Source organism: Celeribacter sp. (assembly GCF_048259695.1).
Lineage (GTDB): Bacteria > Pseudomonadota > Alphaproteobacteria > Rhodobacterales > Rhodobacteraceae > Celeribacter.
This window is the reverse complement of the sequence record NZ_JBLXHL010000001.1, coordinates 336,614-393,500: the sequence shown is the minus strand read 5'-3', so window position 1 is coordinate 393,500 and position 56,887 is coordinate 336,614. Positions and strand designations below refer to the sequence as shown.

The following is a 56,887-nucleotide window of genomic DNA, read 5'->3' as shown; positions in this document are numbered from 1 at the left end:
TGTGGCCCCGTCCCGCAGCAACATGTTGCATCCCGAGGCGCGGCCATCGAACGGATGTCCGGGGACCGCCATGACCTCGCGCCCTTGGTCGAGGGCATTGCCCGCCGTGAGCAACGATCCGGATCTGGCGGCGGCCTCGACCACAATCGTGGCGCGCGACAGGCCGGAGACGATGCGGTTGCGCATGGGGAAATGCCGCGCGAAGGGCTTCATGCCCGGCGGTTGTTCGGAGATCAGGATGCCCGTGTCGGCGATGCGGTGGTAAATTCCGGTGTTCTCTTTGGGGTAGATCGTATCAAGTCCGCCCGCAAGCACGGCAATCGTGCCGCTGTCGATTGCGCCCTCATGGGCGGCGGCGTCGATGCCACGGGCCAGTCCCGACACGATGCCAAACCCCTCGGCGCCCAATTCGGCGGCAAGCGTGCGGGCAAAGCGCAGGCCCAAGGACGAGGCATTGCGTGCGCCGACGATGGACAGGAGCGGGCGTTCGATCAGCGACAGGTCGCCCTTCATCCACAACAGAGGCGGGGCGTCATCGAGATCGTATAGGAGAGACGGGTAGGCGGCATCGCCGCGGGCCACCAATGTCGCGCCAAACCTGCGTCCTGCGGCGAGTTCGGCGGCGACAACGCGCTCAGGGCAAATTTGATAATCCGATACGCCTGCGGCGCGGGCGACCTGTGGCAAAGCCTCAAGGGCTGCGGCGGCGCTGCCGTGTTCGGTTAACAATTTGAGGAAAGTCGTCGGGCCGACGCGGCGTGATCGCAAGAGGCGGAGCTGTGTGGCTCTATCTTCCACAGAGTGGGGTGGGGTGAGGGGGTGGTGGGAAGGGATGAAATCCAATTAAACCGCTCGCTCCGTCTCTTGCATCCCTAATGTCGCGCAAATTAGTTAATGAGCCGTTACCAAAACAAAGAAATGTTGAACTGCATTTAAGAAAACCGCGCTTTGAGATCTTAACCACGCCTGTCCTGTTGCCGTTACGTCACGGTTTGGTCTTGGAAATGTGTCCGTTGACGGCAAGGGCTGCTCCCGCGCCGACAATAATGGCCATGCCCGCGACCGAGATTCCGTCCGGCGTGTGGTTGAATATGGCCCATCCCAAAAGGGCGGCCCAGACCAGATGGAGGTAGTTGAGCGGGGCGATGATGGCGGCGGGGGCCTCGCGGTAGGCAACGGCGAACAGGAAATGCCCCGAGGTGGCCGTTATCCCGACAAAGGCCATCAACCCCAGATCGCGCAGGGGCGGGCGCACGGTGGCCATATGCGGAATCGCCGTAATCACGAAAAACACCGTGCCGACGAGCGTCACGAAGAACAGCATGGAAATGGCGGTTTCTGTGCGCGACAGGCTGCGGGTGAGCAAATGGAACGCGGTGGCGCAGCTCGCATTGCCAAGCGCCCAGAGCACGCCAACGGGATCAAGGCCGGATCCGGGGCGCAGCACCAGTAGCACGCCGCAAAAGCCCAGAATGGCAAAGAAGACGCCCCACGGTGTGATCTTTTCGCCAAGGATCGGCACGGCCAGTGCCATGACCGCAAAGGGCGACAGGTAGAGAATGGCGATGGTTTCGCCCACGGGCATCAGGCGAAGCGCGTGTCCCATTGTGAGCGAGGCCAGTGTCAGAATGCCCGCCCGTACAAGCACGAGCCGTGTGCGTTTGGTGGCCCATAGGCGTTTGCCCATTCGAGGCCCAAACAGTGTCGTGAGCAAGATAAAGCTCGTGAAATAGCGGATCGCCATCACCACAGGGACGGGATAGGCCATGGTCAATTGTTTGCTGAACACATCCGTGAGCGCAAAGAAAAGCGTGGTCAGGGCCACGAGAAAGATCCCGAATAGCGGGCGGCCCGCATCGGAGGCGGCGGACGGTGTGGCGGTCATGCGGCGGATGAACCTTGTGCGAGATACGGCGGGTGTCCCCCATGCGGTCGTGAGGCGCGGGGGTGCAGATGCGCTTTCAAGAACCATAGACCGCGGGTCGTGCCCTTGGGATGTCTAAGAACGAAAAGGCCCTGTGCGCACACGGGTCATGGAGGGAGGCCACGGGTTTGAGACGTGGCTCCTCATTCTTGTCATTGCAAAGCACGCGCAAAGCTCGCGCAGAGCGCAGGGCGCAGCGGGCATGGGGGGCGGGCTACTTTGCCGATCCGCCCACGGTCAGCCCGCCGATCATCAGGGTCGGTTGTCCGACGCCCACAGGCACCCATTGCCCCGCCTTGCCGCAATTGCCCATCCCGGGGTCAAGCGCCATGTCGTTGCCGATATGGCGGATCTGCTTGAGCGCGGTGGCCCCGTCACCGATGAGGGTGGCGCCTTTGACAGGGGCGCCGACAATTCCGTTCTCGACACGGTAGGCTTCGGTGCACGAAAACACGAATTTGCCGTTGGTGATGTCGACCTGACCGCCGCCAAACCCCACGGCGTAAATGCCGTCCTTGAGGTCGGCCACGATGTCCTCGGGCGGGGTGTCGCCGCCGAGCATATAGGTGTTGGTCATGCGCGGCATCGGCGTGTGGGCGTAGCTTTCGCGCCGTCCGTTGCCGGTGGGGGCCACGCCCATGAGGCGGGCGTTCTGGCGGTCCTGCATGTAGCCGACGAGCACGCCGTCCTCGATGAGGGTATTCTTTGCGCTGGGGGTGCCCTCGTCATCGACGGTGATGGACCCGCGCCGGTCGGGAAGGGTGCCATCATCCAGAACGGTCACGCCCCTGGCTGCGATCTGTTGGCCCATCAGGCCCGCAAAGGCCGAGGTTTTCTTGCGGTTGAAATCACCCTCAAGCCCGTGACCCACGGCCTCGTGCAGCAAAATACCGGGCCATCCCGGCCCGAGCACCACATCCATCACCCCCGCGGGGGCAGGGATCGCCTCAAGGTTCACACAGGCCACGCGCAGCGCTTCGCGGGCCACGGGTTTCCAATGATCGGGCGCCATCAGCCCTGTGATGCCGGTGCGTCCACCACCGCCCGACGATCCGCTTTCGCGGCGGCCGCCCTGTTCGACGATCACCGACACATTCAGGCGTGTCATGGGGCGGATGTCGGAGACAAGCCCGCCTTCGGGGCGCAAAATGAACACTTCCTGATAGGAGGCCGCCAGAGAGGCGGTCACTTGGACCACGCGCGGGTCGAGGGCGCGCAAATAGGCGTCAATTTCGGCAAGGGTGTCGATTTTGGCGTCGAATGCGGCGCCCTCCATCGGGTTGTCGTCGGTGTAGAGTTTTACATTGGTCGCACGGGGCGCATCGGCCATCGTGCCGCCGCCGTGACCCACGGCGAGGCGCGCGGTCTGCGCGGCGCGTTTAATTGCGGCCTCTGAAATTTCTGTGGAATGGGCGTATCCGGCGGTTTCGCCCCGCACCGCCCGAAGCCCGAATCCCTCGCTTGCGTCATACGATGCGTTACGAATCCGTCCGTCATCGAACACCAGGCCCTCGGATGTGCGTCTTTCGAGGAATAGCTCGCCGTCATCGGCCCCGTTCACCGCTTCGCGCAGTGTTTTGAGGGCCGCATCGCGGTCCAGAGCGTCATTGAATGGGTCAAAACGTCTCGTTGACATAAAATTATGGTCCTCAGGGCTTGATCTAGATCAAAAAAAGCGGTCAAACGGGAACCCAAAGCAGGGCGTTGAGGGACTACTATGACCTTCAGCACCAAAGACACAAATGAAAATGCGTTCGACCAACGGGCGCAGCGATACAGGGCACGTAGTCCTGAATGCACAAATGGGAAGAGAACATGCGCACTAAATCCCTCACCACTGGTCTGATGGCCGCCTTTTTCGCCGCGACAGGTGCCGTTTCGGCTCTGGCGCAAGATGCCGGTGAGCTGCTTGGAGCTCCGCACCCCAAGGGCGTCGATTTCCAGGAGCCTGCGACCGAACTGGCGCGTGACCTGCAATGGCTCGACGGCATGTTGAACTGGGTCATCGGCGCGATTGTTTTGTTTGTTGTCTTGCTCATCGCGGTTGTGATTGTGCGGTTCAACCGCCGTACCAACCCGACGCCGTCGACATTCACCCATAACACACCGATCGAGGTGGCGTGGACGATTGTGCCGATTCTGGTGTTGGTCGTCATCGGTGCGTATTCGCTTCCCGTGTTGTTCAAACAACAAGAAATCCCCGAAGGCGACATCTACATCAAGGTCACCGGTTACCAGTGGTACTGGGGCTACGAGTATGTCGACGAGGGCTTCGGCTTTGACAGCTACATGATCGGTCAGCCGGCCACGGGCGGCAATTACACCCGTACCCCCGAGATCGAGCAGGCGCTTGTCGACGCGGGCTACACCGCCGACCAGTTCCTTCTGGCCACCGACACCCAAGTGGTCGTGCCAATCGGCAAAACCATCGTCATGGGCGTGACCGGCGCGGACGTGATCCACTCGTGGACCATCCCCGCGTTCGGCGTGAAACAGGACGCCGTTCCCGGCCGTGTGGCCGAGCTTTGGTTCAAAGCCGAGAAAACCGGCACCTTCTTTGGCCAGTGTTCCGAGCTGTGCGGCAAAGACCACGCCTATATGCCGATTACGGTGAAGGTTGTGTCCGAGGCCGATTACGCGATCTGGCTGGCCAGTGCGAAAGAGGAATATGCGGCGCTTGATACCGGCCCGCAGACGATCAAACTCGCTTCCGCCGACTAAGCGACACGCGATACCATTGGAGAGCGGGCGGCCTGATCGCCCCTCTCGCCCAAATAGCCCACGCACACTTACTTTGCCGCCCCGGACCAGAGGCTCAGCCCACGATGGGGTGGCGGCACGCCAAAAGAAAGACCGCGATGACTGACGCGACCATCAATTTTGACGACGACCGCGAAGCGGGCTTTGGCGACTATTTCGCCCTGTTAAAGCCGCGCGTGATGTCTCTGGTCGTGTTCACCGCACTTGCGGGCCTGTTTGTGGCCCCGGGTCAAATCCATCCGTTTGTCGGCTTTTTCTCGATCCTGTGCATCGCCATTGGCGGCGGTGCATCGGGGGCGTTGAACATGTGGTATGATGCCGATATCGACCGCGTGATGAAGCGCACGTCCAAACGTCCGATCCCCGCCGGAAAGGTCGAGGCGGGCGAAGCGCTTGCCATCGGTCTGACGCTGTCGGGCTTTTCCGTCGTGATGTTGGGCCTTGCGTCCAATTGGGTTGCGGCGGGTCTGTTGGCCTTTACCATCTTCTTTTACGCCGTGGTTTATACCATGTGGCTCAAACGTTCGACCCCGCAGAACATCGTGATCGGCGGTGCTGCGGGCGCCTTTCCTCCGATGATCGGGTGGGCGGCGGTGACGGGCGATATTACCCTCGCCTCGACGTTGATGTTTATGCTGACCTTCATGTGGACGCCGCCGCATTTCTGGGCTTTGGCACTGTTTATGAATTCGGATTACGACAAGGCCAAAGTGCCGATGTTGACCGTGACCCACGGCAAGCGCGCCACCCGCGCCCATATCCTTGTCTACACCTTTGCCCTTGTGATGACCGCATTCGCATTGTTCCTCACGCCGCTTGCGGGATGGGCCTATCTGGTTGTGGCCGTGGTCATGAATGCCGCGTTCCTTAAGGGCGCGTGGGACATTTACCGCCGCGACGAAGTGCAGGCCGAGGCCGATAAATACAAAGTCGAAAAATACGTGTTCAAGCTTTCTTTGGCTTATCTGTTTTTACATTTCACAGCCCTGATGGTGGACAAGATGCTCCTCGGTTTCGGCATTGGAGGTCCATTCTGATGGCCATTGCCCACATTCATAAAGTTCACGAAAGTCGCAAATCCCGCAATGTCGGGCTTGGCCTTGTGCTTGGCCTGTTTGTTGTTCTGGTGATGGGATTGACGGTCGTGAAGCTCACCGCACAAAACAACGCGCTGATGCCCGGTGTCGGTCCCGCCCAACAAGGGGTGACAAAGTAATGGCCACCGCAGCCCCGCAGAAAACGGCTCTCAAACTTCTCGGCGTTGTCGTTACGATGGGGGCGCTCGCGTGGGCGTCGGTGCCGTTCTATTCGTGGTTTTGCAAAGTCACGGGGTTTGGCGGCGAGACTGCCGTGGCCGATGCCGGCTCTGACGTGGTGCTCGACGAGACCATCAAAATCCGCTTTGATGCCTCTATTGACCGTGGCTTTCCATGGACGTTCCGCCCCGTCGATCGCGAGATGGAATTGCGCATCGGTGAGACGGGTCTGGCATTTTACGAGGCGATCAACACCTCCGACCGCGTGATCGCAGGAACCGCGACTTATAACGTTGCCCCCTTTGAGGCGGGCGGATTTTTCACGAAAATCGACTGTTTTTGCTTTACCGAACAGGTTTTGCAACCCGGAGAGAGCGTGCTGATGCCCGTGACTTTCTACGTCGACCCCGATATCACAACGGACAGGGATGCAAAGTTCGTGCATCGTATTACGCTGTCCTATACATTCTACGAAACGGATCTGCCCGAGGACTACGCCGCACTTGATAACGGCGCAGCCAAACAAACAGATCTCAACTAACCCGATAAGGGACCATCTCAAGGGAGAGGGACGCACCAATGGCGCACGAAAAGAACCACGACTATCACATTTTGCCGCCATCGCCGTGGCCACTGCTTGGCTCTATTGCAGCCTTCATCATGCTCTTTGGCGCCGTTCAATGGATGGCCAATGACAACCCGTTCATCTTTCTGATCGGCTTTGTCGGCGTGCTCTACGTGATGTGGAGCTGGTGGCGCGAGACCATCATCGAGAACCAGGCGGGCGATCACACGCCTGTGGTCCGCATCGGCCTGCGCTATGGCTTCATCATGTTCATCATGTCCGAAGTCATGTTCTTTGCCGCATGGTTCTGGGCGTTTTTCAAGAACGCCATGTATCCGATGTACGAATATGCGGGGACATCCTATGTCAAACCCGACATCATTCCCGTCGATGCCTTTCACCTGCCACTGATCAACACGCTGTTGCTTTTGTGTTCGGGGGCGATGGTCACATGGGCGCACCACGCGCTTGTCCACGGTAACGTGCGCAAAGACATCATTGCCGGCCTTGCGGGCGGTGTCTTGTTCGGTGCGGTGTTCACCCTGTTTCAAGCCTACGAGTACTACGAACTGCTCGTGCACGAGGGTTGGACCTTTGGCGGCGAGTTCTTCTATGGCTCCTTCTTTATGGCCACGGGCTTTCACGGCGCACACGTCATCATCGGCACAATCTTTTTGCTGATCTGCCTGCTGCGCGCCCAACGCGGCCACTTTACGGCAGAGGATCACATCGGTTTCGAGGCGGCCTCCTGGTACTGGCACTTCGTGGATGTTGTCTGGCTCTTCCTCTTCGTGGCGGTTTACATTTGGGGCCAGTAACGCCCTCGTAGGTTTCGTCCGGAACCAGAACAGATTAGAAGGGCGCAGAGGGAAACCTTTGCGCCCTTTATCTATGGAGACACGCCATGCGCCGCGGCTTTTTCACCACGCTGATCCTTGGGCTGATAGGCTTGGGTATCCTGATCTCTTTGGGGCTTTGGCAAAAGGGGCGGATCCCGCAAAAGGCCGCCGCGATTGCCAAGATCGAGGCGATGATCAACGACGCCCCTGTAGAGCTGCCTGACTGGCCCGAGCCACAGCATGATGCCTATCTCCCTGTGAAGCTGCACGGCACATTTGGCGAGGCCGAGTTACATGTGCTTGTCTCGTCGCGGGATTATGGCGCGGGCTTTCGCATCATTGCCCCGTTTACGGCGGACACGGGGCGTATCGTGATGGTGGATCGTGGATACGTGCCGACGGCGGCCAAGCTGGCCGAGCGCCCGAAAGGTACGATCGAGGTTATAGGCAATCTGCAATGGCCCGACGAGCGCGACCGTTTTATTCCGCAAGACGACCCTGACACCAACTATTGGTACGCCCGTGATGTCGTGAAAATGGCCGCGGCGCTACAGGTCGAGCCGGTTCTGATTGTCGCGCGCGAGAGCACAGGGGCCGGCATTTTGCCGATGCCCACGACCGTTGCCTCGATCCCGAACAATCACTTTAGCTATATGGTGCAATGGTTTTTGTTCGCCGCCGTTTGGTTCGGGATGACAAGCCTGCTGCTGTGGCGTATGAGGTCCAAGCGCGGGTAGGCCCGCATGATGTAACCGGCCCTATAACGGGAAGACGAGCGATGAAATATATCTCCACACGCGGCCAAGCGCCGGACCTTTCCTTTGAAGATGCCATGCTCACGGGGTTGGCCTCTGACGGTGGGCTGTATGTGCCCGCGAGCATCCCGACCCTGTCGGTGGATGAAATCGCGGCCTTTGCAGGGCAATCCTACGAAGAGGTCGCCTTTCGCGTGATGAAGCCTTTTATCGGCGAGACCTTTACCGATGCCGAATTCAAAGAGATCATCGCCAAGGCCTACGCCACCTTTGGTCACGATGCCCGTGCGCCGCTTGTGCAACTGGGTCCGAACCATTTCCTGTTGGAGCTGTTCCACGGCCCGACATTGGCGTTCAAAGATTTCGCGATGCAGCTTATCGGCCAGTTGTTCCAAGCCGCGCTTGAGCGCCGTGGTGACCGCGTGACCATCGTTGGCGCCACCTCGGGTGATACAGGCTCGGCGGCGATCGAGGCCTTTAAGGGGCTGCATAACGTCGATGTCTTTATCTTGTTCCCGCATGGGCGCGTCTCGGATGTGCAGCGCCGTCAGATGACAACGCCGACCGAGTCCAACGTCCATGCGCTCGCCGTCGAGGGTGATTTTGACGACTGTCAGGCGGCCCTCAAAGAGATGTTTGCCGACCATGAGTTCCGTGACGGGGTGAAACTGGCCGCGGTCAATTCGATCAACTGGGCGCGGGTTCTGGCGCAGGTGGTATACTATTTCACCTCCGCCGTGTCGCTCGGCGCACCACATCGCAAGGTGTCGTTCACCGTGCCTACGGGTAATTTCGGTGATATTTTCGCGGGCTATATCGCCAAGCGTATGGGGCTGCCCATCGACAAGTTGGTGATCGCAACCAACCAGAACGACATTTTGCATCGCACGATGGAAACGGGAGCCTGCACCAAACACGGTGTGACCCCGTCAATCTCGCCGTCGATGGATATTCAGGTCAGCTCCAATTTCGAACGTGCCCTGTTCGACGTCTACGACCGCGAAGGCGCCGCCATTGCGCAGTTGATGGACGAGTTCAAATCGGGCGAGTTCAAAATTAGCCAAGGCGCAATGGACCGTTTGCGCGACCTGTTCGCCTCTGGCCGCGTCTCCGAGGATGAAACCTCCGCCACCATCGCCGCGCTTCATGCGCGCACGGGTGAGGTGCTTTGCCCGCACACGGCTGTGGCCGTCAACGTGGCCGAGGCGCATCTGTCCGGTGTGCCGATGATTTCGCTCGCGACCGCGCACCCCGCAAAATTCCCCGCAGCCGTGCAAGATGCCTGTGGCATTCATCCCGATCTGCCCGAACGCATGGGTGATTTGTTCGGCAAAGACGAACGTTTCACCGTTGTCCCCAATGATCTCGCCGCGCTCAAAGCGTTGGTAAAGGAGCGTATCGTTTGACCGTTCAACTGCACACTTTGTCCAACGGTTTCCGGATCGCCACAGAACACATGCCCGGGATGGAAAGCGCATCGATTGGCGTGTGGGTTCTGGCGGGGGGGCGCCATGAGCGGATTGAGCAAAACGGTATTGCGCACTTTCTCGAACATATGGCCTTTAAAGGCACCGCGCGGCGTTCGCCGTTGGATATCGCCGAAGTCCTTGAAAACGTCGGGGGGTATCTGAACGCCTATACCTCGCGCGAGGCGACCGCCTATTACGCCCGTGTGTTAAAAGATGACGTGTCTTTGGCGCTCGATGTGATTGGTGACATCCTGATGAACCCTGTGTTCGACCCGCGTGAGTTGGAGGTTGAGCGCGGTGTGATTTTGCAAGAAATCGGCCAGTCGCTTGATACCCCCGATGATGTGATTTTTGACTGGCTGCAAGAGGCGGCCTATCCGTCACAGGCGCTAGGTCGCACCATTCTGGGGCCAACGGAACGGGTGAATGCATTCTCGCGTGAGGATCTCGCGGGTTTTATCTCCGAACACTATTGTCCCGAACGTATGGTCCTGTCGGCGGCGGGGGCGGTCGATCACGATACGCTTGTGCGCGAGGCCGAGGCGATTTTCGGTGGCCTGTCCAAACGCGGTGATGACACGGCTACCACAGCCGTGTTTCACAGCGGTGAGTTTCGCAAAACCAAGGATCTCGAACAGGCGCATTTCACGCTTGCCTTTGAGGGACCAGGATACCGCGACGAGGATATCTATATCGCACAGACGGCGGCGACGGCGTTGGGCGGTGGTATGTCCTCGCGCCTGTTCCAGACCATCCGCGAACAGCGCGGGTTGTGCTATACGATCTACGCGCAATCGGGGGCGTATTCCGACACGGGTATGACCACGATTTACGCCGGCACATCGGGCGAGGAGGTCAAGGATCTGGCCGAACTGACCATTGACGAGATCAAGCGCGCCGCAGGCGAGATGCGCGTTGATGAGGTCGACCGTGCGCGTGCGCAGATCAAGGCAGGCCTGTTGATGGGGTTGGAAAGCCCGTCAAGCCGTGCCGAGCGCAATGCCCGCATGATCGGTATCTGGAACCGCGTCCCCGAGCTGTCCGAAACGGTGGCCCGTATTGATGATGTGAGCGTCGAAAAGGCCCGCAACTTCCTCGCCTCGATGGGGCAGGGGCATGTGGCAATGGCGCTGTACGGACCCATTGAAAAAACGCCCTCTCTGGAGGCGCTGCAAGATAGGTTTGCCGCCTGATGCTGACGCGCAGGGCCAAGGTCCGGATTGATACGGAGCGCATGGTGTTGCGGTTGCCACAGCATGGCGATTTTCGACCCTGGGCCGAATTGCGCGACCGCAGCCGTGATTTTTTGCAGCCGTGGGAACCCAAATGGGCCGATGACCACCTGTCACGCAAAGCCTTTTCCAATCGCGTTTATTGGGCCGAACGGGCGGTGAAATCCGACACGGGTCTCCCCGTGTTCTTGGTGCGCCGTGCCGACAATGCCCTTTTGGGGGCAATCACGCTCGATAATATTCGCCGTGGCCCTGCACAGGCAGGAACAATAGGATATTGGATCGGTGCGCCCTATGCGCGGTCGGGCTACATGCGTGAAGCCATTGAGGCCGTGACGCATTACGCCTTTGCCAGACTTGATTTGAGCCGTATCGAGGCCGCGTGCCTGCCCGAGAATACCGCCTCGCGCGGGGTGCTTGAAAAGGCGGGGTTCAAATACGAGGGCGTCGCACAGGCCTATTTGCAAATCAACAACCGGTGGCGCAATCACGTACTATACTCGGCCCTGCGCAGCGACCGTCGCGGACGCACAGAGGTCGGGTTGGCCTGACCCCTACAGGAGGTTTGATCGTGCAACGTTGGATTGTCTTTTTGCGTGCGGTCAATGTCGCCGGACAAGGCAAGTTGCCGATGGCCGCGTTTCGCGCGGCGCTGACGCAGGCGGGGTTTGCGGATGTCCAAACCTATATCCAAACCGGCAATGCGTTGGTTTCATCGCCACTGGGGCGGGGTGAGGTCGAGGCAAAGGTGGAAGCAATTTTGCGCGAGAGCTTTGATTTGGAGCGCCCCGCCAATGCTGTCACGCTTGATGAACTCGAGGCCGCATTGCGCCACAATCCCTACCCGCAGGCGATCGAGACGCCACAGCGATTGCATCTGGTGTTTTTGCGTGGCGAGATCAGTTTTGACGCGGAGGCCTTTGCGGCCCTGTGCGACAAGGGCGAAGAGTTTGCGCTGATCGATCAGGTGTTCTACCTCTACACGCCCAATGGCACCGCGCGCTCGAAACCGGCGGCGCGTTACGAAACCTATGTGCGTGCCGAAATGGTCACCGCACGCAATCTCAACTCCTGTCGCAAAATCGCGGCTTTGGCGCGTGGCGCATCGCCCGTCTGAACCGCGCAAAGGACTGTTCAATATGACCAACCAACCCTCTGCCGATTTCCTGTCACATCTGACTTCCGCTCTGCCCGAGGGGACGTTTCAGCCGCGTCAGACGGGCGAGCTGGATGACCCGCGCGGGCGTCATGCGGGGCGTGCGGCGCTTGTGGCGCGTCCGCGAACCGTGGATGAGGTCGCGACAATCGTGCGGTTGTGCAACGCGGCGGGGGTCGGGGTTGTGCCGCTTGGCGGTGGGACGGGGTTGGTTCTGGGTCAGGTGGCATACGACGGGCCCGAGCCCATTGCGATCTCGTTGGAACGCATGAGTGCCGTGCGCGGGGTCTACCCGTCCGAGAATGTGATTGTGGTCGAGGCCGGTGCGGTTCTGGCCAACGTCCAAGCCGCAGCGGAGGCCGGGGACCGCCTGTTCCCGCTCTCGCTTGCCGCCGAAGGATCATGCCGGATCGGCGGCAATCTGGCGACCAACGCGGGCGGGCTCAATGTGCTGCGCTATGGCAATACGCGGGACTTGTGTTTGGGCCTTGAGGTGGTGATGCCCTCGGGGGAGATTTGGCACGGGCTGAAACGGCTGCGCAAGGACAACACGGGCTATGACCTCAAAAACCTGATGATCGGCTCCGAGGGGACGCTCGGAATTATCACCGCCGCCGCGTTGCGTCTGTACCCGCGCCCCGAACATGAGGCTGCGGCGTTTATGGTGGTGAGCGATCCGCAGGCGGCGTTGGATTTGCTGTCCATGGCGCGGAGCCGGATTGGCGAAGGCATTTCGGCGTTTGAACTGATATCGGGTGTGGGGTTGGACTTTTTAACCGAAACCCTGCCCGAGGTGCGCCAACCGTTTGCGCAGCGCCCTGAATGGTGCGTGTTGATCGACCTTGGCCTGTCGGGTGTCGGCGATCCGCAAGAGGCGCTTGGCGGGCTGTTCGAGGCGGCACATGCGGCGGGGGTGGTGCAGGACGGTGTGATTTCGTCGAGTGCCGCGCAACGGGCCGAGTTTTGGGCGGTGCGCGAGCGTATTCCGGAGGGCAACAAGCGCATCGGTTCGATTTCGAGCCATGATATTTCGGTGCCGCTGTCGCGCATCCCCGCGTTTATTCCTGACGGGATCGCGCGGTTGAATGCTTTGGGTGATATCCGCGTCAATTGCTTCGGGCATCTGGGGGACGGCAACCTGCATTACAACGTCTTTCCCGCCAGGGGCCGTGAGCGTGCGGATTTTGATGCGATCCGCGGCGCAGTCAAAAAGACCGTTCACGATCTGGTGCATGCCTATGACGGATCGGTGAGCGCCGAGCATGGTGTCGGGCGGTTGAAGGTCGAGGATCTGGAGCGCTATCAGGATCCCGTGAAACTGGCTGCGATGCGGGCGATCAAGGACGCGTTGGATCCGAACGGTATTATGAACCCCGGTGCGGTGTTGCGGGTGCGGGACTGAGGGCGCATTGCGATAAAGCCGAGCGGTAAATCCGGAAGCTTGTCAAAAAGGTGCGCCCTGACCGGGGGGCGGTCAGGGCGCATTTAGAATGTGATGTTTTCACATCGGTGCAAGCAACGTTCCTTGCTCCAAGGAACACGGATATGTTTACGCCGCGAATCTTACCAAACCGTTCACGTTCCCTCGAAATCGCACAGCGCATGTACGGAATATCCCAGATCTTCCAAGACTTTGCGCCCACCAAGCTCGGGAAGGTCGACGATGAACGTGGTGCCGACGATTTCCCCGCCCAGACGTTCGATCAGTTTGATCCCAGCCTTGGCTGTCCCGCCTGTGGCCAAAAGGTCGTCCACGATCAGGATTTTCTCGCCGGCCTTGATGGCGTCGTCATGGATTTCCACCACAGCCTCACCGTATTCGAGGGTATAGGCCTCCGAAATCACTTTTCCGGGCAGCTTGCCCTTTTTGCGCACAGGGACAAAGCCCACCGACAGTTGGTGGGCAATCGCACCCCCAAGGATAAATCCGCGCGCCTCAAGGCCCACGACCTTGTCGATCTGTTGACCCACGAAGGGATCGAGCATCTGGTCAATGGCCAACCGCATTCCACGTGGATCGGCGAACAGGGTCGTGACATCGCGAAACATGATCCCTTCGTGGGGGAAATCAACGATGGTGCGGATGTAGTCTTTGACGGTTTTCATCTGGTGTTCCTTGGAATCCGTGGCGTGTCGTGGGTCAGTATCGTGGGTCACTCGGGGTCGAAATTCAGGATGCAAGAACCCGCCCCGCAACCGCGTCGAGTTTTGCCACCATCGCGGGGTCGCGTTTGTCGGGCGCGGTCATGATGGCGTATTCGAGGGCGCGGTCACAGCCGTGGGCGCAAGGCGCATAGGCGGAGGTCAAAAGCGCAGGTAGGGCGGCAACGAGGCCTTTGGCATGGGCCGAGTTCGCGCCAAGCGTGGCGATGATCGCGTTGATGTCGACCTCGCCGTGGTCGGGGTGCCAACTGTCATAATCCGTCACCATCGCGACGGACGCATAGCAGATTTCGGCTTCGCGGGCGAGTTTGGCCTCGGGCATATTGGTCATGCCGATCACATCCGCGCCCCAACTGTCGCGGTACATGCGGCTTTCGGCGAGGGATGAGAATTGCGGACCTTCCATCGCCAGATAGGTGCCGCCCATGTGGACCGTCACCCCCGTTTGCCGCGCCGCCTCATAGGCCAGACCCGACAGGCGGGCGCAGGTGGGGTGCGCGACGGACACGTGGGCGACGAGGCCCGTGTCGAAAAACGTCTTGTCGCGGTTCACCGTGCGGTCGATGAACTGGTCGACGACGACAAAATCACCGGGGGCGAGTTCCTCGCGAAACGATCCCACGGCGGAGACGGACAACAGGTCCGTGACGCCAAGGCGCTTCATGGCGTCGATATTGGCACGATATGGCACGGATGTTGGCGTGTGGACATGGCCACGCCCGTGACGCGGCAAAAATGCCATTTTGACCCCATCCAGAGTGCCGGTAAAGATCTGGTCGGACGGATCGCCCCACGGGGTTTCGACACCGACCCATTTGCCGTCCTCTATCCCGTCGATCTCGTAGACGCCGGAACCGCCCATCACGCCAATCATCCGTTCCATGTGTCGTTCCTCGTCTGAGTCTGTTTGGCGCTACAGTGCCGCGCCCGCGTCCGGATGAAAAGCCGCAATACCATCAAAACCGGGTCACAAAGCGTGAGCAGGTTGGCGTCATGGGCCATCGGCTTACGTCTGGACATTTGCCGCCGTAGCGGCGTGGGGGGATTGTCACGATCGTGGGCCGGATGGCCGTGCATTATGCGGTCACGGTCCCCCCCCTATTGGCGCGTTTGACGCTCTGTCGGGGGATCGTGTTGTGACCTGCCCACCACGGCGGGTGTGCGTGCGGGTCCTCTCCCTTTGCCTTTGGCGCTAACACGCGTTAGAAGGCGGCCAAACGCATATATCCAAATATTGGGGATTTCCCGTGATTCAATCTGCTCTCGCATCTTTTGCGAAGAACCTGTCCATTTCGGGCGGCGACACAAAGTTGACGCCCTCGCAATTTAAAACCGAACTCTTGTCGGGCCTGACCGTGGCCTTGGCGCTCGTCCCCGAGGCTGTGGCCTTTGCCTTTGTGGCGGGGGTTCACCCGCTTGTGGGTCTTTATGCGGCCTTTATGGTCGGGTTGATCACCGCGATCTTTGGCGGGCGCCCCGGTATGATTTCGGGGGCAACGGGGGCTTTGGCCGTTGTCATGGTGGCGCTTGTGGCCGAGCACGGGGTTGAATACCTCTTTGCCACCGTTGTTCTGATGGGCATTTTACAAGTGCTGGCGGGTGTGTTCCGTCTGGGCAAATTCATCCGTTTGGTGCCACACCCCGTGATGCTCGGGTTTGTGAACGGTCTGGCGATCGTGATTTTCCTCGCGCAGATGACCCAGTTCAAACAACCCGGATCCGATTCCTTTATGACGGGTGGTCCGTTGATGATCATGCTCGTTCTGGTCGGCCTGACGATGGCCGTTGTGCATTTCCTGCCCAAGGTGACCAACATCATCCCCGCGCCGCTTGCGGGGATTCTGGTCACGGCGGTTGTGGTGATTGCCTTTGACCTGCCCGTGCCACGCGTGGGCGATATGGCCGCGATCAAAGGCGGCTTGCCGACCTTCCACATCCCTGCGGTGCCGATGTTTGAAAGCCTGCCGCAGTTCCTGTCTGTGCTCGAAGTGATCTTTCCCTATGCCTTGATCCTCGCGGCGATCGGTCTCATCGAGAGCCTGTTGACCCTCAACCTCGTGGGCGAGATCAAGGGCGAGCGCGGCGGCGTGTCCCAAGAGTGTATCGCTCAGGGCGCGGCCAACGTGGTCACGGGCTTCTTTGGCGGCATGGGGGGCTGTGCGATGATCGGCCAATCGATGATCAACGTGAAATCGGGCGGACGCACGCGCATCTCCGGTATCACCGCTGCATTGTTCTTGTTGGCCTTTATCGTCGTTGCATCGCCGCTGATCGAACAAATCCCGCTCGCGGCACTGGTCGGTGTGATGTTCATGGTGGTGATCGGCACATTTGCATGGAACTCGTTCAACGTGATGCGCAAAGTCCCCAAAACAGACGCCTTTGTGATCGTGCTCGTGACCGTGGTGACCGTGCTCGAAGATCTCGCGATTGCGGTGGTTGTGGGTGTGATCGTGTCGGCTCTGGCCTATGCATGGCAAAACGCCTCGCGCATCCACGCCAAGACCTACGAGACCCCCGAGGGGGCAAAGGTTTATCAAATTCAGGGACCGTTGTTCTTTGGCTCGGCCGAGGGGTTTCAGGAGTTGTTCGACCCCGCCGCCGACCCGTCGATGGTCATCGTTGATTTCGCAGACAGCCGCGTGGCCGACCAATCCGCCCTCACCGCGATCGAGGCCGTGGCGCTGAAATACGAGGCGGCGGGCAAGGAAATCCAGTTGCGCCATCTCAGTCACGATTGTCACAACCTGCTCACCAATGCGGGCCACCTGATGGTCGATAGTGACGACGATCCCGATTACGAAATCGCCACGGATTACCAAGTGCGCACCGGTATTCTCGGCGCGGGTCACTAAGACGCGTCGATATTATGAAGCAATAAAAGGGGCCTTTGCGGGCCCCTTTTTGTGTCCGATGTATACAGGCCGGCCTGCGTTGACGGGCCTCAGTCGTTGGGCCGCATCAGTTCGAACACCTCTTTGACTTCGGCGTAATCGCGGTAGCCCAAGCGCGACAGCATCCGTGCTTTGACCACATCGAACCGTCCGTTCACCACGCAATCATCGCGCATGTGGATGCCGACGACTTCGCCGAAGACCGCGTGATTGTCGGCACCTGCGAGGCGCACGACCTGTGTGAGCCTGCATTCCAGAGTGGCAGGGGCGTCGGACACGCGGGCGCAGGCGATCTCGCCACATTCGGCCCGCATCGCGCCTGAGTGGGCAAATTCGTCCTGATGGTGGGCGAGGGCGGCGGAGGACAGGTTCATGATGTGTGCGGCCTCGGCCCCGACGATGTTGACGCAAAACACGCCGGTTTGTTCGACATTGTTGAGGGTATCCTTGCGGCCTGACGAGGCGAACATCACCTGAGGTGGTTCATAGGCCACTGCGTTAAAGAACGAGTAGGGCGCGAGGTTGTCGTGGCCTTCGGCGGAGCGTGTTGAAATCCATCCGATGGGGCGCGGCGAGACAATCGCATTGAACGGATTGTGGGGAAGGCCGTGGCCATCAGCGGGGCGGTAAAACATCATGCGTCTTTCTCAAGGGGCGGGGGCGTCAGGTACAAAGGTGCGTTGCCCCTCACTTAGTCCCATGTTAGCAAAATTTCGAGAACAAACTGGACTCGCGGCGACATAAGGGGCGCAACGCGGGCATGGCGAGGGGGCACGCGGTGTATCGGATCGACGTCGAAACGGCGGATGATTATTGGGAGGTGGAATACCTTTACGACACCTGTTTTGCACCGGGGCGCGAGCTTTTGTCGTCGTACCGTTTGCGCGACGGTGTGCGCCGTGTAACCGATCTATGTATTGTGGCCCGTGACGAGGGCGAGGTTCTGGCGGCCGCGATCCGGTACTGGCCTGTTCGTGTGGGCGAAAGTGGCGCGATGGCGCTTTTGCTCGGGCCGATTGCCGTTCACCCGACGCGACAGGGCGAGGGCCTTGGCGGGTTGTTGATGACCGATAGCATTGAACGGGCGGGCAAGCTCGGATGGGAGCGGGTGCTTTTGGTCGGTGACGCGCCTTATTATTCGCGTTTTGGCTTCGAGAAACTCGATCACGTGGCGATGCCGCCGCCGACCAACCCCGACCGCGTGTTGGGCTATGAGTTGGTTGAGGGCGCATGGGACGGCGTGACGGGTGACGTGCATAAGGCGATTTAGGACGCCTCTCTTGGCAAACGTGCTACGCCTCCCCACATTGATCCCATGAAACACAAACTTCCCGCGCTTACCGATGGCGACAACGCCGTGTTGCAAGCTCCGACAGAGGCGGCGATTGCCGATCTGGCGCGCAAACTCAAACGGGCGAACAATCCCGGAATGCAGCTGTTGAACCTTGTCGGCGGCACCGCAGACGGGGTGTTCGGCAAGCTGCCCAAACCCGTGCGCGGCGGATTGGAAAGCGCCACGCTTTCGGCGTTGGAGTTGGCTTTTGATGGTGCATCGCGTACCCGCAGCCGTGGCTATACGGGAGGCGGATGGTTGAGCCGTGCGGTGTCCTCGGCCTTGGGGGCGGCGGGCGGCGCCGGTGGATTGCCCTCCGCTCTGGCCGAACTGCCTGTGACCACAACGGTCTTGTTACATACCATTCAGGGCGTCGCAGAGGAACACGGGTTCGACCCGACCCGCGATGATGTGCGCAAGGCCTGTATTCAGGTGTTTGCCGCCGCAGGTCCGTTGGCGGATGATGACGGTGCGGATTTGGGGTTTCTGGCCGCACGCACCACCCTGACAGGGGCCACGTTGAGCGGGATTATTGCAAAGGTCGCGCCCCGGTTTTCCATCGTTCTGGGGCAAAAACTCGCCACGCAAACCGTGCCTGTTTTGGGCGCTGTCGCAGGGGCGGCGACGAATTACGCCTATACCGCCTACTATCAGGACATGGCGCATGTCACCTTTGGCATGATGCGCATGGCCGAGGATTCGGGAGAGCCGTTCGAGGTGCTCAAAGACCGGTTGGCCGCAGCCTATAAGGCGCTATAGCACCACGCGGTGGTGTCGTCGCCTAAACCGCGATGCCATTGTCCGCCAGATAGCCGACAATGGCCGCCCGTACGGATTGATCGCCCCGCGCGGCAGCCGCATCGACAAGGGCCACAACCTCGTCAAGGTTGACCTTGCGCAGCACCGATTTCACAGGGCCGATGGAGGCGGGGCGCATCGACAAGGTGCGCACTCCCATTGCCGCCAGTGCCACGGCCTCAACGGGACGACCCGCGTCCTCGCCGCAAAACGATACGGGCGTACCATGCGTGTCACACCGGCTGACAATTTGGCGGATGAAGGTCAAAAACGATACGTTGAGCGTGTCATAGCGGCGGCGCACCCGTTCGTTTTCACGGTCCGCAGCAAAGAAAAACTGTTTGAGGTCATTGCCGCCGATCGAGATAAAATCGGTTTCCTTAAAGAACTGATCGGGCGCAAAGGCGAGCGAGGGGGTTTCCAACATCGCGCCCACTTCGACGTCGGAGGGCAAGACGTGCCCGAGGCGCTCCTCGTTCACCAGTTCGGCGTCGAGCATGGCCTTGGCGGCGCGGAACTCTTCGAACTGGGCCACAAACGGAAACATGATTGTCAACGGACGCCCCGCACAGGCCCGGATAAGGGCCTGCAACTGCATCCGCATCACACCGCGTTTATCAAGCCCGACACGGATCGCGCGCCACCCCATGGCGGGGTTCGGTTCGTCTTGCGGCTTCATATAGGGCAGCACTTTGTCGGACCCGATATCAAGCGTGCGAAAGGCCACGCGCTTGCCGCGGGCGGCGTCCATGACGCGCCCGTACAGGGACGCAAGCTCGCCCCGGCGTGGGACTTTGTTGCGAATCAGGAACTGTAACTCGGTGCGAAACAGTCCCACGCCCTCGGCCCCCGACGAGGTCAGGGACGGCAGATCGGCCATCAGGCCTGCGTTCATGTGCAACTGGATACGCTTGCCACAGGTGGTGTCGGTGGGCAGGTCGACAAGCCCGACGTAGCGTTCCACCGCCTGTGCCTGCATCGCGATTTTTTCGCGAAAGGCGCGGGCAACGTTCTCTTCGGGGCGCAGGTGGACAATGCCTTGGTCGCCGTCAATAAGGATGTGGTCGCCGTTCAGGGCCTCGGTGGTGATCCGGTCGGCGTGGATCACGAGCGGGATGGCCCATGCGCGGGCCACCACGGCGGCGTGACTGCCGACCGAGCCTTGTTCCAATACGATCCCGCTGAGGTTCTTGCCGTAATCCAACAGTTCACCCGGGCCGATGTTGCGTGCAATCAGCACCGCGTTTTCGGGCATCTCGGCCCCTGTTTCATGGCCCTGACCCGTCAGGATCCGCAAGAGGCGGTTGGACAGGTCATCCAGATCGTGAAGGCGCTCGCGCATATAGGGATCGGAGGAGGAGGACAGGCGCGTACGGGCAACGGATTGCTCTTTCTCCACGGCGGCCTCGGCGGAGAGACCCCGCGTGATATCGGCCTCCATCCGGCGCATCCACCCCCGTGAATTGGCAAACATCCGGTAGGTTTCCAACACCTCGCGTTGGTCTTTTTCACCCGGCTCCAGATGCGACAGCATGTCGTCAACGGAAATGCGCAGGGTATCAACGGCTTCGTTGAGGCGCTGTGTTTCGACATCGGGGTCGTCGGCCACGGGGTTGGTGACGACAACGCGCGGCTCGTGGAGGTAGACCTTGCCCTCGGCCACGCCCTCTTGGCCTGTGGTGCCGCGAAACAGCACGGGATGGGTGTGCAGGCCAAAGGCGCTGTCCTCGCCGACAAACGCGCCCAGTTCGTTCATCTCGGCCAATACCATCGCGACCACTTCGAGGGCATAGACCTCGTCGTCGGAAAACTGGCGGGCCTGTTTGGATTGGACCACCAAAACACCAAGCGTGTCGCCAAGGCGCTGGATCGGCAGGCCGAGGAAGGAGGAATAAATTTCCTCCCCCGTTTCGGGCATATAGCGAAATCCGCGCTCGGATGGCGCATCGGCGGAGTTGATGGTTTGTTTGGACCGGGCCACACGACCGACAAGGCCCTCGCCGATGCGCATACGGGTCTGGTGGACGGCTTCGGCCTTGAGCCCTTCGGTTGCACACAGTTCCAATGTGTCATTGTCGCGGAACAGATAGATCGAGCACACTTCGGTACGCATGCTGTCGGCAATCAGGTGGGTGATGTGGTCCAGACGCTCCTGGCTGCCTGTATCTTCGGCCAACGTATCGCGCAGGCGACCGAGTAGCTTTCGACTATCACTTTCGCTGCTGTCTTGCATCGGTTCCGATGTCCCTGCCTGTTACGCGCCATCCCTTTAGGGGCGATCGGTTCGTTTAGAGCACAAATGGGGGCGGGGGCCAGTGCAAATCAACCCCGAGGGGAGCGCCAAGGCACTTTGAGCGTGAATTCGCATAGTTTTCCGACAGTTAATGCTGCAACTGCAAAGATATGCTGCGGTCGCGAAGGTCTTTTGCACCCGTTAAACGTGTTTGTGGTGTTGTGTTTTAGATCAGGCGGAGAGGACAGGTTTGTTCGCATATGCGCCCCGCGTACGAAAACCCCCGCGCCTACAAAGAGGGCGGGGGAATATCCGTGGCGATCAGGTCGACGTTCAGACTTTGTCGAGCTCGAAGGCATCGTGCAGCGATTGCACGGCGAGTTCGGTATATTTGCGATCCACCAGAACGGAAATCTTGATCTCCGAAGTGGCGATGACCTTGAGGTTGATGCCCTCTTTGGACAGCACGTCGAACATTTTCGCCGCGACGCCCGATTGCGACCGCATGCCGATGCCGACGAGCGAAATCTTTGCCACATCCGGATCGCACAGCAATTCGGTGTAGTTGATGCCGCCGCTGTCCTTGGCTGAGTCGAGTGCGGATTTGGCGCGCGAAACCTGATCGGTGGGGCAAGAGAACGTCATGTCCGTTTCGCCGTTGTCAGAGATGTTTTGCACGATCATGTCGACGTTGATGCCGGCCTCGGCCAGAGGGCCAAAGATGGCAGCGGCGATACCGGGACGGTCGGCCACCGCGACGAGGGTCATTTTCGCTTCTTCACGCGATGCGGCGATGCCGGAGACAGGTTTGTTTTCCACGATTTCCTCCTCGGCACAGATCAGCGTGCCAGCATTGGGGTCATATTCCTCGAACGACGACAAAACGCGCAGCTTGACGCCGTAGCGCATGGCAAGCTCGACCGAACGGGTTTGCAGCACTTTCGCGCCCAAAGAGGCCAGTTCGAGCATTTCCTCGAAGGCGATCTTGTCCATCTTGCGCGCTTTGCTTTCGATGCGCGGGTCGGTGGTATAGACGCCGTCGACGTCGGTGTAGATGTCACAGCGTTCCGCGCCGAATGCGGCGGCAAAGGCCACGGCGGTGGTGTCGGATCCGCCACGGCCAAGCGTGGTGATGCGGCCTTCGGGGGAAATCCCCTGAAAGCCCGCGACGACAGCGACTTTCATACCCTCGCCGAATTTGGCGGTGATGTTGCCGGTCGGGATTTCCTCGATCCGGGCGGCGCCATGCGCGGAGGTGGTTTTGAGCGGCACTTGCCATCCCTGCCACGACCGCGCGGGCACGTCCATTTCCTGAAGCGTCAAGGCCATCAGGCCCGCCGTTACGTTCTCGCCGGAAGAGACGATGGCGTCGTATTCGCGCGCATCGTACATCGGAGAGGTTTCATTGACATAGCCGACAAGCTTGTTGGTTTCGCCCGACATGGCAGAGACCACGACAATCACGTCGTAGCCATTGGCCACTTCACGTCCCACGCGCTTTGCAGCCCGTTTGATTTTATCGAGTGTGGCGACAGAGGTGCCGCCGAATTTCATCACGAGAACTGGCATTTTGGCCTCATCTCCCCCGTCTGAATGATCTGGGGTTCTTTAAGAGCGCCGGAGCGAAAGGGCAAGGCCATGCGCATATCTGCGGATGTTTTTTGGCCACCCGTTGCGGTCAGTCCCCTTATGGGGCTGCGATTGGCCTAGTTGGTGTTGCGCTTGGGCGTAAAAGGCAACGGCATGACGGCGATACCGTCCTCGATCAGCGCCTTGGCATCGGCCAGATTGGCCTCGCCGTAGATGGCGCGGGCGGGGGTGTCGCCATCATGCATGGCGCGGGCCTGTTTGGTGAATTCCAACCCCACGTAGTCGGAGGTGCTTTCCACATGTTTGCGCATGGCCGCGATGGCGCGTTCAACGTCACTGGCGGGGGCCGAGAGCGGCGTGGGCGTGTCATGGGGGCCGTCATGCGTCACGGGCAAAGGTGCGGGATCGGGCGATGTGACGGGCGCGGATGTCCCCTGATCGGAGCCGTCCTTGCGGGCGGTTGATACGGGGGGCGCCATGAGGGCCTTGGTCACGCGCGAGCTGTCGCAGACCGGACAGCTGACCTGACCTGCAGCCGTCAACACGTCGAACCCGTCAGCGGATTTGAACCAACTGTCAAAGCTGTGATCGTTTTGGCATTTGAGCGTGTAACGGATCATGGGGGCTCGTTATGGGGCTTCGTCTAAGGGGGTGGGCATGTCAGGTCTATATATAGGGCGCGGTGCGACAGCGCAAAGGCCCAATCCGGACGGCTGATGTGCGGGCGCTATAGTCCGCGCGGATCAAAGGTGCGGATGATCTGGGCCAACTCGGGGAACGGCACGCGGGCGGCGGCCTTTTGCGGTGACATCCATTTGCGTTTGCGTTGGCCCTTTTCGGGAAAGTCATCGTGCAGTTCGGCAACTTGAAACGGGAAAACCGCGACGACACAGGGCATGGGGGCCTCATCGGATGCACGCAGTTTCCGATAAGAGTAAATCCCCAGGCACACTTCGGACGGGGTGCCTTTGACGCCGGCCTCTTCCCATGCTTCGGTCGCGGCGGCCTCGGCGGGGGTGGCTTTGTGCATCGGCCATCCTTTCGGGATGATCCACCGTTTGCGGTTGCGCGATTTGATCAGGAGCACCTGAAGTTTATCGTCCTTGATACGCCAACACAGCGCCCCGAATTGCGTGCGCACCCCTGTTTTCGGGGTGTTGCCCAATTTCAGGCGGCGTTGTTTGGTTTTGATAGGCGACATATGGGTCATTGTCTGCTCGAAGTGCTTTTCAACAGGTTAACCCCAACGCACAAACAGACGAAAGCACTTTCGACCCGAGGGGGGATGTTCTTGTGCGTGTGGCGGCGCGGGAGCGTCCGTGGCTTTTGGCCGAGCGTACAAATGGCACCCGCGACCGTAATGGTCAGGTGCGGGTTTTGGTGCGGCAGGGCGGTCGGAAGTCTTACCGATTTAGAAGGGTTATTAGAAGAATTCTAAAACTTGATCTGGGTCATATTCACAATCTGCCTTTTGTAGAATTGTGCCTGTTGAGCGCGCGACACGACTCAATCAATGGAGTTTCCCATGTCAGTTCTACGAGGTCTTTTCCTTACATCTGTTGCGGCATTGGCCGCCCAGTCGGCTGTTGCGCAGGATCTGCGCACGGATGCTTTGGACTATTTCAAACCGCTGCCGTCCACCGTTCCTGCGGTCGCAGACAATCCCATCACCGAGGAAAAGATCGATCTCGGTAAGGCGTTGTTCTTTGATCCGCGTCTTTCTGCCTCGGGCGTGTTCTCGTGCTACTCGTGCCACAACCTGACCACGGGGGGGGATGACAATATGGAAACGTCCGTGGGGCACGGCTGGCAAAAAGGGCCACGCAACTCGCCAACTGTTCTCAACGCGGTGTTCAACGAGGCGCAGTTCTGGGACGGGCGTGCCGACGACCTCAAGGCCCAAGCCAAAGGTCCGATTCAGGCGGGCGTCGAGATGGCCAATACGCCCGAAAACGTCGTGGCCACGCTGTCGTCGATGGGGGACTATGTGACATGGTTCACCGACGCCTTCCCCGAGGACGGCGAACCCGTGTCGTTCGACAATATGGCCAAGGCGATCGAGGCATTCGAGGCCACGTTGCTGACACCTGCGCCATTTGATGCGTGGCTCAACGGTGACGATGCCGCCATGACCGAGGATCAGGTCGCGGGTCTGGGCCTGTTCATGGATAAGGGCTGTGTGTCGTGCCACTCCGGTGTGAATATCGGCGGTGAGGGTTACTATCCGTTTGGTCTGGTTGAAAAACCCGGTGCGGATATCTTGCCCGAGGGCGACCGTGGCCGGTTTGCTGTGACTGATACGGTGGATGACGAATACGTCTTCCGGGCCGGTCCGCTGCGCAACATTGCTTTGACCGCGCCGTATTTCCACTCCGGCAAGGTTTGGGATCTCAAAGTCGCAGTTCAGATCATGGCGGAAAGTCAGCTTGGCGAGGTTCTGTCGGATGGCGAGGCCGATCAACTGGTGGCGTTCCTCGGGGCGCTGACGGGGGATATGCCTGAAATCGTCACACCCGTGTTGCCCGCCGAGACGGCGACAACACCGCGCCCGTCGCAGGATATTCTTCCGAACTGATCCGCGGGGGATAGGCCGGACGCGACGAAAGTTTCCAACGGCGTTTTGAAACGCGGGCGGCCCCGTTCGGGGTCGTCCGATTGCGATATTCAGGTCGCGGATGTGGTGTCGGTGCCGGCGTTGAAAAGCGTTGGGCCTGTCGGGCTCAGGGTGCGCAAATTATCACCGCGCCGCCGTGGATCAGTCGTCTTTGGCGCGATTGAGGTAGGCCTGCGTCATGGTCATCCCGATGCGCTCGACCGTGTCGGCCAGTTCCAGTTCCTGCCGTTCGCCGTAATGCTGACAGCTGTCTAACATCCGCATAATCACCTCGCGTTCGCGGGGGGGTAAGGAATGGGTCAGGTCGTTGTGTTCGCGCGCACTTTGCATGGAGCTCACGCGCAGGGCCGCGGGCGCCGAAAGCGTCATAAAGAGGTGTACGTCACGTGCAGAGATCACGAGCGACAGTGTATGATAGGTCCGATTTGGCATAATACCTGTTAGCTTTGCCAATTCTTCTCACATTCACAAGGCGAAAATGGTTAACGTTTTGCCCTGTTGCTGTCGTGCCGGATCAGGCGCTCCGGACAGGGGCGCGCTCTTTGTGTGGGGGGATCTCAACCGCGACGAGGGGTCACGCGATCTGTGCGGCAACGGCGTCCTTGGCGCGGGCCATCAGGTCTTCGGCGCGGGTTTGCGAGGCGGATTGCGCATAGATGCGGAATTCCGGCGCATTGCCGGAGGGTCGCAGATGCACCATATCCCCGCTGTCGAAATCCACCCGCAACCCGTCGGTCAAATCGACGGTGGCAATGATCCCGAAGGGGGCGAAGAAGGCGGCGCGACCGGTGGTGTCGTCGATGAGCGTGGACAAAAAGGCACCCGCTTTGGCGCGATCGATTTCCTGAAGGCGGTCAGCGGCGGTAAAACAGGCGGGCAAATCCGCGACCAGCGCCGCGAGGGATGTCCCCGCCTGTTGTGCCGCCACCAATGGTGCGAGGATTGGTAGCATACAGTCACGGGTCGGCAGCGGTGCGAGTGGCGCGTCGAGGGACGCCTCGAACCCGAGCAGGAACCCGCCATTGGCCTCGAAGCCCACGACTTTTGCGTGGGTGTGGCGGGCGTCATTCATGCCCGCAATCACGTAGGGCGATCCGATGCGGGTCAAATGGACCGCGTCGAACTCCGGCATGCGGCGCACCATGTCGTTGGAGGAGACAGGCGTGACCACGGCCTGTGCGCCAAGAAAACGCGCACTCAACACGCCAAGAACGTCCCCCGCGATCATCTTGCCCGTGGCATCGGTGAGCATCGGGCGGTCGGCATCGCCATCGGTGGAGGCAATGGCATCAAGACCGTGTGCGCGGCACCATGCGGCCAACATCGCTTTGGTATCCGTATCGACGGCTTCGGTGTCGACGGGGATAAATACGTCGGAGTGGGCGAGGGGGACAACCTGCGCCCCGAGGCCGTCCAATATGTGTTCCATCGTGTCGCGGGCAACGGACGAGTGGCGGTACACGCCGATCCGCAAACCGTTGAGGGCCGTCGATCCGAAGGCCCCGATGTAGCGGGAGATGTAGCGTGTTTCAGCGGCGGTGCTTTTGCTATAGCGCCCTGCTTGTGTGCCGGTCTGGCGCAGGCCTGCGGCGTAGGCGGCGCTGATCGCGGCTTCGTCGGCTTTGGAGATTTCGCCGGTGGGCAGATAGAATTTGAGGCCGTTGCGGTCGGCGGGAATGTGGCTTCCCGTGACCATGATCGCCGCCGCCCCCGCGCCCATGGAGGCCAAGGCAAGCGCGGGCGTTCCAAGTGCGCCACAGGCGACAACATGCATCCCTGCGGCCTGCGCCTCCTGACAGATAATCTGTGCAATGGCGGGGGATGAGGGCCGCAAGTCACGCCCGACATAGAGCGTGTCACAGCCCTGCAAGGTGGTCAGAAAGGCGTGAACATAATCCGCGACGAGGGGCGCCGTGAGGTCCGTGACCAATCCGCGCAGACCACTGGTGCCAAAAGAAGGGGCCATGTTCAAAGCCTTTTTATCCGGGGGCGCCTATGGCGCCCGGCCTGTGTTTTTTAATTGTATGCGTAGTAGTACCCCGAGCTCGAGGCTTTGTTCTCGTCGGCGTTGAGGGTTGTGAGGATTGGGGTGTCTTTGTTTTTGGCGGCGTCGATCTGGGTGAAGGCTTCGCGCACATCGCTTTGTGATGTTTCGGCATATCTGACGGTCAGGACAATGGCGTCAACAAGGGGGGCAATGTATCGGGCGTCGACCACGGGGAGGATCGGGGGCGTGTCGATGATGACGATATCCATGCTTTGGCGTGCGCTTTGAAGCAGGCTCGAGAAGGCCTCGGTCTGGAGCAGTTGGTCTGTGGGGATGTCGGCCTGTCCGCGGCCGAGGATGATGCCGGTTTGCGATTTCGGATCTGCGACATAGAAGCTGCGTTCGGCGCCCATTTTTTCGCTTGGATCTTTGAGGTATTCGAGGAACCCCTCATCGGGTTTGAAACCGATTTGTTTGTGTTGGGAGGGCTTGCGCAGGTCTGCGTCGATGAGCAGGACGCGCTTTCCGGCGGCGGCATAGGTGCGCGCGAGGGAGAGCGAGAGCGATGATTTCCCCTCGGCGGGGTTTGCGGATGTGACCATGATCACGCTGCTGCTTGCATCCGTGCCTTTGAGGCTTTGGTCGATATGGGCGCGGGTGCGGCGGACGGCTTCGCTGAACAGGGACATCGGTTCGTCGGGAACGAGGTCGGCGACGCTGAGTTGGGTGTCCGTGAGGGTGATTTTGGGCAGCACACCGACCACGGGGCCGGCGATGAGGTTGCGCAGTTGGCTGAGGGATGTGACGCCGCCGACGAAATATTCGTTGAGAAAGGCGAGGCCGAGGCCGATGCCGATGGCGGCGACAAGGGCCACAGCGAGGATAAGCTTTTTGTTCGGGGCGCTTGGGTAGCTTGGGGGGATGGCCTCGGAGACGATGCGGCTATCGGCGACCTGCACGAGGGCCTGAGCTTCGATATCGCGCAGACGGGAGAGCAGGGTGGAGTATTGGCGTTGCGCGATGTCGGCCTCTTGTTGCAGCTCGAAGATGGAGGCGAGGGTCTCGGGGGAGAGGTCGCCTTGCATGACTTCGCTGCGCAGGGCGCCCTGCAGTTCGTTGAGGGCGTCCTGACCGGTGTTGAGGGTTTGTTGCAGGGAGGCGACGACCTGTTCGGCCTGCTGTTCCATTTGCGTCTGGATTTGCAAGAGGCCTGCGCGCAGGTTGATTTCGGTGTCTGATCCTTGCTGCGTGCCGTTCAGGCGTCGTTCGATTTGTTGGCGTTGGCGGTCGAGGGCGCTGAGGGCATCGTCAGACAGGGTGGCGATGATGCGTGTCCAGTTGCCGCCCTCCAGGGCCTCCTGCGCGGACTGGATCCGGGCCTGGGTTTGCAATGTGCCGTCGCGGGCCTGTGTGAACTGGTCCTGCAGGGCGGAGAAGCGCTCTGTTCCGACTTCGGCCTCCAGACGGGCGAGGTTGTCGGTGATGAAGGTGTTGAAGCTTGCTTCGCTTTGCGACAGTTGGGTTTTGGCGGTGTTGATCTGGGCCTGCAAGACATCGCGCGAGGCGAGGGCGGCCTCGGTTTTGGCGGCAACCTGTTGGGAGATATAGACGTCGGCCATCGTGTTGGCGATGTCGGCGGCGGTTTGCGGGCTTGCGGATTCTGCGGAGACGGAGATCAGATAGGTGAGGCCCTTGCGGCGGATTTGAACGGCGTTTGTGAGACGTTGGGACGTTGTGGCCACGAGGACGTTGGGGTCGACGGGGGAAGGGACGTCGATGCCGAGGGCGATCTTGATCTGGTCGATGCGGCTGAGGCTCGGGCCGAACTCGGCGCTTTTGATAAGTTGGAGGCGGTCCATGGTTTCGAAGATGACGCGGTTGGAGCGCAAAATCTCGACTTCGCTCTCGATTTTGGAGTTCTCTGCGGACCCTGAAATAGACGAGAATTGCTCGGTGGCGAGCAGGTCTTTTTTGGAGGGGTCGACGTAGATGAGGGCCGAGGATGTGTAGATGGGGGTTGCATTGAACAGGTAGAGCAGGGCCAGTCCGACGAGGATTGCGACGCTGAGAACAATGAGCCTGCCCTGGCGGCGCACCATGGAAATGAGTCCCCGTAAATCGACGGTGTCTGTGTCTGTGTGTGTCATGGGTCTCTTCCTCGGGTCTGAAATCGGTATGGCGTGTGTAAAGGCGGTTACTGGTCTGACTGTGTGTCGGGGGTGTCGGGCGTTGTGGTGATCAGGTGTGCCGGTTGTCCTTTTACAAGTCGAACGGCGGTGAGCACACCCGAAAAATAGGCGCCGGTGTCAACATTTATGACCTTGTCGCCAATCCGTGCGGTGTCGACGGGAACATGCCCGTGGATGACGCATTGTGCAAAACGGTGACCGTCGAGCCCGGTGGGATCGCCCCAGACCAGATCGTCTTTGCGCTGATCGTCAATGTCGCGGTCGGGGTTGATGCCGGTGTGGGAAAAGAACCAGTCCGGCAGGCTGAGGCACAGCGGCATGTCGCGCAAAAAGGCGCGGTGGCTTTGGGGAATGCTTGTGGCAAGGGTCTTGCGCCATCCCGTCGGGCTGAAATCATATCCGCCTTCGGGATCGGGATGGACACCGTAGGAGGCGAGGGTTTGCGCCCCGCCCCATGAGATCCAGTCGGCGGCCCCTGCGGGGTCGTTGAGCACGCGAATGAACATGTCCTCGTGATTGCCGCGCAGACACAGGCGGGTGATGCCATCGGGGGTGGGGGTGCGCAGGTGGTCGAGCAGCTGTGCCGATTGTGGGCCGCGGTCGATCATATCGCCGAGCAGGACAATCAGGACCGGACCGTGATAGGCGCGGGCATCGTCGAGGATGCGGGCCTCGAGGTCTTTATAGAGATCGAAGCGTCCGTGGATGTCGCCGACGGCATAGGTCGCGGCGGGGGCTGTCTCCAGAGAAAGTTTGCGCAGCATACGGGGGGTGCTGCGTGAGGACCGTGTCGGCGCGGCCCCGAACAACAGGCGTTTCCAAAGGCTCATGACGGTGTCCTTTTGGCGCGTTTTGTCTGGCTCAGCCCCATGGCGATCATCACGACCAACAGCACGGTGTTGGCTTCGATCTCGAAGCTGAAGTCCAGAAGGGAGTGGGTTGCAGCGAGGCCGAGTGCGCCCAGAGCGATGGCGATCGCGGGCCCTGTGTCGGGGTCGGTGCCTGCGGCGCGGCGCAGGGTGCGGATCAGGCACAGGGCGGCTCCGGCGAGGGCGATCAGGGGGGCGCTTCCGGCGATGAGGCCGAGTTCGACCCAGAGCATGAGGTAGGAATTGTGGGTCAGATCCCAGATGTAGGCGGAGGACACGCGCTCGTCATGGACCAAGGGGAAGGCCAGTTGAAAGGTGTCCAACCCGTAGCCGGTCCATGGTCGTGTGAGGATGAGATCCCATACGGCGTGGTAGAGGGCCAGACGGGAGTCCAGATCACCTGCGCTAAAGATCAGGCGTTCGCCGATATTTTGCGACAAAAGCACCATGGCCAGTGCGGCGACGATGACGAGGCTCACGATCCCTGTGCGCCAGTGACGCGCACGCGATCTGGTGCGGCTGCGGTGGTGGCCGCGCGTGGATGGGGCGTTGCGGGAGGGTGGCGTGGCGAGGGCCGACATGCAGATCAGGGTGATGGCGGCGCCGGTTACGGTTGCGGTAACCCCCATGCGCGATCCGGAGGCGACGAGGGCAGTGGCCATGAGGGAAAGGCAGACCCAGTAGCCGCCGGTTGTGACGGCTTGCGGGGAGAAGAGCGACAGTTGGGCCGAGCGCCGCGGGCGCGGGGCGTTCTGGCGGTGTGCCATCAACAGGGCGAGTCCTGTAATGATACCCAGCCCCATGAAGCTCGCAAAGGAGTTGCGATTGACAAAGGTGCCTGTGGCCCATCCGAGATAGGTGGTTTTTTCGCCCCACAAGAACCTGTCGCCCAGAATGTTGAGCGAAATCATGGCGATAATGGCGTGCGCGGTGAGGCCGTAAAAGATGGTTTGGGCCAGTTGGCGGACGCGCTCGGGGCGGGTGCAAACCTCGAGGGTCAGCACAAACAGTCCCGCGTAGGTCATGAGGCGCAAGAGGGCAAGGAGGGTGGCGGAGGCGCTAAGGGTGATGGTGTCGGGGGCCAGTTCCGGCGGGAAGGCTCCGGGGACGAGGTGTCCCAACGGCAACAGTTGTGCGGCGGCAAACAGCGGCATGACGAGGGCGATCAGCAACAGGTCGCGATGGGCGATGCTGCGCAGCTTTCGGTCGGGTTCGCTGACGAGCAGGCGGATCACAAAGGCCAGAACCAGACCGCTGACGACCAAAGCCCACAGCGCCCATGGCACGGGGCGATGGGAGCCGAGCGGAACCGGTATGATCAACAGCAACAGTCCGATGAGGCGGATGTAGAGGGCGTTGAGCCGGTTTGGGCGGGCGGCGCGATCACGGGTGTCGGGGATCAGCGTGACGACGAATTGCAGTGGTGCGATGGTATTGGCCGCGGCGTCGCCATCGGCGGGATGCGGGGTGTCGGACGTCTGGGGCGTGGTGGGGGCGAGGCCTGCGGTGACGGGGTTTATTTTTTTGAAATCCATCGGTTACGCCCCCGTGCGGTTCAGGCGGCGCAGGTCCGACAGGAAACGGCGCTGTGTGTCGTTCGGGGTGGTCTCGACCGCGGATGCGATCCGGTCCTGGTGGTCGGGACGGGCGACAAACAGTTGGGCGACCCATTGCCGTGAGGTCTGCGTGGAGAGCAATAGCGTGAGATCGCGCACAAACAGGGTGTCGATGGCGGCGGTCTCGGGCAGGTCCAACATGAGAAGGACACGTTTTTGCGCGATCCATCCCTCGTTCGGGGCAAGACGGGCGGAGAGCTCGAGCGCGGTTTGAGCGGCGGGAATGTCGCCCAGAGCGGCGGCGGCGCGGGCCTCGCTGAAGCGCGACAGCCCCCATGCGGGGACCTGTTGGGTGATCTCTTGGGCCGTGTCGCGACAGCGGGTGGCAATTCCGGCATAGACGTCGGGGGCCACGACGGATGAGATCGGGGCGATGAGCGCGTTGTTGCACATCTCCAGAACGGCGGTTTGGGTCAGGATGGCCCATGGGGCAAAGGACAGGTCGGCATTGTGGCGCAGTTTTAAAAAGGCGGTGTTTCCGTCTGTCTCGATGTTGCGAAAACTGCGGTATTCGTCTGACAGGACCTTTGCCGCGAGACCGCCGGTTGCGAGAGCGATGACGGTCACGCCCGCGTATATAGACATAAACGGTCTCATTAAATTCTCTTAAGTATAAGTTGTGCGTCGAATGATATCGGGGTCATGCCTATGCGGGTGCCTCCGGTGTTTCAATAGGCTTCGTGCAGATACACAGGATCGGGTTTGAATTGTGACTGTGGCAGAACAGGTGCTGCAAAAATAGGCGAATTGGGTATTGTTGTGGGGAAAGGGTGTCTTTTTTGCGCATTCGAGCATTGAGGGACTCGTTCGTATATGTTAGCAAGCGGTAGCTTCTTTACACATCTTTGGGTGGAATATTAACTATGAAACATAAATTATCCTTTGCAGTCCTCGCAACAGCCGCGGCTTTCAGCTTTTCTGGCGGCCCTGTTGCGGCGCAACAGGTCGACATTGCTGCGGCCTGTTTTGCTGATGCTGCAAGCTGTGCGGCGCTCGTTCAGGCACAGATCGCAGCCCTTGAGGCCGCCGGTTTGACCGGTGCGGAACTTGATGCCGCAATCGGCCAGATTGCAGCCTCGGTTTACAGTGCGGCGCAAGCGACCCGGAACCCTGCGGCTCTGTCGGCCCTGTCGGCGGCTCTGACCACCGCGTCGGCAAGCATGTCCAGCCCTGCGGCGGCTGCCGGTTTGCGCCAAGCGGCTCAGGTCGTAGCAAGCGGCCAAGCGGCCACGACGCAACCTACCGCGTTCGGCCTTGCCCCCACCACAGCTCCGGCACCCTCCACGCCGCCTGTGAATGCATCAGGCACCTGATCCGCCGCGCGTGAATCAGAACTTTGATCCAGTATGGAAAAGGCGCCCCTCGGGGCGCCTTTTTGCGATTAACGCATCACCTGCAATGCCACCTTTGGCATCGCGCGCCCTTGGAAACAGGGGTGGTTTCAGAGCAAACGCCAAGCGGCATCACCCCGACAGCCCGCGCCCTAGGCGCACTCGCGAACACCGAGCCTGATTAAATCCCTGCCTGATACCGACCGTAAACCAACCGTAACATAACGCGCGTCTTGCAAGTACCATGACCGGATCGCCCCCGGGTAGTAGGAGGCCATAACGCCCGACCAGTATTCAAACTCGTCCGGTGGTAGCGCCATACCGTAAAATTGACTCATCGGCCCGTGAAACCCGAAGGAGACATTGCGCGACACACAAGTGTTGGGCAGGCCGAGATACATGGTACACGCCGAATTGCAGTAGCCACCAACGATACGGACCTGAGCACCGCTTTGGCGAATGCGGTTGATTTCGTTGATGCGTGTATCCAGTCGACCACCGGGGTCATTGCGGATGGTGATGACGGACCGTGCCTGTGCCGCCTGCGCGATCTGCGGCATCTGTGCCGTGCCAAGCGCCACGGCCACAATAACGGCCTTTGCGATATGTCTTTTCAGAAATGAACGCAGTTTCTCTTTGACCGGCAAAGGCCCACAGCCCTTTGCCACACCGAAGCTTCGGTACAGTTTCATGATATTCACCCACTCTATTACTGAGCTGGCATGACACCAGCTTGGCAAGCCCACCTCGCCACGGGCCTATGAAAGAGCACAAAGATTAAGAAGCTGTTGGTGTGCCGTGGAGCGTGCCGGTGAAACTGGTTCAGATTGTCTTAGAGTTTTCGCGACTGGTGGTTTTGTATTGAAAACAAAAGTTTTTTTGTCGGTCAAAGCGTCGCTTTGCGGGTGGGGAGAAGGGGTGAAATGATGTGGAGCATGGGGCCGTGGCGGTGCGCCCGCCATCGGATCGGGCTATTGCGTCCCGTAATGGAGGCTCAACCATACGGATCATACGGGGTGGATCAGGGGCGTGTCGCACACAAGCGGCGGGCTAAAATGCGCATCCCTTTTGTGCAACGGTTGCCGCGAACGGGCGGCAAGCGCAATCACCGCCCTCCCTGCGTTAAAAGGCGTCGAACTCGGGGACGTTGCCCAGTCTGACGATGAACTTCGGCTCGCTGACCTCGCCTGACTCAGGGTCCTCGATCACCATATAGGCATCAGCACCGGCGCAATCATCGGCGCGGTTTTCACGCTCTGCGCGTTCTTGTGCCTGATCTGCGGTGGAATACTGGAACTGTTTGTTGATCTGCAATCCGGCCTGTCCGCCGCGGCCCGCCGGTTTTTCAACGTAGGTCTGGCAGATGTAATGCACTTTGGTATTGGAGTCGTCATGTGTCGTCATAGCGGCCTCTTGGGGTGAGTTGTGAAGTGATGGGGAGCATGTCGTTAAATGTCGCGTTGGGCGCCCTGATCGTGGGGACGTCCAAAGGCGGTGCCTGATCCAGACGAGCGTCAAGCGCACCACGTCGAATGACCATACGACCAAAGCGGGGGCTGCGCGAGTGGTCTCTTTGGAGCTGTCGAAATGACCGGTCCGGAGGATTTGCTCCGAGAAAAACATTGCCCACCGCCGCGCTCTATGGTCCGTTTCCGTGAGGCCATGCGCAAATGGCGCCGCCGCGGCGTCTGCCACAACAAGAGGCATGGCCAAGTCGCAGAACAGATAGGGACAAAGCACCGCCATGACCGACCGCACGCCCGTTTCGACGCTTGTCTTTGATGTCAACGAAACGCTGCTTGATATCACCACGTTGGAACCGCTTTTCGAGCGCTTGTTCGGCACCTCCGGAACCCTGCGGGAGTGGTTTGCGGAGATGATTCTGTATTCGCAAACGCTGACCTTATCCGGGCGTTACATGCCGTTTGGCGCGTTGGCCGGCGGTGTGTTGCGCATGGTGGGGGACAACAAATCCGTGGTGGTTCGTGACGATGATATTGCCGAGCTGAAAGCTCTGTTCGGTTCCATGCCTGCCTATCCCGATGTGGTCCCCGCGTTGTCGCGATTGCGCGATGCGGGGTTCACCCTTGTGACTCTCACAAACTCCGCGCCGGGCCAGTCACCGACACCGATGGAGCGGGCGGGGATTGCATCGCTTTTTGATCATCATTTCAGCGTCGATGCGGTCAAGCGGTTCAAGCCCCATCCGGCGACTTACGAATTGGTGACGAATCGTTTGGGGGTGACGCCGCAGGCTGCGTGCATGGTCGCCTGTCATCTGTGGGACACTATCGGTGCGCAGTGCTGTGGGTATACGGGCGCGTTTGTTGCCCGCCCGCACAACAGTATTGTGAAAGAGGCGCAGGTGCCACAACCCGATATTGTGGCGCGTGATCTTGATGATTTTGCCTCCCAAATCATTGCGGCGCACAGGCCGGTCGGGTGACCGGTCCCACCCCGCCCGGCGTCCGGACCGCAGGGGGCGAACGGGGGCGCGATGTGGACGCCGGTATCTTCGGGGGCAATCGCGGCATTTTCCGACGGGGTGGTTTCCGGTATCGCGAGATGATGCGGTTTGCCTGAAAGATCTCGGTATTGCGCGGCTTTAGGCGGGTATCCGGTTCGACGCAAAAGGACTTGAAGCTTCACGCCGCATCCCACATGCTATGTGACACTTTGTGCCTTGCCCGGAGACCCCCATGACGCTCGAAGACTTTTTCCCGTATCGCCTGGCCGTTGCCGCAGAGACGTTTTCGCGTAACTTGTCTCAGGTCTATGGCCGTGAATACGGGCTGTCGCGTGAGGAGTGGCGTTTTCTTTTCCTGCTCGCGGATGTGCCGAATATGACGTCGCGCGAACTGTCGCGCCGCACCACGCTCGATAAAGTACAGATCAGTCGTGCGGCGAAGCGTCTTGAGGATAAGGGCTATATTTCCAGTGCTGTACTGGAAGATGACCGCCGTCTTCGCCGCTATGAAATCTCGACCACAGGGGCGGAGGTGTTTCGCGAGCTGATGCCGCAAGTGAAGGCGCGAACATCCGAGATCATCAGTGCGCTGTCGTCCGACGACCTTGCGGCGCTGTCAAAAGGGCTGGAGGCGTTGCAGGTCGCGGCCGCCAACCGGTTGAAGGGCGACGACACCTGACCTGATCGGGGAAATCAGTGTGGCGTTTTGTCGGGATGGGCGGCGAGAACGGCATCGAAGGTCGCCAGATGCGCCGCGACACGACGGATCTTGGGCATACCGGTCATATCGACGCCCCACCGCTCGGCGTTGTAAACCTGTGGCACCAAACAGATGTCCGCCAAAGTGAGGTGGTCACCATAACAAAAATCCCCGCCCTCCAACATGGCCTCGAATTCCGCGAGCCCCTGCGCGATAAAGTGATGCATCCAAGCTTCTTTGGTGATCTGTCCGGATGAGGCCGTCGCCGCATAGCCCACCACACGCAAATTGCACACAGGATGAATATCCATCGCGATGGCATGGGCCAACGCGCGGGTTTTTGCGCGGCCAACGGGGTCGGTCGGGAGCAACCCGAGTGCGCGTGTTTCATCGAGGTATTCGAGAATGGCCAGAGATTGGGTGAACCGGGTGCCATCGATCTCGATGCTTGGAACGAGACCTTGCGGATTGCGTTCAAGGTTTTCACCCCCCCGTTGCGCATTCGCCAACAGATCAACCGCCGATGACGTCCATGTCTCGCCCGTGAGGTTCAGCCCGATCCGCACGCGGTAACTTGCCGATGAGCGCCAATAGTCAAACAGGGTAATCATGCGTCGTCTAGCTCCATGAGTGTCGTGAGTGCCGATTGGAATGTGGCAAACTCGGCGGCCAATGCCGTCTCGACCTTTGCCTGAAACGAGCGTGCGATTGGCACAATTTCGGTCAAAAGTGCTGCCCCTTCGGCGGTTAGTTCGAGTTTGAGAAGGCGGCGGTCATCGTCATCAACGGTCTTTGTGATATAGCCTGCCGCCTCCAGTTTACTGGCCGCGCGGCTGACTTTTGATTTCTCGAGGCTGACGCGGCGCTCGATGTCGCGCACGGAGACTTTGTCGGAATACCCGACGTTTACCAGTACGCGCCATTCGGGCATGGAAATGCCGAAACGGCCGCGATACTGCACCGCCAGTGCTTTGGACAGCTGCGATGCGGCGACGGCGAGTTGATAGGGGACATAGCCGTCGAGGTCAAAATCTGGCAGGTCATGTTTCAAGGCGACAGCTCCCGGTGCGCAATCGTATCGTGGGGTTCAGTTATGACGATATTCGTTTCATTTGCAACAAATACGTTGACATCGTTGCTAATGCAACAAATATTGCAGCCAGATCGAATCCGCTGTGCTTTCGTTTTGCGGATCAAAAATGGGAGGCCACTATGACCAAAACACGGATGACAGTTGCAACCGATACAAAGGGTCTGACGCCCGGCTATATGCCCGGTTTCGGAAATGATTTTGAAACCGAGGCCTTGCCCGGCGCCTTGCCCCTCGGCATGAATAGTCCGCAAAAATGCGCCTATGGCCTCTACGGCGAACAGTTGACCGGGACCGCCTTTACCGCGCCGAGCCACCAAAACGAGCGCACATGGTGCTACCGTATCCGGCCCTCCGTCAAACATGTTGGCCGCTTTTCCAAAATCGATGTGCCTTACTGGATCTCCGCGCCCAATGTTTTGGCCGACGTGACCTCGCTCGGTCAGTATCGTTGGGACCCCGTGCCGCACGCCGATCAGGAGCAAACATGGCTCACAGGGATGCGGACGATGACAACAGCGGGTGATGTCTGCACTCAGGTCGGCATGGCCAACCACATCTACCTCGTCACCGCCTCGATGGAGGATGAGTACTTCTTTTCCGCCGACAGCGAGTTGCTCGTCGTACCGCAAGAGGGGCGCCTGCGGTTTTACACCGAGCTTGGCATCATCGATGTCGAGCCCAAAGAAATCGCCATTCTGCCGCGTGGTCTCGTGTACCGTGTCGAGCTTGTCGACGGGCCTGCGCGCGGCTTTGTTTGCGAAAACTACGGCCAGAAACTTGACTTGCCCGGACGGGGGCCGATCGGTGCCAACTGCATGGCCAACCGCCGTGATTTCAAGACGCCCGTTGCTGCATTCGAAGACCGCGATGCCCGCTCGCGTGTGGTCATTAAATGGCAGGGGCAATTCCACGAAACATTCATTGACCACTCGCCGCTCGATGTTGTGGCATGGCATGGCAATTACGCGCCCGTAAAATACGACCTGCGCGATTATTGCCCCATCGGTGCGATCCTTTTTGACCACCCCGACCCCTCGATTTTCACCGTTCTGACCGCACCATCGGGTGTTCCGGGGACGGCGAATATCGACTTTGTGCTGTTCCGCGAGCGTTGGATGACCATGGAAAATACGTTCCGTCCGCCATGGTACCACAAGAATGTGATGTCCGAATTGATGGGCAATATTTACGGCGAGTATGATGCCAAGCCGAACGGCTTTGCGCCCGGTGGGATTAGCCTGCACAATATGATGATCCCCCACGGCCCCGACAATGACGCCTTTGAAAAGGCCACGCATTCGGACCTCAAGCCCGAGAAGCTCGACAACACCATGTCCTTTATGGTCGAGACCCGTTTTCCGCAGCACCTTACGGAGTTTGCGGGCAAAGAAGCGCCGCTTCAGGACGATTACATCGAGTGTTGGGACAGTCTCGAGAAGCATTTCGACGGAACGCCAGAGGGCAATTGGGACAAATAACCCCAATGCAACGCACAGATAAATCACGGGAATACACGCAATGAGTCTTCAAAAATCCTGGGTTGAAAGCGCCAATAGCGCCGACACGGACTTTCCTCTCAACAACCTGCCTTACGGTGTTTTTTCATCCGGCGGTGGGGAGGCGCGTTGCGGCGTTGCCATCGGTGATATGATCCTTGACGCCACCGCCGCCGAGGCCGCAGGTCTCTTGACCATGCGCGGCGGTCCCTTGTTGAACGCGGGCGTTTGGAACCCCGTGATGGCGGCGGGGGCGGATGTCTGGGCCGATTTGCGCGCGCAACTCACGGCGCTGTTGTCGCATGGCGCGACGGCGCAGGCGGCCTTGGCCGAGACGCTTGTCGCACAGGCAGATGTCGACATGCTCATGCCGATGCAGGTGACGGAATACACCGACTTCTACGCGGGTCGTCAACATGCGGAAAACATGGGGGCGATCCTGCGTGGTTCGGCCGAACTGCCCGCCAACTGGCTGCATATTCCCATCGGGTACAACGGGCGGGCGTCCTCCGTTGTGGTCTCCGGCACGCCCATTCACCGCCCCAATGGGCAATCCAAAGCCCCCGATGCGGCGCTGCCAAGCTTTGGTCCCTCCAAGCGTCTTGATATCGAGTTGGAAATGGGGGCCATCGTTGGCACGCCGTCGCCGATGGGGACGCCGATTACGGTTGATCAGGCCGATGACATGATCTTTGGCTATGTGCTTTTGAACGACTGGTCGGCGCGTGATATCCAAGGGTGGGAATACCAGCCGCTCGGCCCGTTTCAGGGCAAGGCGTTCGGCACATCGATCTCGCCGTGGATCGTCACCGCCGCCGCACTTGCGCCGTTCCGGACGCCCACGCCACAACGCGAGCACGCGTTGTTGCCCTATCTCGCCTCTACCACTGACGGGTTGTTCGACATCGAACTCTCCGTGCTGATGCAGCCCGCGGGCGCCGCGACGGCCACCAAACTCACCACCACAAACTACAGCCGCATGTATTACTCCGCCGCCGAGCAGCTATGCCACCACGCGGTCGGAGGCTGCGGGATGCGCACGGGCGACTTACTCGGCTCCGGTACCATCTCGGGGCCAAGCAAATCGGAATACGGCTCGTTGATGGAACTGAGTTGGGCGGGGCGTGAACCCTTTACCCTCGACACCGGCGAGACCCGCACCTTTATCGAGGATGGTGACACGCTGACCCTGCGCGGCGCGGCCATCGCAGACACATACCGCATCGGTTTCGGCGATTGCGCGGGAACAATCCTGCCCGCCGCCCCCATGCCTCACAACGCACAAGACAAAGGATAATCCCATGGCCAAAGCATTCGCATCCCAAGGCGACATGGACGACAAGAAAATCAGCTTCACGAAAGTGGGCGAGGGCCTTTATGCCTTCACCGCCGAGGGGGATCCCAATACCGGTGTTATCATCGGTGACGACAGCGTGATGATCGTCGAAGCCCAAGCCACCCCCCGCCTTGCGCGTAAGGTGATCGAGTGCGTGCGCACGGTCACGGATCTGCCGATCTCCCACGTTGTCCTGACCCACTACCACGCCGTTCGCGTGCTTGGGGCCTCCGCGTATGGTGCGCGTGAAATCATCATGTCGGACGCCGCCGCCGCGATGGTCGAAGAGCGCGGTCAGGAAGATTGGGACAGCGAATTCGGCCGTTTCCCGCGCCTGTTTCAGGGCCACGAGGAAATTCCCGGCCTCACGCGTCCAACCACAACCTTCACCGAAGGCATGACGGTCTACCTTGGCAAACGCCGCGTCGACATCATGAAACTGGGTCGCGCCCACACCGCCGGTGACGCCGTGGTCTGGGTTCCGGACCAAGAGGTTATGTTCACGGGCGATATCGTTGAATACCACTCCGCATGCTACTGCGGTGACGGTCACTTTGCCGATTGGCCGGAAACACTCGCCAACATCGCGTCCTTTGAGCCGAAGTCCATCGCACCGGGGCGTGGTGACGCGCTTGTGGGCGAGGAGATGGTCGCCGCAGCCCTCGAGGCCACCGCCGATTTTGTCGAAAGCACCTACAAACCTGTCGCACGCATCGTCGCGCGTGGCGGGTCGCTCAAAGAGGCATGGGACGCCGTGCGTGCCGCATGTGATCCGAAATTCGCAGATTACGCGATTTACGAACACTGCCTGCCGTTCAACGTGGCCCGCGCCTATGACGAGGCCCGTGGCATCGACACACCCCGGGTCTGGACCGCCGAGCGTGACCAACAAATGTGGGCTGACTTGCAAGGCTGATCCACATCTATCAGCGCAGGTCTTGAGGAGGGATCTGCGCGCCACTTCATGGGAGGAGAAACTCCATGTTTCAAGACCGCTATACACTGGCGTTCAAGCTGTACCCCTATGCGCGCAGCAAAGACCAGGATCGCGATACCGCCGCCCGGCATAAAGTCGTTGTTGTTGGTGGGGGCCCTGTCGGGTTGGCCACGGCGCTTGATCTCGGCCGCCAGGGTGTCCCCGTTCTCGTTCTGGATGACCACGAAGGCATTGGCATGGGGAGCCGCGCGATTTGTTTCTCCAAAAGATGTCTGGAAATCGCCACCCGATATGGGGCGGGGGCGCCCATGCTCGACAAGGGTGTCGTGTGGAACCTTGGCAAAGTGTTCCACGATGACCGTCAGATTTTCGAGTTCAACCTGCTGCCCGAGCAGGGGCACCGCAATCCCGCGTTTATCAACCTACAGCAGCCCTATTTCGAAAAGTTCATCTATGAGCAGATCGAAGCGGAAATTGCCAAGGGTGCGCCCATTGAGGTGCGTGGCAAGAACCGTGTAGACGCGATTGAAACGCATGAGGACCACTGCCGCCTTGAGGTTATGACGCCCGAAGGCGCCTATGCGATCGAGGCCGAGTGGGTGGTCGGATGTGACGGGGCATCCTCGCCGCTACGCGCCATGATGGCGCTCGATTTTGACGGACGCGCGTTCGAAGACAGCTTTCTGATCGCCGATATCCGGATGAAAAACGAGAGCTTCCCGACCGAGCGTTGGTTCTGGTTCGAACCCTATTTCAAATCCGGCGCCTCGACGCTGTTGCACAAGCAACCCGATGATGTGTGGCGTGTCGATTTCCAGATCGGGTGGGACGTCGACCGCGCCGAAGAGATGAAAGAAGAGAACATCCGCGCACGTCTTGATGCGATGCTCGGGGCTGATGTGGAATACGATATTGTCTGGTCGTCAATCTATACGTTCCAATGTCGCCGCATGAATAATTTCCGTCATGGGCGGGTGGTGTTTGCCGGTGACGCGGCGCATCAGGTATCGCCCTTTGGCGCCCGTGGTGCCAATTCCGGTTTGCAAGATGTCGACAACCTCGGTTGGAAACTGGGCATGGTGATCACAGGTGCTGCGCCTGAAAGTCTGCTTGATTCCTATGACGAAGAGCGCGTTTACGGAGCGGATGAAAACATCCTGAACTCGACACGCTCGACCGATTTTATCACGCCGAAATCGAAGGTCAGCCATACGTTCCGCAATGCGGTTCTGGCGCTTGCCGAGCATCACGAATTTGCGCGCCCACTCGTGAATTCGGGCCGGTTGTCAGTGCCTTGCACCTATGATGGTCTCTCGCTCAACGGGGCGGATGACCTGAGTGGTGCGCCCGAAAAATCCCGCGTTGGCAGCGTGTGCCCTGATGCGCCGCTTGGCGACGGTTACCTGCTCGACCATCTCGGGGATCGCTTCGTTTTGCTCGCGATTGGCACCACAGTTCCGGATCAGATGATGGTGGACGGGATTGCCATCGAGACGCTTTGCGTTTCGGGCGATGATGAGGCCACGCGCGTCCTGCGTGAGCGCTATCTCGGGGCGGCACCTGCGGGGGTCTACCTTGTCCGGCCGGATCAGCATGTTGCCGCGCGGTGGGCTGCGTTTGATGAAAAATCTGTTGTCCAAGCCCTACGACAGGCTTGCGGGAAGGTATAAATTATGAAAACGTTGCAATTGAAACCAAATTTTGCCGCGCCCGATGACGTCTACGAAATGCTGATTTCCGGACACGAAGGCTTGAGTGATGATGAGAGCAACGCGCTAAATGCCCGCCTCATTCTGATCCTCGCCAATCACATCGGAGAGGCCGACATTCTGCGCGAGGCGCTCCGCATCGCAAAGACACCGTCTCAAGAGGAGGAGAGACTATAATGACAACGCACACAGCATTCAAAACCCTATTGGGGGCCGCCACGATCGCCGGCAGCCTTCTGACATCCACGGCGGCGTTTGCCGACACAACACTCGCGCTTTCGAGCTGGCTGCCACCACGCCACCCGATTGTGGCCAACGCGATTAAACCGTGGGCCAAACAGGTCGAGGAGGTCACCGAGGGCCGCGTTAACGTGCGTATCCTTGCCAAGCCTTTGGGCGCGCCCCCCGCGCATTACGACATGGCCAAAGAGGGCATCGCGGATATCACCTATGGGCTGCATTCCTTCACCACGGATGACCGTTTTACCCGGTCCCGCATCGGTCAGTTTTCCTTTATCACCGACAACGCCGTTGATGGATCGAAGGCTTTTTGGGATGTGTATTCCGGTCAGCTTGATGCGCAAGAAGAGCATGAGGGCGTGAAGCTTTTGGGCCTGTTTGTCCATGGTCCGGGCCTGTTGCACAACAATGTGCGCAAAATCGAAACGGCCGAAGATATTCAGGGACTCAAGACCCGCGTTCCCGGGGGCTACATCTCCGACCTGATGGGCGATCTTGGGGCCGAAACGCTCTTTATGTCCTCGGGTGAAGTGTATGAAAAACTCTCGCGTGGTGTGATTGACGGCGCGGCGTTCACCTATGAAGCCCTGACAGCATTCAAGCTGACTGACGACATCAAATACTCCATGCGCATTCCCGGTGGTCTTTATAACACCACATGGTTCCTCGTGATGAATGATGACAAATGGGACGCGATTTCTCCGGAGGATCAAGCCGCAATCGAAGGGATCTCCGGGGCGGCATTTGCCGGATTGGTTGGTCAGGCGTGGGACGATGCTGACGCCGCTGCAATCGAGAAAATCGACGCGGCCGGTATCGAAACCTACAACGCTCCTGACGCCCTTGTCGCGGTCATCAAGGAAAAGGCGGCAGGCTACGAACAGGGGTGGGCCGACGCGATTGCGGGTGATGGCTATGACGGGGCTGCGGCCCTTGACGCGATCCGTACCCAAGCTGGCGTGGACTACTAAATGGAGCGCCTGAGACAGAGGTTTAGGGACCAATCGCAGAACGGGGGCGGGCTTGATATCGGTCCGCTGCTCAACAAGACGCTTGGCATCGGTGCAAGTCTGATCCTGTTTTGCTTGATCCTGATCACCTGTGTCGATGTCATCGGGCGTTACTTTTTCGACCGTCCCCTGTCGGGGGCGTTCGAGCTTACCGAACTTCTCTTGGCAGCGCTTGTTTTTCTGGCGCTGCCGCTCACGACCGAATGCAAAGAACACATCGAGGTTGATCTTGTCGCTGCTGTCGGCTCAACCCGCGTGAACGACTGGCTCTCCGCGTTTGCGGGCCTGTTTTCCGCGGCACTCCTTGCCACACTGGCATGGCGACTGGCCACACACGCGGCCGGTGCCGCCGCGGATGGCGCGGTGACCAATGCCCTGAATATCCCCTATGCCCCCTTTGGGTATCTGGCGAGTTTTTCGTGTCTGGTCAGCGCCTTTATCGCGTTCTTGCGTGGCATCATGCCCCCCGTTCTGAAATCAAACCGCGACGCCCCAAATCGCGACGCCCCAAACCGCGACGCCGAGGTCTAATCCATGCTCATTTCACTTATCGGTTTCGCTGTCCTTTTGGGTCTGCTTTTGTTGCGTGTGCCGATTGCGTTCGGCATGGCCGCTGTTGGCGGTATTGGCTTTGCATTGATGCGTGGGTGGGGGCCTGCGTGGGCCATGACGGGGCAAATTGCCTTTGACAGTGCGCTGTCCTATACGCTCTCCGTCATCCCGCTTTTCATCTTTATGGGCAATGTGTTAGCGGCCTCTGGCATCGCGCATGGCCTCTATGCGGGTGCCGACCGCCTGTTCGGCCGCACACGTGGCGGATTGGCGATGGCGTCCGTCTTTTCATGCGGCGGGTTTTCGGCGGTGTGCGGATCGTCACTGGCCACTGCGGCCACAATGTCAAAGGTCGCCATGCCGTCGATGCGCAAGTTCGGCTACGATGACCGCTTGGCCACAGGTTCCATCGCGGCGGGCGGCACGCTTGGCATTCTGATCCCGCCCTCGGTGATCCTGATTATCTACGGGCTGCTCACCGAAACCAACATCGCCAAGCTGTTTATTGCCGGTATCATCCCCGGTATTCTGGGCGTGATCCTCTATCTCGTTGCTGTGAAAGCTGCGGTCTGGCGCAACCCGTCATTGGCCCCCGAGGTGACAGAGAGCGAACCGATGTCGCGTCAGGATGTGATCGGCGTTTTCGCGGTGCTTGGCCTGTTCGCCTTTATCATGGTCGGTATCTACGGCGGGTTCTTTACGCCGACAGAGGCCGCCGGCATGGGGGCAGGTGTCTCCGTCTTGCTTGCGATTGCCCTGCGGACGATGAGCATTGCCGATTTCTTTGACGCGACTCTCGACAGCGTGCGTGCCACGGCGATGATTTTTGCGGTGATCATTGGGGCGGAGCTGTTTACCAACTTCGTCAACTTTGCGGGCCTGCCTGATGCTCTGGTTTCGATCGTCACCGACCTCGAACTGCCCGTTTGGGCCGTGATGCTCGGTATCGTGGTGATCTATCTGATCCTCGGGTGTGTGCTTGAAAGTCTTTCGATGATCTTGCTCACCGTGCCTGTGTTCTACCCGTTGATGTATGAATTGCCCTTTGCCAACGAGATGCTTCTCGATCCGGAAAACGCCCTGATCTGGTTTGCCATCGTTGTCGTTGTGGCTACGGAAATCAGCCTGATCACACCGCCCGTCGGCATGAACGTTTTCGTGCTCAAGGCCGTGTTACAAGACGTGTCGCTGTCGACGATTTTCAAAGGGGTTTTGCCGTTCTGGATTGCCGACATCGTGCGCTTGGCGCTTTTGATCCTGATCCCGTCGCTCTCGTTGTGGATGGTGTCATGGATGTAGCGGCTGCCTAGGTCCCGCCCGGGTGGGGCAAGGGCAGGGCGGTATCGTCTTTCATCTGTTCCATGACGATCTGGCTTTGCACCCGTCCAATGGACGGGTGCGGCAATAACACCTTTTGAACAAGGTGGTTGAGGGCCGCCAGATCGGTGCAATACACGCGGAAAATATAGTCGGCATCGCCGGTCAACGTCCACGCCGCAATGATCTCGGGGTGGGTGCGCACCAGTGCCATGACCGATTGGTGCGTTTCGCCCGTCTGGGACTCGGTTTGAATTTGGATGAAGGCCTGCACACCCAGACCGAGCTTGTCGGGGTTCAACCGACAGGCAAAGCTGTCGATGTATCCCTCTGCTTCAAGTCGCTGCCGTCTGCGACCGATTTGTGACGCGGACATGCCGAGTTTTTCGGACAGCTCAAGGGCCGTGTACTGGTCGTTCTTTTGCAAGAGTGACAAAAGGCGAATATCTTTGGCGTCAAGCGTATTCATGCGTGCATTGTGCGAAAAGTTGTTCCTTTTTGCAATATTTGTGCGTCAATATTGCTCATGGGGGTCGTCTTTGCGCACTTGCCGCATGCAACCTGTCGTATCCTTGATAAAAACAAGGAGAGATAAAATGGGACCCTTCCCGCACGACGCACCAAAATCCACGATTACGGCTGAAAACCCCGCGGGTACGGATGGGTTCGAGTTCGTAGAATTCGCCCATGACGATCCCGAGGCGCTTCGTACGCTTTTTGCCAAAATGGGCTATACGCACACGGCGACCCATAAACGCAAGCGGATCGAGCTCTGGCAGCAGGGCGACATCACCTATGTTCTAAATGACGAGCCAGACAGCCACGCGCGACGTTTTGTTGAAGAGCACGGCCCCTGTGCGCCGTCGATGGCGTGGCGGGTTGTCGATGCCCGGCATGCATTTGATCACGCCGTTTCCAAAGGGGCGCAACCCTATGAGGGGGCGGGCAAAACAATGGATGTGCCTGCCATCATCGGGATCGGCGGGTCGCTGATTTACTTCATCGATAAATACTACGGTGAAAACCCGTACAATGAAGAATTTAACTGGGTCAGCGCCGCGCATCCCGAGGGCGTTGGCTTTCACTATCTCGATCACCTGACCCACAACGTCCACAAAGGAAACATGGACGTTTGGTTTAAATTCTATGGCGAGCTGTTCGGGTTCACGGAAATCCGTTTCTTCGACATCGAGGGGAAATTCACGGGGCTTTTGAGCCGCGCACTCACCTCTCCATGTGGCCGCATCCGCATCCCGATCAACGAGGATCGCGGCGAAACGGGCCAGATTGTCGAATACCTCAAACGTTACAATGGCGAAGGTATTCAGCATATCGCGGTTGGTGCCAAGGATATCTATGACGCTACCGATGAAATCGCGGCCCGCGGCATTACCTTTATGAAAGGGCCGCCGATGGCCTATTATGAACTCAGCAAAACGCGGGTTGTGGACCATGAGGAGCCGATTGACCGCATGGCCAAACACGGGATCATGATTGACGGCGAGGGGGTGCTTGGCGGTGGTGAAACCCGCATCCTGTTGCAGATTTTTTCCAAAACCGTCATTGGCCCGATTTTTTTCGAGTTCATTCAACGCAAGGGGGATGATGGTTTTGGCGAGGGCAATTTCAAAGCGCTGTTCGAAAGCATCGAGGCGGATCAAATCGAACGCGGCGTTTTGTAGCGACCTTTGGCCCTATGCTCTGGTGTGTGTCCCGTGACGTCGGCGCCGGAGGAAATACGGTCGGGGGCGTGCGGCCCGGCGCCCCCGTTTTTATCCCGAATGCGACACGCTCAGGTGTTTCACGCCCGCCTTGTCGCGGCTTTCGCGGTATCACGAGCAAAGCTGTGCGACGACAGCAAGGACTGTTGTCATGGCTGCGGTCCTGCGCGGTAACGTGAACACGCGGGGCTATTCGGTGGGCATGGCCTTGATCATCGTGTCAAAAGCTTCAGTGATGGCCTGCGCCGATGGGTCCTGTTTTAGCCACTCGTCCGTGCCGAATCTGATCGCTGTGAAGTCGACATTGATAAACCCGAAGGCGTCCCGTGTGCGGCTATTGTATATCATGCCAACCAACAACTTGCCGCACCCCTCCGGGCCACAGGCCAGTCCGATATAGGTCTCCCCGACACGCTCATTGCGCGGCAGGTGAACGGACTGGGTGAAATGTTCGGACAGGATTTGTGTCAGAACCTCGGAATGCTCGGCAGATGCGATTGCGGATTGAACGGCCTTTTGCGCAAGGATGTCAAAAGCGTTTCCGCCATCAAGCTGGCCCGTGGGTGTCGCAGGTTTGCGCAGTGCGGCCAGATCGGCGGCTTTGCGGGCCAACCAATCCGCCTCGCGCCGGCGTGCGTCCTCTTTGGCCCTTTCGGCGTCAGCCGCGCGTTGTGCGTCGGCCGCGCGGCGCTCGATGGTTTTCCAATCCTCCTCGGACACGGGCTCGAAATCGACAGAGGGGCCTGCCGTGACGGAGAGCCGCAACGCATCACGCCCGTCGCTTCGATACGGGAAAATTTCAAAGGTGCTGGGCACGCCGGTGTCGGGTGTGATGGTCGTGACGATCCAGGAGCCACGGTAGTGCACCGTGATATCATCGGCCTTGCTGCAGGACCCAAAGGGCTCTGACAGAAGGCCGTGGTCGGCAGCGTCGACCCAGAGCCAGCGATAGGCCTCGGCACATCCCTCGGGTAACATCGGGCCAGAGTACCGGATCAGGGCCAAGGCTTCGCTTGCGGCCACGATGCGTGCATTGTCAGGGGTGAACGAGGGGACAAGAACACGCCCGCCGATCCGCGGTGATCCGTCTTTGAAGTCGACACGGGTTTGCCCGCGTTTGTCGCGCGTGCCGACCCTTTGGATCATCAGATCGGCAGAGCGCCCGAACCACGGGTAAATGATCTCTGGAGCCGCCATCGCGGGCGGGGTTTCGCCCGTTTCGTCTGGCGGCGTTGTCGCGGATTCCACGGCACGGGTGATATCCTTTGACAATGCCTCATTCGTCACAATGTTACAGTCGCCTCCGGCATAGAAGACCCCGTCGCAGTCTTCACCGGCCGAGGCGTCGGCGGGTCTGTCCTGTGCAACCTCTTCGGGTGAGGTTTCAACCGCTGCGACCATCTGTGTGTCCTGCGTATCCGTCACGGGCGCCGGCGCAGGCGGGGCCGTGAACCGGCCCATGGCGAGGTAGATCAGGTAGCCCTCCAACCGGTCACTGTCGTCTTTATAAAGGGCAAGGCGTCCGTCCTTGACCTGCACGGTGACGCATTCCTCTTGGAGGCAAAGGCGGCGCGCACCGTAGGATGTGCTCTCAACCTCGTGTGTGGCGCGCCCGGTCAACAGGGTGCCTCGACCATCGGGCCTGAACTCCGCGGCCCAAATACCCGAGCCAGGATCGTCGATATAGACCGTTCCGGGCAGTGAACCGGTGAGATCCCCTGTGAACGAGGCCGGGTTGTGGCGCACATACCCCGGCCATGCGGCAAAGATGCGGGACGATCCGTGCGGATCCTCCTGAAAGGGGCGCCAACTTCCGTCAGGTTGCGGATCGACCGTGGACCACCCGCTGCCGGTTCCATAGGTGCTGCCACGTTTGCAGACCTCTTTGCCACTGCCCTCGAAGTCGAAACAAAGGATGTTACGACCCGCGACACGCCACGCCGCCTCCCCGCGTTCGCCATTGGCATAGGTGAATTGTGCGGGGCCATTCGGGGACAGATAGACGGACCAGACCGCATAACTCTCTACTGTCGCCCCGACAAGCGTGTGTCCGGCCAGTTCGGACAGGGGCGGCATGGGATCCGCCTGTGTGCCTGAGGCGCTAAAACAAAGCGGCCCCGCAAGTGCAAGGGCTTTGAGTGCGGAGCGGATCAACGAAACGGGGGTGGGTGCGTGGCGCAGAACGTCAAATTGAAAGCGGAACATGGAAATTCGGTAATGGCTCGTGTCTTTGGTCGGTTGGTTTTGAGATGTGAACATCTCTGTCTGCTTGCATTTATTCCCCAATCAGCCCCAAGTCGCAAGCCGTCCGGGCTCTATCAACGTCTGTGTGAACGATTCCTTCGCTGTGGGCGGGTGGGCGTCGATAGCCGTCAAATCGCTAATTTCTGCGGTTGACAGTTCCGGTTTCGCACGTATATGTTCACGTGAACATTGACTGTAAAGCTAACATTGACTGTAAAGCTAACATTGACTGTAAAGCTAACATTGACGTGTGTAACTTTGGAAAGGCGGGGCCGGCATGGTAGGGGAAGACTTTGAAAATCGATGCGCATCTCTGTTGGAGGAGCTTGGGCTCGCGCGTCGCGACGAAATCATATCCGTGGTGCCTTTGACCGGCGGCGTTGCTTCCGACATCGCAAAAATCGAAACCGAAAATGGTGACTATTGTGTCAAATTCGCGCTTGAGAAATTGCGCGTGAAAGAAGAATGGCATGCGCCCGTTCATCGCAATGCGGCGGAGTATGCCTGGCTCGAAGTTGCCTCTGAAATGGCGCTTGGCTATTTCCCCAAACTCTTTGGGCGATCCACGGTCGAGAACGGTTTTGTCATGGAGTTTGTGTCCGGTGATGATGTGTTCGTCTGGAAAGACGCACTTATGGATCGCGGTCCCGTCGAGGGGGAGGCGGGTACGGTTGCGCGCCTCTTGGCGGGCGTGCATCAGCGCTCTGCGCGCGCAGGGTTCGATCGTCGCGCGTTCGACAACGCTGCCGACTTTTCCGCCCTGAGATTGGAGCCGTATCTCCGCTTTGTCGGCGGCATACACACGGGTGTTGCCGATACGCTCAACGAGATGGCGGATGATTTGTTCGCTGCGCAAACCGTTTTGGTCCACGGCGACGTCAGCCCCAAAAATATTCTGTTCCGCGACGGAGCGCCGGTGCTGTTGGATGCCGAATGTGCGACGATGGGCTGCGCCTCGTTCGACGTTGCATTCTGCCTCAACCATCTCTTGCTCAAGGGGGTTCACACGCCAGAACATGCGCGGCCCTATCTCTCCGAAGTGTCGGATTTTGTGTCGACCTATTTGAAGGCTGTGGACTGGGAAGATGTCGCCGCCTTGAGCCGTCGCATCGCGCACCTTTTGCCGATGCTGATGTTGGCGCGTGTCGACGGCAAGTCTCCCGTTGAATATCTCGACGAGGCACAGCGCGCACGAGTGCGTGCCTTCTCCTTACACATCATCGCCCATCCGGAAGATACACTGGATGGCCTATTTTCTCGCCTAACGAAAGCAATAACATCATGAGTGGTTCAGCAATTAAAGAAGTGATTTCCAGACGCGTTTGGGACTCCCGTGGCAACCCAACGGTTGAAGTCGACGTTTACCTTCAAAGTGGTGCAATGGGGCGGTCAATTGCTCCCGCCGGTGCCTCCCGCGGGGCGCGCGAGGCGATTGACCTGCGCGACGGAGGGGGCTTCCTGTTGGGCAAAAATGTTGGCCAGGCTGTCGAGAATGTCACTTCAAAAATAGCGCCGGTCATTCGTGGCATGGACTGCTTTGATCTGGCCGCGATCGATAAGGCCATGATCGATCTTGACGGCACGCAATTCAAATCCAGCCTTGGAGGCAATGCAACTGTCGCGACATCTCTGGCTTGTCTGCACGCCGCGGCTGCGGAGGCGGGTCTGCCGCTTTGGGCGTGGATTAGCCAAGCTTACGGCCGTAACGCCACGATCCCACTGCCGGAAATCCAGATTTTTGGCGGTGGCGCTCATGCCGCACAGCGTGTTGATATTCAGGACTTCATGATCATGGTTCCCGGTGCGGAAAGCTTCGATGAAGTGATGGAAGTGACCTCAAAGGTGTACTTCGCCGCAGGTGAGTTGATGAGTGAAAAGGTTGGGGGCGGCGGCCTTGGGGTTGCGGACGAAGGGGGCTGGTGGCCGGTTTTCGATAGTAACGAGGAAGCGTTGGAAACCCTCATGCGCGCCATCGATCGTGCGGGCGAAGTGCCCGGTGAGCGTGTGGTCATTTCGCTCGATATCGCTGCATCCGAATTTGGCAAAGATGGCCGCTACCGTTTGGCACTCGATGGTAAGGACATGGACTCTGACGGCTTCATCGAACTGCTTGGTCGTTGGATGGATGACTACCCGATTGCATCCATCGAGGATCCTCTCGGTGAGGATGACAAAGAGGGGATCGTCGCATTTACGGCGGCTTATGGTGACAGCGTTCAAATCATTGGTGACGATTATTTGGTGACCAATGCCGACCTTTTGCGTCAGGCCGCGATCGACAAGGCCTGCAATGCCGTGTTGGTCAAATTGAACCAAGCGGGCACTGTGAGCGAGACGATTGAAACGTTTTTTGCCGCAAAAACGGAGGGCTACAGCCCGGTGATTTCGGCGCGCTCGGGCGAGACAGAAGACACGACAATTTCTCACCTCTCCATCGGGTTGAACGGTGAACAATTGAAGGTGGGCTCCTTTACGCGCTCCGAGCGGATGGCAAAATGGAATGAGTGTTTGCGCATCGAGAGTGACCCGAGCGTCGGCGCATTTGTTGGAGGCAAGCCGTTGGCCAATACGTGGTGGGGCAAGGGGCGCTAAGCGCCGCTCCAACATGAATTCCTGAACGATACATCCGCAAATGTTCCGCCGGATTGCGGTGGATTTGTGTGAAAGGCCTCCCATGATACGTGATCGGCGCACCAAAATTATTGCAACGGTTGGCCCCGCAAGTGGCGCGCCGGCAATGCTCAAGACGCTTCTGGAGAACGGGGTAGATACATTCCGGTTGAATTTCAGTCACGGTGATCATGCCACACATGCGAAAACCATTGCGCATATTCGAGCCCTGGAGCGTGAGGCCGGATATCCGGTTGGTATCTTGCAAGACTTACAGGGGCCGAAAATCCGGCTAGGTCAACTTGCTGGAGGCAAGAGGGTCGTTCGCAAGGGGGATGTCCTCGGTTTCATCTTGGCAGACAGGAGTGACGATCGTGCGTTGATCCCGCTCCCCCATGCCGAGGTGTTCCGAAATATCAGGCCCGGTGATCGCATTTTGATCGATGACGGGCGTGTCAGACTCCGCGTGATTAACCGCCATGAAAATGGCCTGCAAGCCGAGGTGCTTGCGGGGGAGGTTTTGCGCGACCGCAAGGGGGTCAACCTACCGGACTGTGTGCTCGACCTGCCCGTCTTGACGCAAAAGGACCGTGCAGATCTTGCCTTTGGGCTTGCCCATGGTGTCGACTGGGTGGCTCTGTCTTTCGTGCAAAGGGCGACGGATCTGGATGAGATTCTCGCGGTGTTGAACGGCCGCGCGGGTTTGATCGCGAAGATCGAGAAACCCTCGGCGCTCGATGATATCGAGGCAATTGTCGAGAAATCGGCGGGGATCATGATTGCCCGTGGCGATCTCGGTGTTGAAATTCCGCCGGAACAAGTGCCGGGTTATCAAAAGGAAATCATCGCCCTGTGCCGTCGCGTATGCCGTCCTGTTATTGTTGCCACGCAAATGTTGGAATCGATGACGGCATCCCCCACACCGACACGTGCCGAGGCGTCAGATGTGGCGACAGCCGTCTATGACGGTGCCGATGCGGTCATGTTGTCGGCTGAAAGCGCAAGTGGCGACTACCCGGAGGAGGCGGTGGCGGTCATGGATCGCATTGTGCGCATGACCGAGCAACACCCGCTTTATCTCAAAGCAATGTCGGCCACGCGGGACGCGGCCCGAACGGCGGCGGATTCGATTGCGGATACGGGTGCGGCACTTGCTGTTGCTTTGAAGGCCCGAGCCATCGTTGCCTATTCCTCGAGCGGCTCTACGGCCATTCGCCTCGCGGCGCGACGCCCGCTGTTACCGCTGGTGATTTTAACACGAGAGCCGCATGTGTCCCGAAAAATGGCCTTGGTTTGGGGGGCGAGGTCCGTCCTCGAAAGCAAGGTTGAGGACTATACGTCGATGGTTCACACGGCGATGCACGAAATCACGCGTTTGCTGTCTCCGGACGCCGATGATTGCGTGGTGGTCCTGTCGGGCGTTCCCTATGGAAAATCCGGAAGTACCAATAACATCCGCGTGGTCAACTTTGACGGTTAGGCGCAGAAGGGTCAGGTCGAATTGCGCAAAATCAGCTCGGTTGCAAATGCGTGTTGCTGTGTTGACAGGTGTGCATTCTTGGGGGTTAGAAGCTCCAGAGCTTGCGCGGCCAGTGTTTCGATCGGAAGCGAGATGGTCGTAATACCGCCTTGGATCCAGCGATAAAAACCGGGGTCGCCGTAGCCAATAAATGCCAGATCATCAGGGATGCGCGCATCCGCTTTCAAGCAGGCATCAAGGGCGCCGTTCGAGATTTCGAACCCGCCGCAGATGATCGCGCTGGCATCGATGTCTCCCGACAAAATAGATGACGCCCTTTCTGCCCCCATATTAAAGGATGGGACTGCGGTTTGAACGAGCGCATCACGAACCGGCAGGCCGTTTGTTTCCATGGCTGCAATGAACGCGGCCTTGCGTTCACGTCCGGATGACAAAAGTGCATGGCCGCCGAGGTAGCAAATTTTCTGATGCCCCTTCGCGGCCAGATGGTGCACCGCGTCCTTGATCGATTGGGCGTCTTCGATCACGATACTGTCTGCATCAAACGGCAGTTTCTGTGTCCGGATGAACTGTACCGTTTTTATGCCATGAAACAGGTGCGCGCTATGCGTTTCAACTGATGGCGCAGGGACCATGATCACTGCGCTGGTTTGCAATTCGCGCAATTTCATCAACGCCAAACGTTCGCGACCCGCGTCGTCATTTGTCAAATGCGTAATCAGGTGAAGGTCGTTATCCTCGCACAAAATGGCGAGCGCATTGGCGAACCGTGCGTAAAATTCATTGACCAGATTGGGGATGAGCAACCCGACAATACGTGTCGTATCTCCGCGCATCGCACTCGCGGCAGCATTGCGCACGTAACCGAGTTCGGCCGCACGCTTTTGGATGAGTTCACGTGTCTCTGAACGCACATTCGGGCTGTTCGAGAGGGCGCGTGAAACCGTCATGTGGGAGATCCCGAGGTCCTGGGCGATGGTCTTGATTGTTACACTTCTGGCCACAGGTGCTTCCTTTCGTTTCCGCGCTTCAGTCACTAGCCTATTGCGTCGAGTTTGACAAAGAATGTCGGGAGTTTAGTCCGATTTATGCGTGGTTCAACGCGGCGCATCCGTGACGCAGGTATCCGGTCCGGATGTGGGGTGCAGAGCATATGATTCGCCGAACCTGTGGGGCGCACCTCGCAAAACGAAAAATGAGGGCCGCCCGCGCCCAAGCACCCTCATATTTGTCAGGGCTTGGGTCTCGTTGCGTGGCGCGAAACGGGCTTCAGAATGTCTCTCATGTCAAATTAAGCAATATATAACATATATATAGCCTTTTTTTATGGCGCAATGTTTCGATGGTTGCCCATGGTTTCTGTGTGGCGGGGGCGCTTGACAGGTCAAATTCGCACTCCTATTGTTCACGTGAACATTGCGCCGGATTTTGCGACGCAGGGAGACGAATCTGGAGGGCAGCGGCAGGAAATGTGCCGTTTTGCCGAGGGGAAGTTGTGACGTTTGCGGCGACGATCCTTTCGACCGCATCAGGCGCGGCCTTCGGGTTTTCCTTGCGACAAAAATGACGCGCAATCGGCGGTCTGTAAGTCGGGCCGCTGATCATGGGGGAAAGGTGCTGCGGAGAAATCCTGTGCATCACAGACGGGACTGACGGGCGGTAGATTGCGCCGTCAGAACAGATTAGGGAGTCGGCTCGATGAGCAACAACGAGATAGCAGTTGAAGAAATTGGTGGGGCCAAGTTGCCCGCAGGTGCGCTCGTGAAGCGCGTGCTACAATACCGCGAGGCGACACTCGTCTTGTTGATCGCGGCGATGTTTCTCGTCCTGTCCAACGTGACCCCGATGTTTGCGACCATGAATAATATTCAAACAACCCTGTTGAGTGTCTCCATCGCGGGTATCGTCGGGATTGGCGTGACATTGGCTCTTGTCATCGGCGGACTTGATCTCTCGGTTGGTGGTCTTGTCGCCATCAGCGCCGCAGTGCTTGGCAAGGTGTTCCTCGCGACCAACATTTGGTTTGCGTTGGTGGCCGGTGTCGGTGTGGCACTGCTGTTTGGTTGTATCAACGGCCTACTGATCACGCGTTTCCGTCTCGGGGCCTTTATCGCAACGCTGGCCATTATGGGGATCAGCCGCGGGGTGACTTTGGTCGCAACAAAGGGGACGCCGATTTCCATGCGTGAAATGCCGGCCTGGTTGCGCGAGATTGGCAGTGGCAAGGTCATGGGCGTTTCTTACCTGATCATCATTTTTGTGATCCTGACCATCATAACACATATCTATCTCAAGAAATCAAAGGTGCTGCGCAAGGCCGTCTACATCGGCAGTAACGAAAACGCGGCACATTTTTCAGGCATTAATGTCAATAAGATAAAATTCGGCATTTACGCCTTTAT

The 56,887-nt window shown here is 59.3% G+C and carries 54 protein-coding genes (2 of these 54 cut by a window edge); 31 read left to right on the top strand and 23 right to left on the bottom strand.

What is annotated here, in order from left to right:
* The 3 genes from dprA to tldD form a co-directional block, all read right to left on the bottom strand.
* On the bottom strand, window positions 1-798 hold the 5' portion of the coding sequence (dprA, locus tag ACN0Q0_RS01905; protein WP_417241968.1) for a DNA-processing protein DprA. The gene continues 402 nt to the left of window position 1, outside the view; the window shows 798 of its 1,200 coding nt (coding positions 1-798); the start codon lies at window positions 796-798; the stop codon falls past the left edge of the window.
* Window positions 799-985: 187 nt separating this feature from the next.
* A complete protein-coding gene (locus tag ACN0Q0_RS01900; protein ID WP_417241655.1) occupies window positions 986-1,885 on the bottom strand; it encodes a DMT family transporter in 900 nt (299 codons plus the stop codon).
* A 253-nt stretch (window positions 1,886-2,138) separates the two neighbouring features.
* Entirely contained in the window at window positions 2,139-3,560 is a 1,422-nt protein-coding gene (tldD, locus tag ACN0Q0_RS01895) for a metalloprotease TldD (RefSeq protein WP_417241654.1), read from the bottom strand.
* 179 nt (window positions 3,561-3,739) lie between these two features.
* On the opposite strand from tldD, the gene coxB reads away from it, so the two are divergent.
* The 11 genes from coxB to ACN0Q0_RS01840 all read left to right on the top strand — a co-directional run bounded on the left by coxB (window position 3,740) and on the right by ACN0Q0_RS01840 (window position 13,358).
* Window positions 3,740-4,645, top strand: coding sequence for a cytochrome c oxidase subunit II (coxB, locus tag ACN0Q0_RS01890; RefSeq protein WP_417241653.1), 906 nt, complete (start codon window positions 3,740-3,742; stop codon window positions 4,643-4,645).
* 137 nt (window positions 4,646-4,782) lie between these two features.
* Window positions 4,783-5,721 (top strand): heme o synthase, encoded by a 939-nt coding sequence (gene cyoE / locus ACN0Q0_RS01885; protein WP_417241652.1) that lies wholly within the window; start codon window positions 4,783-4,785, stop codon window positions 5,719-5,721.
* Window positions 5,721-5,900, top strand: a complete 180-nt coding sequence (locus tag ACN0Q0_RS01880; RefSeq protein WP_417241651.1) for a hypothetical protein — start codon at window positions 5,721-5,723, stop codon at window positions 5,898-5,900. Before cyoE ends, ACN0Q0_RS01880 begins: the two co-directional genes overlap by 1 nt.
* Window positions 5,900-6,481: a cytochrome c oxidase assembly protein gene (locus ACN0Q0_RS01875; RefSeq protein ID WP_417241650.1), complete on the top strand. Its 582-nt coding sequence runs from the start codon at window positions 5,900-5,902 to the stop codon at window positions 6,479-6,481. The genes ACN0Q0_RS01880 and ACN0Q0_RS01875 overlap by 1 nt, the downstream gene beginning before the upstream one ends.
* A gap of 38 nt (window positions 6,482-6,519) precedes the next feature.
* On the top strand, window positions 6,520-7,323 hold the full coding sequence (locus tag ACN0Q0_RS01870; RefSeq protein ID WP_417241649.1) for a cytochrome c oxidase subunit 3: 804 nt from the start codon (window positions 6,520-6,522) through the stop codon (window positions 7,321-7,323).
* A gap of 86 nt (window positions 7,324-7,409) precedes the next feature.
* Window positions 7,410-8,081 carry an SURF1 family protein gene (locus tag ACN0Q0_RS01865; RefSeq protein ID WP_417241648.1) on the top strand — a complete coding sequence of 224 codons (672 nt, stop codon included), beginning with the start codon at window positions 7,410-7,412 and terminating at the stop codon, window positions 8,079-8,081.
* A gap of 41 nt (window positions 8,082-8,122) precedes the next feature.
* Window positions 8,123-9,505: a threonine synthase gene (gene thrC, locus ACN0Q0_RS01860; protein WP_417241647.1), complete on the top strand. Its 1,383-nt coding sequence runs from the start codon at window positions 8,123-8,125 to the stop codon at window positions 9,503-9,505.
* Complete coding sequence (locus tag ACN0Q0_RS01855) at window positions 9,502-10,761, top strand: M16 family metallopeptidase (RefSeq protein ID WP_417241646.1); 1,260 nt, start codon at window positions 9,502-9,504, stop codon at window positions 10,759-10,761. The genes thrC and ACN0Q0_RS01855 overlap by 4 nt, the downstream gene beginning before the upstream one ends.
* Window positions 10,761-11,351 carry a GNAT family N-acetyltransferase gene (locus ACN0Q0_RS01850; RefSeq protein WP_417241645.1) on the top strand — a complete coding sequence of 197 codons (591 nt, stop codon included), beginning with the start codon at window positions 10,761-10,763 and terminating at the stop codon, window positions 11,349-11,351. The genes ACN0Q0_RS01855 and ACN0Q0_RS01850 overlap by 1 nt, the downstream gene beginning before the upstream one ends.
* A gap of 20 nt (window positions 11,352-11,371) precedes the next feature.
* Window positions 11,372-11,917: a DUF1697 domain-containing protein gene (locus ACN0Q0_RS01845; RefSeq protein ID WP_417241644.1), complete on the top strand. Its 546-nt coding sequence runs from the start codon at window positions 11,372-11,374 to the stop codon at window positions 11,915-11,917.
* 22 nt (window positions 11,918-11,939) lie between these two features.
* Window positions 11,940-13,358, top strand: a complete 1,419-nt coding sequence (locus tag ACN0Q0_RS01840) for an FAD-binding oxidoreductase (RefSeq protein ID WP_417241643.1) — start codon at window positions 11,940-11,942, stop codon at window positions 13,356-13,358.
* A gap of 173 nt (window positions 13,359-13,531) precedes the next feature.
* Here the strand turns inward: ACN0Q0_RS01840 and ACN0Q0_RS01835 are convergent, their stop codons facing one another.
* A complete protein-coding gene (locus tag ACN0Q0_RS01835) occupies window positions 13,532-14,062 on the bottom strand; it encodes an adenine phosphoribosyltransferase (RefSeq protein WP_417241642.1) in 531 nt (176 codons plus the stop codon).
* Window positions 14,063-14,126: 64 nt separating this feature from the next.
* Window positions 14,127-15,002: an S-methyl-5'-thioadenosine phosphorylase gene (locus tag ACN0Q0_RS01830; protein WP_417241641.1), complete on the bottom strand. Its 876-nt coding sequence runs from the start codon at window positions 15,000-15,002 to the stop codon at window positions 14,127-14,129.
* A 364-nt stretch (window positions 15,003-15,366) separates the two neighbouring features.
* Here ACN0Q0_RS01830 and ACN0Q0_RS01825 point away from each other — a divergent pair, with 364 nt between their 5' ends.
* Complete coding sequence (locus ACN0Q0_RS01825) at window positions 15,367-16,974, top strand: SulP family inorganic anion transporter (protein WP_417241640.1); 1,608 nt, start codon at window positions 15,367-15,369, stop codon at window positions 16,972-16,974.
* A gap of 89 nt (window positions 16,975-17,063) precedes the next feature.
* Here the strand turns inward: ACN0Q0_RS01825 and ACN0Q0_RS01820 are convergent, their stop codons facing one another.
* Window positions 17,064-17,648, bottom strand: a complete 585-nt coding sequence (locus ACN0Q0_RS01820) for a flavin reductase family protein (protein ID WP_417241967.1) — start codon at window positions 17,646-17,648, stop codon at window positions 17,064-17,066.
* A gap of 143 nt (window positions 17,649-17,791) precedes the next feature.
* Here ACN0Q0_RS01820 and ACN0Q0_RS01815 point away from each other — a divergent pair, with 143 nt between their 5' ends.
* A complete protein-coding gene (locus ACN0Q0_RS01815) occupies window positions 17,792-18,283 on the top strand; it encodes a GNAT family N-acetyltransferase (protein WP_417241639.1) in 492 nt (163 codons plus the stop codon).
* Between the two features lie 45 nt (window positions 18,284-18,328).
* A complete protein-coding gene (locus tag ACN0Q0_RS01810) occupies window positions 18,329-19,105 on the top strand; it encodes an EcsC family protein (protein WP_417241638.1) in 777 nt (258 codons plus the stop codon).
* 22 nt (window positions 19,106-19,127) lie between these two features.
* Here the strand turns inward: ACN0Q0_RS01810 and ptsP are convergent, their stop codons facing one another.
* The 4 genes from ptsP to ACN0Q0_RS01790 all read right to left on the bottom strand — a co-directional run bounded on the left by ptsP (window position 19,128) and on the right by ACN0Q0_RS01790 (window position 24,168).
* A complete protein-coding gene (ptsP, locus tag ACN0Q0_RS01805; RefSeq protein WP_417241637.1) occupies window positions 19,128-21,377 on the bottom strand; it encodes a phosphoenolpyruvate--protein phosphotransferase in 2,250 nt (749 codons plus the stop codon).
* 333 nt (window positions 21,378-21,710) lie between these two features.
* Complete coding sequence (locus ACN0Q0_RS01800) at window positions 21,711-22,946, bottom strand: aspartate kinase (RefSeq protein WP_417241636.1); 1,236 nt, start codon at window positions 22,944-22,946, stop codon at window positions 21,711-21,713.
* Between the two features lie 137 nt (window positions 22,947-23,083).
* The gene (locus ACN0Q0_RS01795) at window positions 23,084-23,587 is read right to left on the bottom strand and encodes a DUF1178 family protein (RefSeq protein WP_417241635.1); all 504 of its coding nucleotides are present in this window, start codon (window positions 23,585-23,587) and stop codon (window positions 23,084-23,086) included.
* A 107-nt stretch (window positions 23,588-23,694) separates the two neighbouring features.
* Complete coding sequence (locus ACN0Q0_RS01790) at window positions 23,695-24,168, bottom strand: NUDIX hydrolase (RefSeq protein ID WP_417241634.1); 474 nt, start codon at window positions 24,166-24,168, stop codon at window positions 23,695-23,697.
* A 324-nt stretch (window positions 24,169-24,492) separates the two neighbouring features.
* On the opposite strand from ACN0Q0_RS01790, the gene ACN0Q0_RS01785 reads away from it, so the two are divergent.
* Window positions 24,493-25,542: a cytochrome-c peroxidase gene (locus ACN0Q0_RS01785; RefSeq protein ID WP_417241633.1), complete on the top strand. Its 1,050-nt coding sequence runs from the start codon at window positions 24,493-24,495 to the stop codon at window positions 25,540-25,542.
* Between the two features lie 180 nt (window positions 25,543-25,722).
* Here ACN0Q0_RS01785 and ACN0Q0_RS01780 read toward each other — a convergent pair whose 3' ends face one another.
* The 6 genes from ACN0Q0_RS01780 to ACN0Q0_RS01755 all read right to left on the bottom strand — a co-directional run bounded on the left by ACN0Q0_RS01780 (window position 25,723) and on the right by ACN0Q0_RS01755 (window position 32,827).
* Window positions 25,723-26,034 carry a hypothetical protein gene (locus tag ACN0Q0_RS01780; RefSeq protein WP_417241632.1) on the bottom strand — a complete coding sequence of 104 codons (312 nt, stop codon included), beginning with the start codon at window positions 26,032-26,034 and terminating at the stop codon, window positions 25,723-25,725.
* Window positions 26,035-26,155: 121 nt separating this feature from the next.
* Complete coding sequence (locus ACN0Q0_RS01775; protein WP_417241631.1) at window positions 26,156-27,547, bottom strand: phosphomannomutase; 1,392 nt, start codon at window positions 27,545-27,547, stop codon at window positions 26,156-26,158.
* A gap of 50 nt (window positions 27,548-27,597) precedes the next feature.
* Window positions 27,598-29,715: a GumC family protein gene (locus ACN0Q0_RS01770; RefSeq protein ID WP_417241630.1), complete on the bottom strand. Its 2,118-nt coding sequence runs from the start codon at window positions 29,713-29,715 to the stop codon at window positions 27,598-27,600.
* Window positions 29,716-29,762: 47 nt separating this feature from the next.
* Window positions 29,763-30,587, bottom strand: a complete 825-nt coding sequence (locus tag ACN0Q0_RS01765; RefSeq protein WP_417241629.1) for a metallophosphoesterase — start codon at window positions 30,585-30,587, stop codon at window positions 29,763-29,765.
* Window positions 30,584-32,161, bottom strand: a complete 1,578-nt coding sequence (locus ACN0Q0_RS01760; RefSeq protein WP_417241628.1) for an O-antigen ligase family protein — start codon at window positions 32,159-32,161, stop codon at window positions 30,584-30,586. Before ACN0Q0_RS01760 ends, ACN0Q0_RS01765 begins: the two co-directional genes overlap by 4 nt.
* 3 nt (window positions 32,162-32,164) lie before the next feature.
* Complete coding sequence (locus ACN0Q0_RS01755; protein WP_417241627.1) at window positions 32,165-32,827, bottom strand: hypothetical protein; 663 nt, start codon at window positions 32,825-32,827, stop codon at window positions 32,165-32,167.
* A gap of 278 nt (window positions 32,828-33,105) precedes the next feature.
* Between ACN0Q0_RS01755 and ACN0Q0_RS01750 the strand changes: the two genes are divergently transcribed.
* Entirely contained in the window at window positions 33,106-33,555 is a 450-nt protein-coding gene (locus ACN0Q0_RS01750; protein WP_417241626.1) for a hypothetical protein, read from the top strand.
* A gap of 170 nt (window positions 33,556-33,725) precedes the next feature.
* Here ACN0Q0_RS01750 and ACN0Q0_RS01745 read toward each other — a convergent pair whose 3' ends face one another.
* Both ACN0Q0_RS01745 and ACN0Q0_RS01740 read right to left on the bottom strand, forming a co-directional pair.
* Window positions 33,726-34,265, bottom strand: coding sequence for a hypothetical protein (locus tag ACN0Q0_RS01745; RefSeq protein WP_417241625.1), 540 nt, complete (start codon window positions 34,263-34,265; stop codon window positions 33,726-33,728).
* 430 nt (window positions 34,266-34,695) lie between these two features.
* A complete protein-coding gene (locus ACN0Q0_RS01740; RefSeq protein WP_417241624.1) occupies window positions 34,696-34,977 on the bottom strand; it encodes a hypothetical protein in 282 nt (93 codons plus the stop codon).
* A gap of 340 nt (window positions 34,978-35,317) precedes the next feature.
* Here ACN0Q0_RS01740 and ACN0Q0_RS01735 point away from each other — a divergent pair, with 340 nt between their 5' ends.
* Window positions 35,318-36,019 carry a haloacid dehalogenase type II gene (locus tag ACN0Q0_RS01735; protein WP_417241623.1) on the top strand — a complete coding sequence of 234 codons (702 nt, stop codon included), beginning with the start codon at window positions 35,318-35,320 and terminating at the stop codon, window positions 36,017-36,019.
* Between the two features lie 253 nt (window positions 36,020-36,272).
* On the top strand, window positions 36,273-36,719 hold the full coding sequence (locus tag ACN0Q0_RS01730) for a MarR family winged helix-turn-helix transcriptional regulator (RefSeq protein ID WP_417241622.1): 447 nt from the start codon (window positions 36,273-36,275) through the stop codon (window positions 36,717-36,719).
* A 14-nt stretch (window positions 36,720-36,733) separates the two neighbouring features.
* Here ACN0Q0_RS01730 and maiA read toward each other — a convergent pair whose 3' ends face one another.
* Window positions 36,734-37,351: a maleylacetoacetate isomerase gene (gene maiA / locus ACN0Q0_RS01725; protein WP_417241621.1), complete on the bottom strand. Its 618-nt coding sequence runs from the start codon at window positions 37,349-37,351 to the stop codon at window positions 36,734-36,736.
* Window positions 37,348-37,791, bottom strand: coding sequence for a MarR family winged helix-turn-helix transcriptional regulator (locus ACN0Q0_RS01720; RefSeq protein WP_417241620.1), 444 nt, complete (start codon window positions 37,789-37,791; stop codon window positions 37,348-37,350). The genes maiA and ACN0Q0_RS01720 overlap by 4 nt, the downstream gene beginning before the upstream one ends.
* A 161-nt stretch (window positions 37,792-37,952) precedes the next feature.
* Between ACN0Q0_RS01720 and hmgA the strand changes: the two genes are divergently transcribed.
* The 8 genes from hmgA (at window position 37,953) to ACN0Q0_RS01680 (ending at window position 46,412) form a co-directional block, all read left to right on the top strand.
* Window positions 37,953-39,311: a homogentisate 1,2-dioxygenase gene (hmgA, locus tag ACN0Q0_RS01715; protein WP_417241619.1), complete on the top strand. Its 1,359-nt coding sequence runs from the start codon at window positions 37,953-37,955 to the stop codon at window positions 39,309-39,311.
* Between the two features lie 40 nt (window positions 39,312-39,351).
* Complete coding sequence (fahA, locus tag ACN0Q0_RS01710) at window positions 39,352-40,626, top strand: fumarylacetoacetase (RefSeq protein ID WP_417241618.1); 1,275 nt, start codon at window positions 39,352-39,354, stop codon at window positions 40,624-40,626.
* Between the two features lie 4 nt (window positions 40,627-40,630).
* Complete coding sequence (locus tag ACN0Q0_RS01705) at window positions 40,631-41,581, top strand: MBL fold metallo-hydrolase (protein ID WP_417241617.1); 951 nt, start codon at window positions 40,631-40,633, stop codon at window positions 41,579-41,581.
* Between the two features lie 65 nt (window positions 41,582-41,646).
* Window positions 41,647-43,272 (top strand): FAD-dependent oxidoreductase, encoded by a 1,626-nt coding sequence (locus ACN0Q0_RS01700; protein WP_417241616.1) that lies wholly within the window; start codon window positions 41,647-41,649, stop codon window positions 43,270-43,272.
* A 3-nt stretch (window positions 43,273-43,275) separates the two neighbouring features.
* Entirely contained in the window at window positions 43,276-43,488 is a 213-nt protein-coding gene (locus tag ACN0Q0_RS01695; protein WP_417241615.1) for a DUF2783 domain-containing protein, read from the top strand.
* Window positions 43,488-44,522 (top strand): TRAP transporter substrate-binding protein, encoded by a 1,035-nt coding sequence (locus ACN0Q0_RS01690; RefSeq protein ID WP_417241614.1) that lies wholly within the window; start codon window positions 43,488-43,490, stop codon window positions 44,520-44,522. Before ACN0Q0_RS01695 ends, ACN0Q0_RS01690 begins: the two co-directional genes overlap by 1 nt.
* Entirely contained in the window at window positions 44,523-45,092 is a 570-nt protein-coding gene (locus tag ACN0Q0_RS01685) for a TRAP transporter small permease (RefSeq protein ID WP_417241613.1), read from the top strand. It begins immediately after the preceding gene.
* A gap of 3 nt (window positions 45,093-45,095) precedes the next feature.
* Window positions 45,096-46,412 (top strand): TRAP transporter large permease, encoded by a 1,317-nt coding sequence (locus tag ACN0Q0_RS01680; protein ID WP_417241612.1) that lies wholly within the window; start codon window positions 45,096-45,098, stop codon window positions 46,410-46,412.
* A 7-nt stretch (window positions 46,413-46,419) separates the two neighbouring features.
* Here the strand turns inward: ACN0Q0_RS01680 and ACN0Q0_RS01675 are convergent, their stop codons facing one another.
* Window positions 46,420-46,899 carry an Lrp/AsnC family transcriptional regulator gene (locus ACN0Q0_RS01675; RefSeq protein ID WP_417241611.1) on the bottom strand — a complete coding sequence of 160 codons (480 nt, stop codon included), beginning with the start codon at window positions 46,897-46,899 and terminating at the stop codon, window positions 46,420-46,422.
* 127 nt (window positions 46,900-47,026) lie between these two features.
* Here ACN0Q0_RS01675 and hppD point away from each other — a divergent pair, with 127 nt between their 5' ends.
* Entirely contained in the window at window positions 47,027-48,112 is a 1,086-nt protein-coding gene (gene hppD, locus ACN0Q0_RS01670) for a 4-hydroxyphenylpyruvate dioxygenase (RefSeq protein ID WP_417241610.1), read from the top strand.
* Window positions 48,113-48,340: 228 nt separating this feature from the next.
* Here hppD and ACN0Q0_RS01665 read toward each other — a convergent pair whose 3' ends face one another.
* A complete protein-coding gene (locus ACN0Q0_RS01665; protein ID WP_417241609.1) occupies window positions 48,341-50,410 on the bottom strand; it encodes a hypothetical protein in 2,070 nt (689 codons plus the stop codon).
* 262 nt (window positions 50,411-50,672) lie between these two features.
* On the opposite strand from ACN0Q0_RS01665, the gene ACN0Q0_RS01660 reads away from it, so the two are divergent.
* From ACN0Q0_RS01660 to pyk, 3 genes are read left to right on the top strand one after another with little or no spacing between them, the layout of a single operon-like run.
* Window positions 50,673-51,680 (top strand): phosphotransferase, encoded by a 1,008-nt coding sequence (locus tag ACN0Q0_RS01660; RefSeq protein ID WP_417241608.1) that lies wholly within the window; start codon window positions 50,673-50,675, stop codon window positions 51,678-51,680.
* Window positions 51,677-52,987, top strand: a complete 1,311-nt coding sequence (gene eno, locus ACN0Q0_RS01655; protein WP_417241607.1) for a phosphopyruvate hydratase — start codon at window positions 51,677-51,679, stop codon at window positions 52,985-52,987. Before ACN0Q0_RS01660 ends, eno begins: the two co-directional genes overlap by 4 nt.
* 40 nt (window positions 52,988-53,027) lie before the next feature.
* Window positions 53,028-54,485: a pyruvate kinase gene (gene pyk / locus ACN0Q0_RS01650; protein WP_417241606.1), complete on the top strand. Its 1,458-nt coding sequence runs from the start codon at window positions 53,028-53,030 to the stop codon at window positions 54,483-54,485.
* Window positions 54,486-54,496: 11 nt separating this feature from the next.
* Here the strand turns inward: pyk and ACN0Q0_RS01645 are convergent, their stop codons facing one another.
* A complete protein-coding gene (locus ACN0Q0_RS01645) occupies window positions 54,497-55,489 on the bottom strand; it encodes a LacI family DNA-binding transcriptional regulator (protein WP_417241605.1) in 993 nt (330 codons plus the stop codon).
* A gap of 694 nt (window positions 55,490-56,183) precedes the next feature.
* On the opposite strand from ACN0Q0_RS01645, the gene ACN0Q0_RS01640 reads away from it, so the two are divergent.
* On the top strand, window positions 56,184-56,887 hold the 5' portion of the coding sequence (locus ACN0Q0_RS01640; protein ID WP_417241604.1) for an ABC transporter permease. Its footprint extends 307 nt past the window's final position; only the first 704 of its 1,011 coding nucleotides appear in the window; its start codon is at window positions 56,184-56,186; its stop codon lies off the right edge, out of view.

Bases quoted from the DNA above. Each gene is read 5' to 3' on its own strand.
- ACN0Q0_RS01900 (WP_417241655.1), bottom strand. From the start codon at position 1,885: ATGACCGCCACACCGTCCGCCGCCTCCGATGCGGGCCGCCCGCTATTC.
- tldD (WP_417241654.1), bottom strand. From the start codon at position 3,560: ATGTCAACGAGACGTTTTGACCCATTCAATGACGCTCTGGACCGCGAT.
- coxB (WP_417241653.1), top strand. From the start codon at position 3,740: ATGCGCACTAAATCCCTCACCACTGGTCTGATGGCCGCCTTTTTCGCC.
- cyoE (WP_417241652.1), top strand. From the start codon at position 4,783: ATGACTGACGCGACCATCAATTTTGACGACGACCGCGAAGCGGGCTTT.
- ACN0Q0_RS01880 (WP_417241651.1), top strand. From the start codon at position 5,721: ATGGCCATTGCCCACATTCATAAAGTTCACGAAAGTCGCAAATCCCGC.
- ACN0Q0_RS01875 (WP_417241650.1), top strand. From the start codon at position 5,900: ATGGCCACCGCAGCCCCGCAGAAAACGGCTCTCAAACTTCTCGGCGTT.
- ACN0Q0_RS01870 (WP_417241649.1), top strand. From the start codon at position 6,520: ATGGCGCACGAAAAGAACCACGACTATCACATTTTGCCGCCATCGCCG.
- ACN0Q0_RS01865 (WP_417241648.1), top strand. From the start codon at position 7,410: ATGCGCCGCGGCTTTTTCACCACGCTGATCCTTGGGCTGATAGGCTTG.
- thrC (WP_417241647.1), top strand. From the start codon at position 8,123: ATGAAATATATCTCCACACGCGGCCAAGCGCCGGACCTTTCCTTTGAA.
- ACN0Q0_RS01850 (WP_417241645.1), top strand. From the start codon at position 10,761: ATGCTGACGCGCAGGGCCAAGGTCCGGATTGATACGGAGCGCATGGTG.
- ACN0Q0_RS01840 (WP_417241643.1), top strand. From the start codon at position 11,940: ATGACCAACCAACCCTCTGCCGATTTCCTGTCACATCTGACTTCCGCT.
- ACN0Q0_RS01835 (WP_417241642.1), bottom strand. From the start codon at position 14,062: ATGAAAACCGTCAAAGACTACATCCGCACCATCGTTGATTTCCCCCAC.
- ACN0Q0_RS01830 (WP_417241641.1), bottom strand. From the start codon at position 15,002: ATGGAACGGATGATTGGCGTGATGGGCGGTTCCGGCGTCTACGAGATC.
- ACN0Q0_RS01820 (WP_417241967.1), bottom strand. From the start codon at position 17,648: ATGTTTTACCGCCCCGCTGATGGCCACGGCCTTCCCCACAATCCGTTC.
- ACN0Q0_RS01810 (WP_417241638.1), top strand. From the start codon at position 18,329: ATGAAACACAAACTTCCCGCGCTTACCGATGGCGACAACGCCGTGTTG.
- ptsP (WP_417241637.1), bottom strand. From the start codon at position 21,377: ATGCAAGACAGCAGCGAAAGTGATAGTCGAAAGCTACTCGGTCGCCTG.
- ACN0Q0_RS01800 (WP_417241636.1), bottom strand. From the start codon at position 22,946: ATGCCAGTTCTCGTGATGAAATTCGGCGGCACCTCTGTCGCCACACTC.
- ACN0Q0_RS01795 (WP_417241635.1), bottom strand. From the start codon at position 23,587: ATGATCCGTTACACGCTCAAATGCCAAAACGATCACAGCTTTGACAGT.
- ACN0Q0_RS01790 (WP_417241634.1), bottom strand. From the start codon at position 24,168: ATGTCGCCTATCAAAACCAAACAACGCCGCCTGAAATTGGGCAACACC.
- ACN0Q0_RS01785 (WP_417241633.1), top strand. From the start codon at position 24,493: ATGTCAGTTCTACGAGGTCTTTTCCTTACATCTGTTGCGGCATTGGCC.
- ACN0Q0_RS01775 (WP_417241631.1), bottom strand. From the start codon at position 27,547: ATGGCCCCTTCTTTTGGCACCAGTGGTCTGCGCGGATTGGTCACGGAC.
- ACN0Q0_RS01770 (WP_417241630.1), bottom strand. From the start codon at position 29,715: ATGACACACACAGACACAGACACCGTCGATTTACGGGGACTCATTTCC.
- ACN0Q0_RS01765 (WP_417241629.1), bottom strand. From the start codon at position 30,587: ATGAGCCTTTGGAAACGCCTGTTGTTCGGGGCCGCGCCGACACGGTCC.
- ACN0Q0_RS01760 (WP_417241628.1), bottom strand. From the start codon at position 32,161: ATGGATTTCAAAAAAATAAACCCCGTCACCGCAGGCCTCGCCCCCACC.
- ACN0Q0_RS01755 (WP_417241627.1), bottom strand. From the start codon at position 32,827: ATGTCTATATACGCGGGCGTGACCGTCATCGCTCTCGCAACCGGCGGT.
- ACN0Q0_RS01750 (WP_417241626.1), top strand. From the start codon at position 33,106: ATGAAACATAAATTATCCTTTGCAGTCCTCGCAACAGCCGCGGCTTTC.
- ACN0Q0_RS01745 (WP_417241625.1), bottom strand. From the start codon at position 34,265: ATGAAACTGTACCGAAGCTTCGGTGTGGCAAAGGGCTGTGGGCCTTTG.
- ACN0Q0_RS01740 (WP_417241624.1), bottom strand. From the start codon at position 34,977: ATGACGACACATGACGACTCCAATACCAAAGTGCATTACATCTGCCAG.
- ACN0Q0_RS01735 (WP_417241623.1), top strand. From the start codon at position 35,318: ATGACCGACCGCACGCCCGTTTCGACGCTTGTCTTTGATGTCAACGAA.
- ACN0Q0_RS01730 (WP_417241622.1), top strand. From the start codon at position 36,273: ATGACGCTCGAAGACTTTTTCCCGTATCGCCTGGCCGTTGCCGCAGAG.
- maiA (WP_417241621.1), bottom strand. From the start codon at position 37,351: ATGATTACCCTGTTTGACTATTGGCGCTCATCGGCAAGTTACCGCGTG.
- hmgA (WP_417241619.1), top strand. From the start codon at position 37,953: ATGACCAAAACACGGATGACAGTTGCAACCGATACAAAGGGTCTGACG.
- fahA (WP_417241618.1), top strand. From the start codon at position 39,352: ATGAGTCTTCAAAAATCCTGGGTTGAAAGCGCCAATAGCGCCGACACG.
- ACN0Q0_RS01705 (WP_417241617.1), top strand. From the start codon at position 40,631: ATGGCCAAAGCATTCGCATCCCAAGGCGACATGGACGACAAGAAAATC.
- ACN0Q0_RS01700 (WP_417241616.1), top strand. From the start codon at position 41,647: ATGTTTCAAGACCGCTATACACTGGCGTTCAAGCTGTACCCCTATGCG.
- ACN0Q0_RS01695 (WP_417241615.1), top strand. From the start codon at position 43,276: ATGAAAACGTTGCAATTGAAACCAAATTTTGCCGCGCCCGATGACGTC.
- ACN0Q0_RS01690 (WP_417241614.1), top strand. From the start codon at position 43,488: ATGACAACGCACACAGCATTCAAAACCCTATTGGGGGCCGCCACGATC.
- ACN0Q0_RS01685 (WP_417241613.1), top strand. From the start codon at position 44,523: ATGGAGCGCCTGAGACAGAGGTTTAGGGACCAATCGCAGAACGGGGGC.
- ACN0Q0_RS01680 (WP_417241612.1), top strand. From the start codon at position 45,096: ATGCTCATTTCACTTATCGGTTTCGCTGTCCTTTTGGGTCTGCTTTTG.
- ACN0Q0_RS01675 (WP_417241611.1), bottom strand. From the start codon at position 46,899: ATGAATACGCTTGACGCCAAAGATATTCGCCTTTTGTCACTCTTGCAA.
- hppD (WP_417241610.1), top strand. From the start codon at position 47,027: ATGGGACCCTTCCCGCACGACGCACCAAAATCCACGATTACGGCTGAA.
- ACN0Q0_RS01665 (WP_417241609.1), bottom strand. From the start codon at position 50,410: ATGTTCACATCTCAAAACCAACCGACCAAAGACACGAGCCATTACCGA.
- ACN0Q0_RS01660 (WP_417241608.1), top strand. From the start codon at position 50,673: ATGGTAGGGGAAGACTTTGAAAATCGATGCGCATCTCTGTTGGAGGAG.
- eno (WP_417241607.1), top strand. From the start codon at position 51,677: ATGAGTGGTTCAGCAATTAAAGAAGTGATTTCCAGACGCGTTTGGGAC.
- pyk (WP_417241606.1), top strand. From the start codon at position 53,028: ATGTTCCGCCGGATTGCGGTGGATTTGTGTGAAAGGCCTCCCATGATA.